Consider the following 46,310-nt stretch of genomic DNA (forward strand, 5'->3'; position numbering starts at 1 on the left):
TCCTCCGCTGACCCACCAGTTGATCAAGAGGTTTGCGTCAGGAAACGCGCGAATCCTGACGCAAACTTCTTGATCAACGCGGGCCCGGGGCGTGCCGGGGGGCGGGGATCAGCGTGCGGCGTTCTCCGGGCCGGACTGGTTACGGCTTTCGTAGGCGCGGCGGGAGCCGCAGACGTCGGCGCGGGAGCACATGGAGCGCGAGCCGTCGGCGTCCAGGCGGACGGTCACCGCGTCTCTCGGGACGCTGTGGCCCACCACGCGGCCCTCCCCCTCGGGCGTGGTGACGCGGGCCCCGATCGCCGGGGCGGACTCCTGGAACCTGGCGTACAGGGGATGTTCGTACTTCAGGCAGCACATGAGCCGGCCGCAGGCGCCGGAGATGCGCAGCGGGTTGAGCGGCAGGTCCTGGTCCTTGGCCATCCGGATGGTCACCGGCTCGAAGTCGGTGAGGAAGGTGGCGCAGCACAGGTCCCGCCCGCAGGAGCCGATCCCGCCCTGCACCCGCGCCGAGTCCCGCGCGGAGAGCTGCCGCAGCTCGACCCGGCAGTGCAGGGTCGCGCCCAGATCGCGGACGAGGGAGCGGAAGTCGACCCGGTGCGGCGCGGTGAAGTAGACGGTCGTGCGGTCGCTGCCGGTCTCCGGGGTGGCGAAGACGTGGTCGATGGCCACCACCTTCATGGGCAGGCCGTGCTCGCGGATCAGCCGCTTGGCGGCCACCTTGGCGTCGGCCTTGCGCCGGCGCAGCAGCTCGTCGCGGCGCAGGTCGTCGTCGGCGGCCATCCCGGCGAGGCGGGGGAAGCCGCCGGTGTCCTCGCTGACCCACTGCGCGGCCCAGACGCACTCGGCCACCTCGGGCCCGTCGTCGGTGGGCACCAGCACCTTGTCGCCCACCTGGGGGCGCAGCTCACCGGGGTCGAGGTAGAAGAGGCGCCCGTACCGGTTGAAACTGACCGCGCAGAGCATGCCCATGCCCACCACCCTACGACCTTCGGACGGATCCGGGTCGGCCGCCCGTCGCCGTCCGGTCACCCGGCGCAGCGATCCATGTTTGTCGACTCGACCGAACCGATCCCGACCCCTCGTGTCGTTGATCCTCGCCCGGACGGCTGAAACATGAGTCAGCTACGGGACAAATGGCGGCCGACCGCGTTGAGTGAAGCCATACCTGCGGGGGGTGCAGGGGAAGCCACGGCGTCGCCGCCGGAGCCCGGCCACGGCCGGTTCGGCGCGCGACGCCGTGGGCTTGCGCGGCCCGGTCAGTGCCCGATCCGGGTGGTGCCGCCGTAGCGGGGCACGCTCGTGGTCCGGTCCCGCCAGGTCGTCTCGGCCAGGCTCGGCGCCCACTGCCGCAGCAGCGTCTCCGCGCCGTCGTAGGCCACGCCGAGCACGCCCAGCACCCGGGTGGCGATCTCGGCGGCCGCGAGGGCACCGGACCGGCCGGCCTCGGCGCCCGGGCGGGTGGCGGCGTGCACCGTGACCGCCTCGGCCGAGTGCAGCGCCTCGGCCAGCGCCCGGGCCAGCGCGGCCCGGCTCCCCTCCACCCAGTCGGCCAGGGCGTCGGCGTAGCCGGCGGTCGACTCCAGCCGCCCGACCAGGCTCTCCGGCCCCTCGTCCACGTGCCGGAGGAGGGCGGCGCGGGCCTCGTCGTAGGCCGCGGCGGCCGGCCCGGACCAGGCGACCGGGTCGGCGAGGACGGCGCCGGTGTCGTCGTACCCCCGGACGAGCCGGCGCACGGCGTGGCCGGCGCCGGTCAGCGGCGCGGGGTGCAGGTCGAGGAACTCGCGCACGGCCGCGCCGGGCAGCACCCGCATCCGGCGCAGCAGCGGCCAGAGCCGGTGCCCCTCGGGCGCGCCGGCGGCCAGCAGCGCGTCGACCCGGGCGAGCAGGTCGAGGCCCGGCTCGGCGAGGCGGTCGAGGGCGTCCATCACGCCTCCCGGGCCAGCCGCCGCGCGACGTGCTCGTCGGTCGCCGGGTAGCGGTCGGCGGCGCTGCGCAGGGCGGCCGCGGCGGCGGCCAGGCGGGTGGCGGCGGCCTGCGCCTCGCGGGCCCGATCGCCGGTGGCCTCGGTCCACCGCCGGTGCAGGGCGCGGCCGACCTCGCCGGGCCGGCCGGTGGCGTGTGCGCCGAAGGCGGGGTGGGGCGGGTCGGTGGCGGTGACCGTGTGGGCCAGCGTGGCGAGGGTGGCGCCGGCCTCGTCCAGGCGGGCGGCGAGCGCGCGCAACGTCTCCATCTCAGGCTCCCGCCAGCGGCCGGTAGGCCGCGAAGGTCTCGTTGTGCAGCTTCTCCCGGGCCCACTGCGCCGCGTCGGCGGCGGCGGTCACGGCGGCCTGCACGGAGCCGGCGACGTCCCGGGGGTTGCGCTGGTGCAGCGGGCCGAGGAAGCGCACGTCGGTGATCCGCCCGCCGGCGGTCACCACCACCTCGACGAGGCCGTCCGGCGAGCGGACGGTCACCTCGACCGTCGCCACCGCCTGGTCGAACTCGGCCTGGAGGGTCTCGATGCGCCGGTAGCGCCGCACCGCCTCCTCGATCCAGGCCTCGTCGATCTCCCCCCGTGGCATGGGCGGACTCCTCCCGGCTGACCCCGTCACTGAGCGTGCCGCCACCGTCACCGCGCGGCCACACCGGACCGTACCGCAGTCAACAAAGCCTGTCGATGCCCTGTGGACAACCTCGACTGCGGTGGTCAGCCCTTCCACAGGGCGAGCATCATGGCCTCCACCGCGATCCGGGGCTTGACGTTCGCCTCGATCGCCGCCCGGCACTCCAGCACGGCCTCCAGCCGGCGCAGCGCCCCCTCGGCGTCCCACTTCTGCGCGCCGGCCCCGGCCAGCGCCGCGGTGTCGGTGTGCACGGGGGCGACCGGCGCCCGCAGCGCCATGGTGAGCGCGTCCCGGTAGAAGCCGGCCAGATCGACCAGGGCCCGGTCGAGCGCGTCCCGCTGGGCCCGGGTGGCCCGCGACTTCTGTCGCCGCTCCAGGTCCTTGAGCTGCCCGGCGGCACCCCGCATGGCCCCGGCCGCACCCCGGCCGGTGCCGCCCGCGCCGAGCGCGGTCTGGAGCGCGGCCCGCTCCGCCTCGTCGATCTCGGCGACCGTCGCGGCGGCCTCCGCCTCGGCGGCCTCGATCAGCGCGGAGGCCGCGTCGAACGCGGCACCGACCCCGGTCAGCCGGCGTGGCACGGCGAGCACGGCCTCGCGGCGCTGCCGGGCCTCCGGGTCGCGGGCCAGCCGCCGGGCCCGGCCCACGTGCCCCTGCGCCGCCGCGGCGACCCACTCGGCGACGTCGGGGGCGATGCCGTCCCGGCGTACGAGCACCTCGGCCACCGCGCCGGCCGGCGGCTGCCGCAGCGGCACGACCCGGCACCGCGACCGGATGGTCACCGAGATGTCGTCCGGGTGGGTGGAGGGGGCGCAGAGCAGGAAGACGGTACGCGGTGGCGGCTCCTCGACCGCCTTGAGCAGCGCGTTGCCGGCGGCCTCGGTGAGCCGGTCGGCGTCCTCGATGATGACGACCTGCCAGCGGCCGCCGGACGGCGTGCTGGCCGCCCGCAGCACCAGCGCGCGCATCTCGTTCACGCCGATCGAGAGCCCCTCGGGCACCACCAGCCGCACATCGGCGTGGGTGCCCGCCAGGGTGGTGTGGCAGCCGGGGCAGTGGCCGCAGCCGGTGCCGTGCACGCACTGCAGGGCGGCGGCGAAGGCGCGCGCGGCCACCGACCGGCCGGAACCGGGCGGTCCCGTGAAGATCCAGGCGTGGGTCATCCCGGCGCCGGGCTGGACGCCATCCGCGCCGGCGCCGTCACGGGGGGTGGCGCCGCCGGGCTCGTCGAACTCCTCGGCGAGCGCGTCGAGGTCGTCGTGCCCGACGGTCGGGTGGGCTCCGCCGGCCGCCGGGGCGCCCGCCCGCGCCACCGCAGGTGCGGCGGCGCGCAGCAGGGCGGCGGCCGAGGCGGCGGCCCGCCGGAGCGTGGCCACCGCCTCGTCCTGCCCGACCAGGTCGGCGAAGACGTCCGTCATCGGTGGGGGCGTTCCATCGTCACGAGCTCCGCGTCGGATAACTCGGGCTGGACCGTGGTGTCGGGACCCTGGGCCGGGCGCGGGTGCACGATGCCGGCCGGGTCGACGAGGAACTCGTCCACCCGGCGGGCGACCGCCGCGGCGATCTCCTCGACCGGGCGGGACGCGTCGAGCACCAGGTAGCGCTTGGGATCGGCGGCGGCCAGGTCGAGGAAGGCGTACCGGACGCGCTCGTGGAACCCGAGCGACTCGGCCTCCAGCCGGTCGGTGCCCTGGTTGCGGGAGTCGACCCGGGAGCGGCCGGTGTGCGGGTCGACGTCGAGGAGCACCACGAGGTCGGGCTTCAGCCCGCCGGTTGCCCACGAGGAGAGCCAGGAGACCTCCTGCACCGGCAGGGTGCGCCCGGCCCCCTGGTACGCGAGCGACGAGTCGACGTACCGGTCGCTGATCACCACCGCGCCGCGGACCAGCGCCGGCCGGACCACGGTGGCGATGTGGTGCGCCCGGTCGGCGGCGTAGAGCAGCGCCTCGGCGCGCGGCGACGGAGCCTGGTCGTCGGAGGTCTCCAGCACCAGCGAGCGGATCCGCCGGCCGACGCCGGTGGCCCCCGGCTCGCGGGTGACCACGACGTCCCGGCCCTGCCCGCGCAGCCGGTCGGCGAGCGCGGCGAGCTGGGTGGACTTGCCGGCGCCCTCGCCGCCCTCGAAGACCACGAAGAGCCCGCTGGAGACGAAGGGCTCGGACGGCATCAGCGGGCGGCCCCGGATCGAGCCCCAGAGGTCGGCCAGGACCGGCACGCCCTTCTTGTCGTCCATCTGACCGAAGGCGCTGATCCCGGCGAAGATGCCGGCGGCGCCGGCGGCGAGCAGCAGCAGGCGGGTCGAGGAGACCGAGATGCCCAGGTCGGCGATGGTCAGCTGGCGCGAACCGCCGACGCCGACGAGGAGGCTGCTCAGCGCGATGGCCAGGATCAGCACCAGCCGGGTGCCGATCTGCACCACGGCGAAGACCCGGCCGCGCACCTCGTCGGCGACCTCGCCGCCGAGCAGCGTGGTGCCGGCCAGGAAGGCCATGCCGGCGCCCGCGCCGACCAGGACCGCGCCGAGCATCGCCATGGACAGGTGGATGGCGAAGGCGAGCACCAGCACCGAGGCGCTGGCCAGCACGATGCTCATGCCGAACCAGCGGCGCCGCGACATGTCCCGGACGATCATCGGCCCGAGCCCGATGCCGAGCGCCAGGCCGACGAAGATCGCGCCGAAGAGCAGCGAGAACGCGGCGTCACCGGCACCGAGCGAGTTGGCGAAGAACTTGGCCGTGCCGACCACGATGCCGCCGCCCGCGAAGGCACCGAAGATGCCCAGCACGAGGCCGCGTACCAGCGGGGTCTGGCCGATGTATTTCCAGCCGTCGGCGAACTGGCGGAACATGCTCTGCTCGACGCGCTCCGCCTCGCCGCGCTGGGCCTCGCTGATCTCCTTGATCCCGAAGGCCACCACCAGCGCGGTGGCCAGCCGGGAGAAGGCGTTGAACCAGAGGGCGAGCTGGGCCGGCTCGGCCCAGTCGGGCAGGTCGCCGCCGACCGCCCCACGCACCCCACGGTCCAGCACGGCCAGCGCGATGGCGGCGGCCACCGGGGTGAGGCCGTACGTGGTGATCAGGGTGAGCTGGTTGGCGGTCTCCAGCCGGGTCCGCGGGATCAGGTTCGGGACCGCGGCCTCCTTGGCCGGGATCCACAGCAGGGTGACCGACTCGATGAGGAAGGTGGCGATCAGCGCCCATCCGACCACCAGGCCGCCGCTGGCGCCGGTCAGCGCGTAGAGCGGGATGGACGCGAAGAGCACGAAGCGCAGCAGGTCGCAGATGACCATGGTCCACCGGCGGTCGAACCGGTCGGCGAAGACACCCGCCACCGGGCCGAGCACCAGCGCCGGGAGCAGCCGGATCGCGGTCACGCCGCCGAAGGCGGCACCCTGGGCGGTGCTGCCGGAGACCTGGGCGGCGGCGAAGAGGGCGGTGGCGAGCAGGCCGAGCCAGTCGCCGAAGGAGGCGACGCCGAGCACGATCCACAGCCGGCGGAACGGCCGGATGCGCAGCACGGACCGGATGGCGGCCGCACCGGAGCGGTCGGCGGGCGACGACACGCCGGGCGACTCGCCGTTGTTCTGGCTTTCGATGGCCGTACCTCCACGTGCCGGCCCAGAGCTGGGCATCCCCGGTGGAACACTCTAGTCGCGGCGAGCTGCGACCCCCTCCGCGACATTCGCCTGCTCGCCGAGCCTAGGCCGCCGGCACCACCGCCCGCAGCCCGGACAGACGCGAGGGTATTTCGCATTGGCGTCCAGACAGTTAGCGTGCACACGTGGCCATCGACCGTGACAAACTTCGCGATCGCCTCGATCGGGCGACCGCCCACCTCGACCCGCCGTACGCGGTGGTCGATCTCGCCGCCTTCGACGCGAACGCCGGCGCGCTGGTCGACCGGGCGGCCGGCAAGCCGGTCCGGATCGCCAGCAAATCGGTCCGCGTCCGGGAGCTGCTGACCCGGGCGCTGGCCCGGCCCGGCTGGCGCGGCGTGATGGCGTTCACCCTCGCCGAGGCGCTCTGGCTCGCCCGCAGCGGCGTCAGCGACGACGTACTGGTCGCCTATCCGACCGCCGACCGCGGGGCGCTCGCCGAACTGGCCGCCGACCCGGCGCTCGCCGAGGCGGTGACCCTGATGGTCGACGACGCCGGGCAGCTCGACCTGATCGACCAGGTCAGCCCGCCCGGCCGCCGGCCGCCGCTGCGGGTCTGCCTCGAACTGGACGCCTCCTGGCGACCCCTCGGCGGCCGGGTGCACGTCGGCGTGCGGCGCTCCCCGGTGCACAGCGCCGGGGCGGCCGGCAGCCTCGCCGCCGCCGTCGCCGGCCGGTCGGGCTTCCGGCTGGTCGGCCTCATGGCGTACGAGGCGCAGATCGCCGGCCTCGGCGACGCCCCACCCGGGCAGGCGGTGCTGGGCACGGCCATCCGGGTCACCCAGCGCGGGTCGTACCGGGAACTGCTGGCCCGCCGGGCGGCCGCGGTCGCCGCGGTACGCGAGCACGCCGACCTGGAATTCGTCAACGGCGGCGGCACCGGCAGCGTGGCCGCCACCAGCGCCGACCCCGCGGTCACCGAGGTCACCGCCGGCTCCGGCCTGTACGGGCCGACGCTCTTCGACGCGTACCGTGCCTGGCGCCCCACCCCCGCGGCGTTCTTCGCCTGCGCGGTGGTCCGCCGCCCCGGGCCGGGGCTGGCCACCGTGCTCGGCGGCGGTTGGATCGCGTCCGGCCCGGCCGCCGACAGCCGGCTGCCCCGGCCGTGGCTGCCGGCCGGTCTGAAGCTGCTGGGCGCGGAGGGTGCGGGTGAGGTGCAGACCCCGCTCGCCGGCGACGTCGCCACCGAGCTGCGGATCGGCGACCGCGTGTGGTTCCGCCACGCCAAGGCCGGCGAGCTGTGCGAGCACGTCAACGAGGTGCACCTGGTCGACGGCGACAGCGTGGTGGCCACCGTGCCGACCTACCGGGGCGAGGGCCACGCGTTCCTCTAGACGGTGACGGCGGGTCCCGGTACACCTCGGGAACCCGCCGCTCGTCTCCTGCCCGGTCGCACCCGGGCGTCGCACCTGTGATCGTCACCGCCGGCACCTGAGCGGTGACGTCCTGCTCAACCCTGTTGCACGGCCTCCGTCCGGGCGTCGACCTGCCGGTGCAGGTACTCCCGGATGAGCGCCTTCGCCTCGATCAGCACCCGCTCGTCGCCCTCGGTCTTCCGCCGGAACGCCAGCTTGATCAGCGAGTCGGCGGCCTCGACCGCGACCTCCAGGTGGAAGCGGAGGTCGGGCACGCCGGCCAGACCGAACCGTTCCGTGAGCACACGGGCGAGCTGATCGGCGATCACCCCGTTGTTGTCCCGCTGCTCGTCGAGCAGGTGCAGGTCGACCACGTCGCCGAAGTGCAGGGTACGAAAGCCCGGGACCGTGCGGTGCATCGAGATGTACTCGTCGATGGCCGCGTCGACGCCGTCCCACCAGTGGGTCAGGTCGGCGGAGGAGAACCGCTCGTCGAGCCGCTGGAGATAGGACTCCATCGTGCGCAGCGTCAACGCCTGCACGATGGCCCGCTTGTCCGGAAAGAACTGGTAGACCGACCCGATCGCCACCTCGGCACGCTCGGCGAGCAGGGTCGTGGTCAAACCCTCGTACCCCACCTCGTCGACGAGCTCGGCGCAGGCGTCCAGCATTCGCTGGACCCGCGCGACACTTCGACCCTGCACCGGTACCCGACGCAGCGGCCCGGTCGTGGCGGCTGGTGTGGACACTCGGCGCCACCCCCCTTCGACGGATGAACATATCTGCACGTCACGAGTCTGTGACTACCGGTACAACGAGCCGGGCTCGATTGCGGTATTTACCAGGTACAACGTTCCTGATATGAAGTCAGTTCATATTCACGTCGAGGAGCGTCCATGGCCGGCACGGCAGCCACCTGGTCCAACTGGGCCGGCAACCAGCGCAGCACCGCCGCCCTGACGGTGCGCCCCCGCACCGTCGAGGAGGTCGCCAAGGCGGTGCGCCACGCCGCCGACACCGGCCGGACGATCCGGGCGGTGGGCAGCGGACACTCCTTCACCGGCACCGCCGTCGCCGACGGGCACCGGCTCGACCTCGCCGACCTGGACACCGGGGTCACCGTCGACACCGCTCGCCGCCTGGTCACCGTACCGGCCGGAATGACCCTGCACACCCTCAACGACCTGCTCGCCGCCCACGGCCTGGCACTGCCCAACCTCGGCGACATCGACGCGCAGACGATCGCCGGGGGACTCTCCACCGGCACCCACGGCACCGGCGCGAAACTCGGCTGCCTGTCCACCTTCGTCACCGCGCTGACCCTGGTCACCGGCACCGGCGAGGTGCTGCGCTGCTCCGCCGACGAGCACCGCGACGTGTTCGCCGCCGCCCGGGTCGGGCTCGGCGCCGTCGGAGTGCTGGTAGAGCTCACGCTGCGCTGCGTCGACGCCTTCGTGCTCCGCGCGCACGAGCGGCCGGCGGCGCTCGCCGCCGTGCTCGACGACCTGCCCGGCCTCGTCGAGCAGCACGACCACGCCGAGTTCTACTGGTTCCCCTACACCGACCGGGTGCAGGTCAAGACCAACGACCGGGTACCCGCCGACGACCGGCCGCTGCCCCGCTGGCGCGGCTGGCTGGACGACGAGTTCCTCTCCAACACCGTCTTCGCCGGGGCCTGCCGGCTGGGCCGCGCCGCGCCCGCGCTCGCCCCCGGCATCAGCGCGATCTCCGCCCGGGCGCTCACCGAACGCACCTACACCGGTCGCTCCGACCGGGTCTTCTGCACCCCGCGCCGGGTCCGCTTCGTGGAGATGGAGTACGGCCTCCCGCGCGCCGCCCTGCCCACCGCGCTGGCGGAACTGCAACGCATCGTGGACGGGCTGCCGTTCAAGGTGCTGTTCCCGGTCGAGGTGCGATTCACCGCGGCCGACGACATCTGGCTCTCCCACGGATACGGGCGGGACTCGGCGTACATCGCCATCCACCAGTACGTGGGGATGCCGTACGAGCCGTACTTCCGGGCGTTCGAGAAGGTCGCCACGGAACTCGGCGGCCGCCCCCACTGGGGCAAGCTGCACTGGCGGGACGCGGAGTCCCTGGCGACCGCCTACCCGAAGTTCACCGACTTCCAGACAGTCCGCAAGCGCCTGGACCCGGACAACCGCTTCACGAACCCGTACCTGAACCAGGTCCTGGGCGCCTAGAGATCTTGGAGGGAAGTGGCCCGCATGAGGGCCCTTTCCTTCCAAGATCTCGCGAGCCGTCAGCCGCGCCAGCCAGCGGCTCGGAGGGCGGCGCGTAGTTGGCTGACGACCGTCTCGGGGTCTGCGCGCAGGGCCCACGAGGGGAACCGGAGGACCCGGTCACCCTCCACCCAGAGGTCGTTCTGCCGGCGCATGTCGGCCCAGGCGTGTGACGGGTCGAGATGCTGGCCACCGTCGACCTCGACGTGCACCCGCCACTCCTCGAAGTACGCATCCAGATACCGGCGCCGGCCGGCCGCGTCCCGCCGGACCTGCTGACGTGTGGGTTCCGGCAGTCCGGCCCCGCGAACCAGGCTCAACAGGTTCAGCTCGCCCAGCGAGTGCGCGCCGCCGGCGGCGTCCGTCGCGGTGCTCAGGATCAACCGGCGCCGGCGCAGGCGCGGCATCCGGTCGAGGACCTCGTTCAGATCGTCACCGCCCACCAGCCGCTGCTGGAACGCCGCCGCGACGATGGAACGGGCCTGCCCGTCGGTGGGGGCCCACTGGGCCGCGTCGACGACCGAGCGGGCTGCTGCCGTCCGGGGTGGCTGCCCCAGCGGCAGCACGTCCCAGTCCGGTAACTGGCTCGTCCGGTGCGCCCGGACGCCCGTGGGCAGCGGGGCACGGCGAACGGCCGCCGGAAGCAGCAGGTGCACGACACGATCGGGGAACCCGCGCAGCCCGCCCGCCTGGGCGGCGGTGAGTCCGCCGAGCAGCGCGGTGGGGCCGGCGGCCAACACAGCGATCCACCGGAGCTGAGCTCCCGCGATCGGACCGTTGTGCGCCACGAGGACCGCCCGGTGCACCTGGCGCCAGCGACCGGTCGCCACCCGGTGCCGGATCGCCTTGCGGGTCAGGTGCTCCCGCGCCTGTCCCAGGCTGATCACGTCGTCCTGCCGGAAGAGCAACCAGGTCAACTCGTCCGCGTCATCTCTCGGCACCGCCCGCCGCAGCACCGCCCAGGAAGTCCCCACCCACCGACCCTGCCTCAGCGCGCCGCCCTGCGGCGCCCCCTGTGGACAGAGAAAAGATCGACCTACTCCGGGGAGGTGGTGGCCTTTTTTGGGGCTGCCTTTTTGGCCGGGGTTTTCTTGGCCGCCGTCGTTTTGGCGGTGGTCGTCTTCTTGGTGGCCGTGGACTTTGCCGCGGCGGCGGTCTTCTTGGCTGCCGTCTTCTTGGCCGGGGCGGCCTTCTTCGCCGCCTTCTTCTTCGGCGCCGGGCCCTTCGCCCGCTTCTCGGCGAGCATCTCGGAGGCCTCCTCGAGGGTCAGCGCCTCCGGGGTCTGCGCACGCCGCAGCGAGGCGTTGGTCTCCCCGTCCGTGACGTACGGGCCGAACCGGCCGTCCTTGATGACCAGCGGCTTCTCGGTGGCCGGGTCGTTGCCCATCTCCCGCAGCGGCGGCGCGGCGGCCCGGCGCTGCCGGGTCTTCGGGGCGGCCAGCAGGGCGAGCGCCTCGTCCAGCGTGACGGTGAACATCTTGTCTTCCGAGTCCAGCGAGCGGAACTCGTCACCACGCTTGACGTACGGGCCGTAGCGGCCGTTGTTGGCGACCACCTCGTTGCCCTCGGGGTCGGCGCCGATCAGGCGGGGCAGGCTGAGCAGCTGCAACGCCTGCTCGAGGGTGAGGCTGTCCGGCGACTGCGAGCGCAGCAGCGACGACTTCCGCTCGCCGCTGGCCACGTAGGGGCCGAACCGGCCGGACTTGAGCAGGATCGGCTCGCCGGTGGCCGGGTCGTCGCCGAGCTTGCGCTCGCCCCCGCCGCCGAGGAACAGCTCGTGCACCTTCTCCGGGGTCAGCTCGTCGGGCGCCAGGCCCTCGGGGATCGGCGCCCGGTCGCCCTGGCCGCCGCCGCCCTCCTCGCCCTCCGCGGGCGGCGTGGGCTGCTCGCCCGGCAGGGCCCGCTGGAGGTACGGCCCGTAGCGGCCGACCCGGACGACGACCTCGCGCCCGTCGTCCTCGGTGAACAGCGGGATCGAGTTGACGCTGCGCGCGTCGATGTCGCTGAGGTTCTCGGTGACCAGCTTCTTGAGCCCGCCCGCGTGGGCGATCGCTTGGTCGCCGGTGCCGTTGGCGCTGCCGAAGTAGAAGGAGGTGAGGAAGTCGACGGCCGCGTGGTCGCCGCCGGCGATCTCGTCCAGCTCGTTCTCCATGCTGGCCGTGAAGTCGTAGTCGATGAGGCGCGGGTAGTGCCGCTCCAGCAGCCCGATCACCGCGAACGCCAGGAACGACGGGATCATGGCCTGGCCGCGCTTGAAGACGTACCCGCGGTCCTGGATCGTCTGCATGATCGACGCGTAGGTCGACGGCCGGCCGATGCCCAGCTCCTCCAGGGCCTTGACCAGCGACGCCTCGGTGTAGCGGGCGGGCGGCTGGGTGTGGTGGCCCTGGGGGGCCAGCTCGTCGGCGGTGAGCGGCTGGTCCTTGGTCAGGGTGGGCAGCCGCCGCTCGGCGTCCTCGGCCTCGGCGTTCTCGTCGTCGCTCGACTCGACGTAGGCGCGCAGGAAGCCCGGGTCGGTGATGGTCTTGCCGGTCGCGCCGAAGTCGGCCTCCTCGCCGGCGGAGGAGAGCGCCCGGATGCGCACCGACACGCTGGAGCCGACCGCGTCGGTCATCTGCGAGGCGATGGTGCGCCGCCAGATCAGCTCGTAGAGCTTGAACTCCTCGGCGGACAGCTCCTTGGCCACCTCGCCCGGGGTGCGGAAGTTGTCCCCCGCCGGGCGGATCGCCTCGTGCGCCTCCTGCGCGTTCTTCACCTTGCCGGTGTAGCGGCGCGGCTCCGGCGGCACGCTGCGCTCGCCGTAGAGCTCGGCGATCTGCCGGCGGGCCGCCGCGATGGCGGTCTCCGACAGGTTCACCGAGTCGGTACGCATGTAGGTGATGTAGCCGTTCTCGTAGAGCCGCTGCGCGGTGCGCATCGTCTGCTGGGACGAGAGCCGCAGCTTGCGGGCCGCCTCCTGCTGGAGGGTGGAGGTGATGAACGGCGCGTACGGGCGGCGGCGGTAGGGCTTCTCCTCGACCCGGGTGACGGTGAACGGTCGCCCGTCCAGCCGCGCGGCCAGCCCCCGGGCGCCGCTCTCGTCCAGGTGCACCACGCCGGCGCCGGCCCGGACCCGGCCGGTGGTGGGCTCGAAGTCCTTGCCGGTGGCGATCCGGTCGCCGCCCAGCGCGATCAGGGTGGCGTTGAAGGTGCGCGGCCCCTCGCCGGGGTTCGCCACGGCCAGGGTGGCCAGGATGTCCCAGTACTCGGCGGTGCGGAACGCCATCCGCTGCCGCTCCCGCTCGACCACGATGCGGGTCGCCACGGACTGCACCCGGCCGGCGGAGAGGCCGCTGCGGACCTTGCGCCAGAGCACCGGGGAGACCTCGTAGCCGTAGAGCCGGTCGAGGATGCGCCGGGCCTCCTGGGCGTCGACCAGGTCCCGGTCGATCTCCCGGGGGTTGGCGACGGCGGCCTGGATGGCCGGCTTGGTGATCTCGTGGAAGACCATCCGCTTGACCGGCACCTTGGGCTTCAACGTCTCCACGAGGTGCCAGGCGATCGCCTCGCCCTCGCGGTCCTCGTCCGTCGCGAGGAAGATCTCGTCGACTTCCTTGGCCAGCGACTTCAGCTTGGTGATCTGCTTCTTCCGGTCGGCCGAGACCACGTAGAGCGCGGCGAAGCCGTTGTCGACGTCGACGCCGAGCCGGGCCCAGGGCTTGTCCTCGTAGGCGGCCGGGATCTCGGCGGCGTTGCGGGGCAGGTCCCGGACGTGGCCGAAGCTGGCCTCCACGACATACCCCGGGCCGAGGTAGCCCGAGATCGTCTTGGCCTTCGCCGGTGACTCGACGATGACCAGACGGGTGGTTCCAGCGTTGCTCGGCACGTCTCTCCCCGACCTCACTCCTACGCAATGCCCGCTTCGGGGCGTGTTGCACCCTGCCGGACCACCGGCGGTCCGGATGTCCAACGTAACGCGCCGTCCGCGTTCCGGGTTTCGTGGGCGGCAAATGATCAGGTGGCGTCGACCATCGGCCGGCACCCCGCCGGACGGCGCCACCGTACACCGTGGGTAGGGCGCCGAGCGGGTCACTGTGACGATCGCGCACCCATGGCGGAGGAGACATCGGTCGTTTTCCTGGGCAAACCTCCGCAGGGGGTGTCCGGGATCGGACACGCGGCGGGCTTGCGCCGGAGAATCAGCCGTGCGTGGCCGGCCACTCGGCCGCCGGTACGGTCCGCGGCCGGTCCCCCACCAGCTCCGCGAGCCGGTTCACCCGCCGTCGACCGGTGATCCGGTACGCCGGCCCGCCCTCGTCCGCCTCCACGAACGCGGCGGGCAGCCCCACCGCGGCCAGCGCGGCGCGCACCGGCGGCCAGCACTCCTCGTCGGCCGGGCCGAGCCGGAGCCGGAACCCGGCCGGGTCGGCCGCCCCGGCGGCGGCGAGCCAGAGCCGCAGCCGCCGCCCGTTGAGGTGGAACGCCGCCGGGGGTCGCTTCACCGTGCCGCGCAGCCAGGCCAGCGCGAGGGGGGACAGGGTCGTGGCGTACGCGGTGCGCACGAGGTGCTGCCCGTCCCCGGTCGGCTCCCAGCTCGCCGGGATCCCCCGGGCGCCCAGCTCGGCCACCAGCACGTGCACCCGCCAGGCGGCGTCCACCACCACGGAGACCCGGGCCGTCCCGCCCATCCGGACCACCTCACCGGGCCCGGCGAGCAGGCCGGCGAGGTCCGCCAGCGACGGGTCGACCGCCTCGGTGGAGAACAGCGAGGGCTGGCGGGCCGGTTTCGGGGTGGGAGGGGTCAGCGACACTCCGGGACCTCGTCGAAGGCCTCTTTCAGCTCGGGTGAGTTGAGCCTGCTGGTGTCCAGCGCGCTTGCGTCGTACTCCTTGTTGAGCGTGTCCACGGCGGCCCGCACGCCGTCGTAGAACGGGCCGGCCTGTGCGGTGTCCAGCCGGTCGATGGTGTCCCGGGCCCGCCCGTACGCGTCGCGCACCTTGCTGAGCGAGGCGCGGAACCCGGCGGAGATCTCGTCGCCGTGGTCGGTCTCTGGCACGCCCGCCTCCTCGACCTTGCGCCGGGCGGTCTCGCTGGCCTCCTCGGCCCCGGCGAAGAGCCGGACCAGGTTCTCCTTGGCCTGCGCCGGGGTGGTCCGCGCGGTCATCTGCTGCTGGGTGCTGCTGGTCAGCTTGTTGATCTCGGCGCGCCACGGGCTGAGCGCCTGGCAGACCGACGCGGCCCAGGCCTGCGGGCTGGGTCCGCCGCAGCCCGAGACGACGAGGACCAGCGTGGCCAGGACCACCGTGAGCTTTCCGGCGGTTGCCGCCCGGCGCGTACGCATGCGAAGCAGCGTACGACCTTGCGGTGGAAGTGCCACCGGTCAGGTTTCGTGCACGGGACCGCCGGACGGCACGGTTCCCGGCCGGCCGGGGCCGACCGGGAACCGCCGCGTCGTCCGGGTCAGGCGTTGACCGTCTCCACCTGCTGGTCCGGGGTGCCGGCACCGCTGTCGGAGTCGTCCATCGCGATGCCCTTGCGCTTGCTGAACACCACCGCGGCCACGATGACCAGCGCGGCCACCACGGCGATCGTGATCCGCAGCGCGGGGTTCTTGTCGTCGCCCACGCTCCAGGCCACCACGGCCGGCGCGATCAGCAGCGAGACCAGGTTCATCACCTTGATCAGCGGGTTGATCGCCGGGCCGGCGGTGTCCTTGAACGGGTCGCCGACGGTGTCGCCGATGACGGTCGCGGAGTGCGACTCGGAGCCCTTGCCGCCGTACGCGCCGTCCTCCACCAGCTTCTTGGCGTTGTCCCAGGCGCCACCGGAGTTGGCCAGGAAGACCGCCATCAGGGTGCCCGCGCCGATCGCACCGGCCAGGTACGAGGCCAGCGCGCCCGGGCCGAGGCCGAAGCCCACCGCGATCGGGGCCAGGATGGCCAGCAGGCCGGGGGTCATCAGCTCGCGCTGCGCGTCCCGGGTGCAGATGTCGACGACCTTGCCGTACTCGGGGCGCTGGGTGCGGTCCATGATGCCGGGCAACTCGCGGAACTGCCGTCGGACCTCCATCACCACGGCGCCGGCCGAGCGGGAGACCGCGTTGATGGCCAGGCCGGAGAAGAGGAAGACCACCGCCGCGCCGATGATGAGGCCGACCAGGTTGCGCGGGTTGGCCACGTTCAGCGAGTTGAGGATCTCGGCGCCGACGTCGCCCACACCCGCGTCCTCGTACGAGGAGCGCAGCGTGTCGGTGTACGAGCCGAACAGCGCGGTCGCCGCCAGCACGGCGGTGGCGATCGCGATGCCCTTGGTGATCGCCTTGGTGGTGTTGCCGACGGCGTCCAGCTCGGTCAGCGTCCGCGCGCCGTGCTCGTCGATGTCGCCGGACATCTCGGCCACGCCCTGGGCGTTGTCGGAGATCGGGCCGAAGGTGTCCATGGCGACGATGACGCCGACGGTGGTGAGCAGGCCGGTGCCGGCCAGCGCCACCGCGAACAGCGACAGCGTGATCGAGCTGCCGCCGAGCAGGAAGGCGCCGAAGACGCCGGCGCCGATCAGCAGTGCCGAGTAGACCGCCGACTCCAGGCCGACGCTGATGCCGGCGAGGATGACGGTGGCGGCGCCGGTCTGCGAGCTCTTGCCGATGTCCTGCACCGGGCGCCGGTTGGTCTCGGTGAAGTAGCCGGTGAGCGCCTGGATCGCGGCGGCCAGCACGATGCCGATGACCACCGCGCCGATGGCCACGAGCCGCGGATTGCGGTCGACGTCGGTCAGCCCGCCCTGCAGTTCACCGAAGGTGGCCGGCAGGTAGGCGAACGCGGCGATCGCCACCAGCACGGCGGAGATCACCGCGGACAGGTAGAAGGCCCGGTTGATCGCGGTGAGGCCGTTGCGGTCGCTGGTGCGCAGCCGGGTGATGAAGACGCCGACGATGGCGACCAGCACGCCGATGGTGGAGATGATCAGCGGGAAGACCAGGCCGTCCTCGCCGAACGCGGCGCGGCCCAGGATCAGCGCGGCGACCAGGGTGACCGCGTACGACTCGAAGAGGTCGGCCGCCATGCCGGCGCAGTCACCGACGTTGTCGCCCACGTTGTCGGCGATGGTGGCGGCGTTGCGCGGGTCGTCCTCCGGGATGCCCTGCTCGACCTTGCCGACCAGGTCGGCGCCGACGTCGGCGGCCTTCGTGAAGATGCCGCCGCCGACCCGCATGAACATGGCGAGCAGCGCGGCGCCGAAGCCGAAGCCCTCCAGCACGGTGGGGGCGTCACCCTTGAACAGGATGACGACCAGCGCCGCACCGAAGAGGCCGAGACCGACGGTGAGGAAGCCGACGACGCCACCCGTGCGGAAGGCGATCTTCATGGCGCCCTCGCGCCCGCCTTCCCGCTCCCGGGCGGCCGCGGCGACCCGCAGGTTGGCGCGGGTGGCCAGCCACATGCCGGCGCCGCCGATGAACGCGCTGAACAGCGCGCCCACGACGAAGAACGCCGACCGGCCGATCTTCACGAGGGTCTCGCTGCCGTCGGTGTCGTGCACCGGCAGCAGGAACAGCAGCACGACGGCGATCACCACGAAGATCGCCAGGGTGCGGAACTGCCGCAGCAGGTACGCGGACGCACCCTCCTGCACCGCCCCGGAAATCTCCTGCATGTTGGTGGTTCCCGTACCGGCCGCCAGGACCGCCCTGGTGAGGGCGGCCGCGAAGACGAGCGCCACCAGCGCGATGACCGCGGCGATGACGACGTACGTCACGTTGGCTCCGGTAAGGGACAGTGCGCCGCCGTCGGCGGCCAAGGTCCCGGACATCTATGTCCTCCTGTACCGAACACTCGCGCCGGCCATGGAGACGCACGGACCGACGCCTGGATTGCGGACTCGCAAGTGCGCGCCAACCCACCCCGGCGGACCAGCGATGAACACCCATTCCCGCTGGCTGCGAGTCGGGTCACTTGCTGACAACCCGGGTACTGTAGCCCTCCGGCGTGGTGAGGGTCACACCGAGGGGCCAGGGTGTCTCGATGATCTTCGTAACTGTGCTATGTGAGGAAATCTGATATAAGCGCCGGGCAGCACGACGAGGCCGCGCTCCCCGAGGGGAACGCGGCCTGCGCAAGGACAGGGTCAGGCGCGGCCGGCCGGCCAGACCATCCGGACCTCGGTGCCGACGCCCTCGTCGACCGGACGGACCTGGAGGTCCTCGACGAAACCCGCGAGCAGGGCGAACCCCACCCCGGTGGTCAGCGCGTCCTCGCTGAGCGACTCCTTGGCCAGCTCGTCCGGGGGCAGCGCGGCGAGGCCGATGCTCGCCTCGATCGGAGCGCGGTCCACCACCCGCACCGTGTACGCCCCGCTGTCGGACATCTCCACGTAGACCGGGTCGGGCAGCCCGTACTGCCGGTGCAACGCGACCGCCCGGGTGCACGCCTCCCCGATGGCCAGGCGCACCTCGTCGAGCAGGTCCTCGCGCACCCCGGCCCGCCGGGCCACCGCGACGCCGACCAGGCGGGCGGTGCGGACGTGCACCGGAGCCGGGGAGAACGAGAGCTTGACGGTCGCCATCATGCGCCGGCGCCGGTCGGGTCGGCGTTGATCGCCGCGTCGACCGTGGGATGCAACGGGAAGACCTGGTCCAGGGCCGTGATCCGGAAGATCTTGAGCAGCGGCTCCTTGTCGCAGACCAGCGCGAACGAACCGCCGGCCGAGCGGAGCCGCTTGAGCGCGCCGACCAGCACGCCGAGGCCCGTCGAGTCGAGGAAGTCCACCCGGCCGAGGTCCACCACGACCCGGCGGGCACCGCCGTCGATCAGCTCCAGGAGCCGTTCCCGCAGGCGCGGCGCGGTGTAGACGTCCACCTCACCGCCGACCTCGAGCACCGTGTGCTCCCCCACGGTGCGGGTCGCCAGCGACAGCTCCATCGGTCCCTCCTCGGTAAGCTCTTGTGGGCATCTAACCATCCCCCCGCGCGGCCCCTTCCAGGTCACCGGCGAAGGCTTCCCCATACCCAGGCCCCCCGGTTTTCAATTCCGAACACCAGTGCGAGAGTGCAGGACGTGACCAGTGCACCTACCGCGCCGCCGGGCAGTGGCCCCGGGCGGGCGCCGGGAGAGCTGCTCCGGCGACTGCGCCTGCGGCACGCCGCCGACCCGGTCACCCACGTCGAGCGGGTCCCGGCCCGGGCCGGCGAGCCGGCGCCGTGGCCGGACTGGGCGCCCGACGAGCTGCGGGCGGCGTTCGCGCGGCGCGGCGTGCTCGCACCGTGGCGGCACCAGGCCGAAGCCGCCGAGCTGGCGTACGCGGGGAAGCACGTCGTGGTGGCCACCGGCACGGCGTCCGGCAAGTCGCTGGCGTACCAGTTGCCGGCACTGGGCACCCTGCTCGCCGACCCACGCGCCACGGTGCTCTACCTGGCTCCCACCAAGGCCCTCGCCGCCGACCAGCTCCGCGCCGTCGCCGGCCTGGAGCTGGAGGGGGTACGCCCCGCCACCTACGACGGGGACACCCCGCGCACCGAGCGGGAGTGGATCCGCCGGCACTCCCGGTTCGTGCTGACCAACCCCGACATGGTGCACCACGGCATCCTGCCCGGGCACGCGCACTGGTCGGGCTTCCTGCGCCGGCTCGCGTACGTGGTGGTCGACGAGTGCCACACCTACCGGGGCGTGTTCGGCTCGCACGTGGCGCACGTGCTGCGGCGGCTGCGCCGGCAGTGCGCGCGCTACGGGCGTACCCCCGTCTTCGTGCTGGCCTCCGCCACGTCGGGCGACCCGGCGACGGCGGCCGGCCGGCTCACCGGCCTGCCCGTCACGGCCGTCACCGAGGACACCTCGCCGCGCGGCGGGGTGACCTTCGCGCTCTGGGAACCGCCGCTGCTGCCCTCCTCTTCCGCTGATCAGGAGGTCGCCGACCTGGTGTCCGTCCGCCGCTCGGCGCTGCGGGAGACCGCCGACCTGCTGACCGACAGCGTGATCGAGGGGGTACGCACGCTCGCCTTCGTCCGGTCCCGGCGCGGCGCGGAGGTGGTCGCCGCGAACGCCCGGCGGGCGCTCGACGAGGCGGTGCCCGGGCTCGGCGACCGGGTGGCCGCCTACCGGGCCGGCTACCTGCGCGAGGAGCGCCGCGAGCTGGAACGCGCGCTGCTCACCGGCGACCTGCTCGGGCTCGCCTCCACCAACGCCCTGGAACTCGGCGTCGACCTGGTCGGGCTGGACGCCGTGCTGATCTGCGGCTGGCCGGGCACCCGGGCGTCGCTCTGGCAGCAGGCCGGCCGGGCCGGCCGCTCCGGCGACGAGGCCCTCGCCGTGCTGGTGGCCCGGGACGACCCGCTCGACACCTACCTGGTGCACCACCCCGAGGCGCTGTTCGGGCGGCCCGTCGAGGCGACCGTGCTCGACCCGGCCAACCCGTACGTGCTCGCGCCGCAGCTCGCCTGCGCCGCGCACGAGGCCGCGCTCACCCCGGCCGACCTGGAACTCTTCGGGGAGGGCGCGAAGGAGGCCGTCGACTCGCTGGTCGAGGCGGGGGCGCTGCGGCAGCGGCCCACCGGCTGGTACTGGCGGCACCGGGAACGCCCGGAGGTCGACCTGCGCGGCGAGGGCGGGGCGCCGGTCTGCGTGGTGGAGGAGTCCACGGGCCGGCTGCTCGGCACCGTCGACGGCGGCTCCTCGCACTTCCTGCTGCACTCCGGTGCGGTCTACCTGCACCAGGGCGTCTCGTACGTGGTCGACTCGCTCGACCTGGCCGACGGGTGCGCGCTGGTGCACGCCGAGGAGCCGGACTGGTCCACCCACGCCCGGGACGTCACCTCGCTGTCCGTGGTGTCCGTTCGGTCCTACGTGGACGCCGGGCCGGTCGGGCTCTTCCTCGGCGAGGTGGACGTGACCAGCCAGGTGGTGTCGTACCAGCGGCGGCGGATCGCCACCGGTGAGGTGATCGACACCCGGCCGCTCGACCTGCCGGCGCGGGAGCTGCGCACCGTCGCGGTCTGGTTCACGCTCTCGCCGGAGTCGCTGGCCGCGGCCGGGGTGGAGGCCGCCGACATCCCGGGGGCGCTGCACGCCGCCGAGCACGCCGCGATCGGCCTGCTGCCGCTCATGGCGACCTGCGACCGGTGGGACATCGGCGGGCTCTCCACCGCCCTGCACCCGAACACCGAGGCGCCCACCGTCTTCGTCTACGACGGCCACCCGGGCGGGGCGGGCTTCGCCGAGCGGGCGTACGGGACGGCCGCCGCCTGGCTGCGCGCCACCCGGGACGCGATCGTCGAGTGCGGGTGCGAGTCGGGCTGTCCGTCCTGCGTGCAGTCCCCGAAGTGCGGCAACGGGAACAACCCGCTCTCCAAGCCGGACGCGGTCAAGGTCCTCGACGTGGTGCTCGTCAACCTGGCGGCCGCCGAGGGTGGGCGCGGGCCCGTGCTGCCCCGGCAGGAGGGGCGGGCCGGGGACTGACCTCCTGGTTCGTGGGACGGGCGCATGAGTCGGACGGCATCGGGGCATTGATGCATGGGAGCGCTTCCATGTCCCCGAGCTTCTTCGCGCCGGAGGTACCGCCGTGGCCGACACCATCGCCGAGACCGTCGACCTGCTCTACACGATCGACCAGGAGAACCTCACCCCCGACCAGCAGATCGCGCTGGGTGTCGCGCTGGCCAACCTGGCCCAGGCCGAGCGCCTGGACCAGATCAACGAGCGCCTGCGCGGCATCCACCAGGTGCTCAACGCCTGGGCCATGAAGGCGACGGTCGACGGCGGCCGCTGACCCTTGCCGGCCGCCGGGCGAGCGGTCACCCGTCGGAACGCGCCGGTCGCGGGCACGCGGTGGCGGCCGAGCTGTGCGAGACTCCGGCGTTCGCCTCTTCAAGGAGACCAGATGCAGCTCGACAGCTTGCAGGCCCAGCAGCGGTTCATCGTCCGGCAGCGGATCCGGATGATGGTCAACCAGTACGAGGTCCACTCGGTGGCGCCGGACGGCTCGGAGGGTGGGCTGCTCGCGTTCGCGCAGCAGAAGCGGCTCGCCTTCAAGGAGCAGGTGACCATCTACACCGACGACTCCAAGCAGTACCCCCTGCTCGGCTTCAAGGCCCGGCAGCGCCTCGACCTCGGCGCCACGTACGACGTGACCGACCACGCGGGCACCCCGATCGGGCTGTTCCGCAAGGACTTCGCCCAGTCGCTGCTGCGCTCCACCTGGCACGTCGAGCAGGCCGGCCTGCCGCAGATGACCGGGCAGGAGCGGAGCCTGCCGGTGGCCCTGCTGCGCCGCTTCGTGGACTCGCTCTCCTGGCTGCCCTACCACTTCGACTTCGTGGCGGGCGGCCAGCCGGTGTTCTCGGTCGACAAGAAGTGGGGCCTGCGCGACCGGTACGTGGTCGACATCCACCAGCCGCAGATCGACCGGCGACTCGTGATCGCCATGGCCGTCGGCCTGGACGCCCTCCAGGCCCGCTGACGCCGACGACTCGACGCGGCCGGTGTCGGGGCGGTGAGCTTCCGCCCCGGCACCGGCCGCGGTCGTCAGCCTCGGGCCGGGCCGGCCCGGGAGGTGGCGGTCGCCGCGCGGGCGAGCCAGGGCAGTGGGGCGACCCGCACCTCCGTCGTGACGACGACGTCGAGACCGTCGAGCCGGCAGGCCGTCAGCCGGCCGCCGTTGGCCCCGGCCAGCTCGGCGGCCCGACCGCACGCCACCTCGGCGCCCTCCACTGCCCGGCCGGCACCGGCGAGCGCCCCGAAGTCAGCGGCGTTCCGGGCCTGGTGACGTGCGTGCCGGGCCGCGCCGAGCCCGGCGCCGAAGAGCCCGACCAGCACGAGCACCATCCCCACCGCGAGCAGGCACACCGTCGCCCCACCCCGGTCGGCGCCCTGGTGAGGCCGCCCGTCGACCACCCGCCCGGCCCCGCTTGCCCACGAGTGCCCGAGACCAGCCGGGCGGGTTCCGTCGCCCGCGGTCACGGTTGCGGTCCGGGGGCTCCGGGTTCGACGGCGGCGACCGCGGTGCCCGACACGGTGAGCCGGGGCAGCCGGGTGCCGAAGCTCCAGACCGGCGCCCGGACGGTCACGGTGACACGGTCGCCGGCCACGGTCACCGAGATGTCCGCGCCGGCCGGGGCGTACCGGGAGCCGGCCGTCGACCCCGGTTCGCCCCGGGCGGCCGCGAGCGCCGCCTCGCGGGCCGCGTCGAGGCAGCCCGCGCGGGTGGTGACCGCGCCGAGCGCGGTGAGGCCGGCGAAGAGGAGGAGCATCAGCGCCGGCAGGCCGGCCGCCAACTCGGCCGTGAACGAGCCCCGCTCCCGCGCACCCCACGGCCGCCGGCCGCCGACCCGTTCCGGGCGCCCGGTGCCTGTCGTGCCGGGCGGAGAGCCCGGGTCCGGTCCGGGCTGGCGGCCGGCCCACCGGCGACCGGTCACTTCAAGGCCCGGTCGATGACGGCGGTGAGGGCGGACTGCACGTTGCCGGAGGTGAGCACCTTCAGCAGGATCCCGGCGAAGGCGACCGCCGCGAGGGTGCCGACGGCGTACTCGGCCGTGTTCATCCCGGCGTCCCCGCGCAGGCGGGTGAGGAGTTTGCGCATGGCGTACTTCCTTTCTCTGGGTTCACAGCACATCGCCGAGGACGGCGACGATCACCGGCACCAGGCCGGCGAGAATGAAGGCGGGCAGGAAACAGAGCCCGAGCGGCAGCACGATGAGCACGCCGGCCCGCCGGGCGGCCGCCTCGGCCGCGGTCGAGCGGTCGGACCGCAGGTCGTCGGCGAGCCGGGTGAGCGCGCCGGCCAGCGCCGCGCCGCTGTTCGACGAGCGGACCGCGCCGGTCACCAGGCGGTCCGCCCCGGGCACGGGTCGCAGGTGGTCCCACGCCTCCGCCGCCGTGCCGCCGAGTTCCAGCGTCCGCCCGACCCGGCCCAGCCGGTCGGCGAGCGGTCCACCGAGCGCCTCGGCCACGGCCAGGACCGAGCGGTCCACCGGTGCGCCGGCCCGGAGCGCGGCGGCCAGCAGGTCGGCGGCGAGGGGCAGGTCGGCGGTCTCCCGGAGCCTGCGGTCCCGGACGGCCCGTGGCTCGATGCGGCGCAGCAGGCGGTCGGCGGCCACCGCGGCCAGCGCACCGACGAGCGCACCGGGCCAGCCGCCCACCACGACCAGCGCCGCCACGCCCGCCAGGCCGGCGCCGAGCCGGATCCGGTCCGGCCACCAGGCGGGGCGGCTCCGCTCCGCCCGCCGGGTGGGCGCGAGGAGACGCAGCCGCCGCGCGGGCCGGACGGCCGGTCCGGACGCGACCAGGAGCAACGCCGCCGCGCCCAGGCAGGCCGCGGCCACCACCTGCCGCGGCATCAGGCGGCCCGCCCGGGTGCCGCGCTGAGGCGCTCCGCCCACAGCAGACCACTGATCTGGAGCGCCACTGCCGCGAGGGCGCTGCCGCCGCCGACCGGGGTGTGCAGGAGGACAGCCACCGGGTCGACGCCGATGGCGTACCCCAGTCCGATCCCGCCGAGCGGTAGCGCGGCGAGCAGCCAGGCGGTCGCCCGGGCTCCGGCCGCCTGGGCAGCTGCCGCGGCCAGGCCCCGGTCCGCCGCCCGGGCGTCGGCCTCGACCCGTTCCAGCAGCTCGGCCAGGGGCGCTCCGGTGCGGTCGGCGAGCCGCACGGCGGCTCGCGCCAACCGGGCGACGCGCTGCGGCCCGTCGGCGATCGCGCCGCCGGCCGGCAGCCCGGCCCGCAGGTCGGCGGCCAGCGCGCCGATCTGGTCTAGGTCGCGGCGGTGGGCCAGGTCGGTCGCCCGGCGGTCCCGCCGGCGCAGCACCGCCCGGGCGGCGAGCGTGCCGTAGGCGGCCAGGACCAGCGCGCCCACCGGGCCGCCGAGCAGCGCACCGGCCCCGGCGCCGACCACGGCCGCCGCCGGCAGGGCGGCCCGCCCGGACAGCGGAGCATGAGCGGCAGGCCCGCTCGACGTCGAGGCGACACCCGATCCCCAGATGGGCAGTCCGGCGACCAGGCGGAACCGGAGGGAACGGTTGGCGGGGGCGAGGGCGGCAGCCGGCCGGAGCCCGGGTGCGTGGTCCATGGGGATGGAAGCGGCGTCCGGCCGCGATCGGAGGGTGCGAGCGGTGGAAATCAGAGCGTTGGCCAGCCGGGACCGGGGAGGGCGATCGGTAGGGACGACAGCGCTGGCCAGCCGGAGGCGGCGCACACGATCGGTCGGGACCAGAGCCGCGCCCATCCGGGGCCGGCGGGCACGATCGGTGGGACCGGGCCTGGTGGTCGGGCGGGTCGGGTCGCGCCGCCCCGGGGGCCGGCCCGGAAGGGGATGTCCGAGCAGCGCGCCGGACCGCTGGGCGACGCCGGCGTGGGACGTCCGCCCGAACGGCCCCGGGCCGGAGCACAGCGGTCGGGTGCCGCCCGGACCGGGGCGCTTGCCCAGGTCGAGGACGGCATGCTGGCGGACGCGGTTGGCGCGTACCGGCCAGGCGACCGTGGCCGCGGCGCCGGCCAGGAGCACCGCCACCAGCCACACCTGACCGGTCACGACGGACCCGCCGAGCCGGGCCACGCCGCGCAGAGGATCGGCGGCACGGTCACGCCCCGCTCACGCAGCAGGGCGCCGAGCGGTCGGGCGGCCAGCCCGAGCCCGCGCCCGCGGATCCAGGCGGGAACCACGGTGACCAGCCGCTCGGGTCCCTCGGGCAGGAGCAGGCCGATCGACTCCAGCACCCGACCCTCCGTGGTCCGCCGGACCTGCAGGAGCACCTGGAGCGCGGCGGCGACCTGGGCGTGCAGGGCGGCCCGGGGCAGGCCACCGAGCATCCCGAGCGCCTCCAGCCGGGCCGGCACGTCCGTCGGGGCGTTGGCGTGCAGCGTGCCGGCCCCGCCGTCGTGGCCGGTGTTCAACGCGGCGAGCAGGTCGACCACCTCGGCGCCCCGGCACTCGCCCACGACCAGCCGGTCCGGCCGCATCCGCAGCGCCTGCCGGACCAGGTCGCTCAGCCCGACCGCCCCGACTCCCTCCACGTTCGACGTCCGCGCCTGGAGGCCGATCACGTGCGGGTGCACAGGCCGCAGCTCGGCGGCGTCCTCCACCAGCACGATGCGCTCGGTCCCGGGCACGAGCCCGAGCAGCGTGTTGAGCAGGGTGGTCTTGCCGGAGCCGGTGCCGCCGGTCACCAGGTACGCGAGGCGGGCGGCCACCACGGCGGCGAGCAGCGGGGCGACCGGCCGGGGCACGGTGCCCTGCCGGACCAGCTCGTCGAGGGTGAACGGCCGTTGCCGGAAGGTGCGCAGCGACAGGTAGGGCCCGTCGGTCGCCACGGGTGGCAGCACGGCGTGCAGGCGGGTGCCGTCGGGCAGCCGGGCGTCGGCGTACGGGGAGGCGTCGTCGAGCCGGCGTCCGGCGGCCGCGGTGAGGCGCTGGGCCAGCCGGCGCACGTCGTCGACCGTCCCGAGCGGCACGGCCACCTGGTGCAGCCCCCGCCCCCGGTCGACCCAGACCCGGGTGCCGTTCACCAGCACGTCGGTCACCTGCGGGTCGGCGAGCAGCGGTGCGAGGGGACCTGCGCCGACGAGGTCGTCGTGGACCCGGTCGGCGATCCGGAGCAGGGCGGTGTCGCCGAGCACGGCGGCGTCCGGCTCGGCGCGTACGGCGGAGACGATGGCTGCGGGAGTGACCGGGGTGGCCTCGGCGGCGAACCGGTGCCGGACCCGCACGGCCAGGTCCCCGGAGTCGGCCGGGCCGCTCACGCGGCACCTGCGGCGGGCAGGCCGGTCAGCTCGTCGAGGAGTCGCTGGCAGAGCACGGCGAGGGGGCCCTTCCCGCTGGCGGCCGGCGCCTCGCCCCGTTCCAGTCCCCGGCAGAGCCCCGGCTCGGGCCGGAGGGTGCCGGCGAGCGGCAGCCCGAGCGCGCGGGCCACCTCGCCGGCCTTCAGCCGTCCGGGGGCGGGGCCTCGCACGACCACCGCCAGGTCGGCGCAGTGTGGGGCGGCCGCGGCGACCACCCGGGCCGCTGCGGCGGTGGCCCGCAGCTCCGCCGGCACGATGACCAGGGCCCGGTCGGCCGCCTGGAGGGCGACCACGGCCGCGTCGTCCAGGTGCCGGGGCAGGTCGAGGACGACCATGTCGCGGCCCCGGCGGGCGGCGTCGACGGTGGCGGCCATCGCCTCGGCCGGCAGGTGCCGCAGTGCGCCCCGGTCCCACGACAGCACGACCAGGTCGCCACGGCTGGGCAGGGCCCGGACCAGCGACGGCGGGTCCACCCGGCCGTCGGTGCCGGCGAGCCCGGGCCAGCGCAGCCCTTCGAGCTGCTCCCAGCCGAGCACCAGGTCGAGGCCGCCGCCGAGCGGGTCGGCGTCCACCAGGAGGGTGCGCAGCCGGGCCCGGGCCGCGGTGACGGCGAGGCCGCCGGCCAGCACGCTGGCTCCGGCGCCGCCCCGGCCGCCGAGCACGGCCACGACCCGGGACGGGCCACCGCCCGGGGGCTCGTCCGCGCATTCGGCGAACCGGTCGACCAGCCACGGTTCGGCCGCGGGCAGGGTGGCGACGTGCTCGGCGCCGATCAGCTCGGCGACCTGCGTACCCGGATCGAGCTGGCCGGAGCGGCCGACCAGCACCGTCCGGGGCCGGCGTGGGAGGCGGGCCCGCAGGCAGGCCTGCGCCTGGTCGGCGCCGACCAGCACCAGTGGCGCCGGCGTCCAGCGGGCCCGCGCGGCGGCGGGATCGGCGGCCAGCTCGACCTCGGTGCCGCCGGCCGCGGCGAGCCGCAGCAGCTCGTCGAGGAGGTCGCCGTCGGCGGTGACGAGCAGGGGCAGCCGGCGGTACGGCGGCAGCGGGGTGCGGGGTGGCATGGCGGCCTCCAGCGGTCGGACTCGGACGTGCCGCGGAGCAGCCTGCCGACGGATCCGGCGCACTGGTGCCCGACCGGGTGCGGCTGTGGACGACGGGGACGCCTGTGGACAGCCGCCGATCGCCCGATCGATCTGCTATGGGCCGCCCGTCGCCGCCGACCGTCCTTTATGCATGGATCTGTCGGCGCGATGTAACGGCGGCGGCCGTCCCCGCGGTAATTCACTGACAGCGGTGTTCGGCAACGAGATGCCCGGCTGTCCGACCACAGAGAGAGGAACGGGGATGCAGAGAACCTGGCGGAGGGCGGCCCTCGCGGCCAGCCTGTCGATCACGGGGGCGCTGGGCGGGCTCGTCGCCGCCACGCCGGCACAGGCGGAGACGGTGCCACTCGAGCTGGGGCTGGCCGTCGCCACCGACGGCACGGCCAGCACGATCAGCGGCAAGGCGATCGTGCACGGCACGGTGACCTGCAGCCAGCCGACCTCGGTCACGGTGAGCGGCACGGTCGACCAGGTGGTCAAGAAGGTGCTGGTCCGCGGCCGCTTCGACGCGCTGGTCGCCTGCACCCCGGGCGCACCCGTGGCCTGGACGGCCGCGGCCACCCCCATCGACACCACGCCGTTCGCCAGGGGCGCTGCCGAGGTGAGCACCGAGGCGTCCGCCTACGATGCCGAGTACCAGCGGTACGTGGTCTACGACACGTCGATCGTGGACCTGGTCAAGTCCTGATCCACGGTGGCGCGGGCGGCCGGACCAGCGGGGTCCGGCCGCCCGCCCACGCGACTGTCGGCGTACCCGATGGTCAGCCGGTCCGGCCCGGCGCGTCCACGATCTTCCCGGCGACCCGGACCAGTTCGACCTCGACGTCGCCCTTCTTCAGGCTGACCCCCTCGGGGGTCGTGTGGTCCTCGACCACGACGGTCCGGCTGCCGAGGAACTCGTGGGTGGTCGGGTCGAGCAGGATGTCCTCCTGCCGCCAGCCGTCCTGCACCATTCCCAGCGCGATCGCCGGGCGCCCGTCGAAGTCGACCGGCTCGTCGGACCGGGTGACACCCGGGATGAGGGCCAGGGCCCGCAGCAGGGTCGCCTTCACGCCGGGCGGCAGCACGTTGTCCCGGAGCATCGACTCGACGAGCAGGAACGAGACGGCGTCGCCGTCCTTGCCGGACTGGCTCCGGGTCCGCAGCCAGTCAAGCAGCGCCCGCGGATCGGTGGGGAGCCCGGCCAGCGTCGGGTAGTCCTGCGGCGGCATGACCTGCGGCAGATCCGTGCTCTCCGGCATGACTTCGAGCTTGCCGTCGATCATCTCGGCAGCCTGCCGCCCGTCGGCCCGCTGCCACGACCGCGTGGTCTCGCGGGTGGCCTGGCCCTTGTCCCGAGCGATCTTGCCGCGGACCATCCTCAGCTCGACGTAGGTCCACTGGTCGTGGCGCGGTGGCGTGAACGGTTCGGTCTCGGCGTGCACGGCGGCCAGTTCGAAGGTCTGCGCGACCGGCCCGCTCACCACGTAGGGCGCGGGGCGTGCCGGGGGTGTCGCCGGGCCGAGGTCGCCGGCCGTGACCACCCCGGCGACCAGGGCGGCCGCCCCGAGCGCGGCGAGTCCGGACCGCCAGGCCCAGCCCGGCAGGCGCCGGCCGTGCCGCTCCGGTCGGCTCGCCGGCGTGGCCTCGCGTTCGGTGATCCGGGCCAGCAGGGCCGCCCGGGCGCGTCGCTGAGCATCCGGCGAGGGCGGCTCGACCTCGCTCCAGCTCTCCCGCAGCGCGGTGATGTCGTCGATCACTCGGATTCCTCTCCGGTTGCCGTCGGGTCGACGCCACCCAGCGCCGCCCGTAATCTCGTGCGCGCCCGGTGCAGCCGGGACCGGACGGTGCCGGCGGGGATCGCCAGCGCGCGGGCCACCTCTTCGCAGGTCAGATCCGCCCAGGCGACCAGCAGCACCACCTCCCGGTCGGCCGGTGCGATCCCCTCCAGCGCCGCCGCGAGCCGCCCGCGCACGGCCTGGGCATCCAGCCGTACGGCCACCTGGTCGGCCGGCCCGTCGTGGCTCTCGCGCTCGGCGGAGGTGGTGTGCTCCGCGCGGGCCAGTGCCCGGTACCGCCGCGCCTCGGCCCGCCGGTGCCCGGCGATGAGGTTGGACGCGATGCCGAACAGCCAGGGCCGCGCGCTGTGCTGCGTGGTGTCGTACCGCCGCCAGTGGTCGAACGCGACCAGGAACGTCTCCGCCGCCACGTCGTCGGCCAGGTCCCGGCCGAGTCGCCGGGTGGCGTAGCCGTGGATCGCCGGGTAGTAGCGGTCGAAGATGGCGTCGAACACCGCCGGATCCCCGTGCATCCGGCTGATGATCGCCGCGTCCGTCTCGTCGGCGGCGGTGCACACGTTCGGTGTCACCACACCCATGGATTCTCCTTCTGTTCCCCCATCCCTCCTGCACGGCCGAGGGCTCATCCGTACTTCGCCGATGGTCGCGGGAGTGTTCGCGACGGGAGTCGGGACACGCCTGGGCGCAACCGCCGCCGGGCATACTGAGTATGCTTCCCGCCGTGCGCTGTGATCATCGGACGGTGGCGCTCACCGCCGTGCTGGGCGGCCTCCTGCTCGGCGCCCTCGACTTCGTGTGGATCAAGTGGGTTCCGTACCCCTTTGCCGAGCTCGGCAACTCCACCGCCACCTGGGCCGTCGCGGCCTTCACCTTCGGCTGCCTGGTCCGGTCGGGCCCGGTGCGGTCGGCGCTGGGCGCCGCCGTCCTGCTCGTCGTCGCGGTGCCCAGCTACTACCTCACGGCGACGCTCCTCCAAGGCGACGACCCGGCCGTCGTGTGGGCGCCGACATCGCTGCTCTGGATGGCCTTCGGCGTGGTCGCCGGGGTGGTCTTCGGCGTCGGCGGCGACTGGGCGCGCCGGGACGGCGTGCGGCGGATCCTCGGGACCGCGCTGCCGGCCGCCGTCTTCTTCGAGGAGGCGGCACGGTTCGCCGGCCGGGCCCGGGACCCCGCCTATCCACCGGGCGCGGAGTGGAACGTCGCCATCGACGTGGCGCTCGGCATGCTGGCCGTCGCGCTGGTGGGCGGATCGCACCGCCGGCGGGCGCTCGCGCTGGCCGCCGCGCTGCCGATCGCCGCCGTCATCTTCGTGGGCTTCGCGGTGGCCGGTCGCTGAGGCGGTGTCCGGTCCGGATCACCCAGGAAAGGGACGACCCCCGTCGGGGGGAGACGGGGGTCGTCGTGAGGTTCGGCTCCGGGGGGGTCGAGCCGAACCCACTCAGCGGTCACGGGGGGTGCAACCGCCGAGAGCCTTCTTGTCCGACGGGACGTGAACTCTCGTCGCGAGCACAAGCATGCCGCAATGGACCCTTATACGTCGAGTGGTGTCCACTCCACGCAACGCTAATTCATGGTACGAGTGTGTGACAGCCGTCACTCAGAGGAGTGGTGCAACCCGATCGATCCGTTCCGGAGGCCCCGGGGACCCGACGGCGGCGCCCCGTCGGGCTAGACTTTCGCGCCGTGGGCCGAAGTGCCGCTTTCTTCGATCTCGACAAGACCGTCATCGCCAAGTCGAGCGCACTGGCGTTCGGTCGGCCGTTCTATCGGGACGGGCTGATCACGCGCCGTGACGTGGTCAAGTCGGCGTACGCGCAGCTGATGTTCCGGCTGGGCGGCACCGACGAGCAGACCATGGCCCGCACCCGGGACTACCTCGCCACGCTCTGCAAGGGCTGGCCGGTGGAACAGGTCCGCCAGATCGTCGCGGAGACGCTGCACGAGCTCATCAACCCCTACGTGTACGCCGAGGCCGCCGCCCTCATCGAGGAGCACCAGGCCGCCGGGCGGGACGTGGTGCTGGTCTCCGCCTCCGGCGAGGAGATGGTCCGCCCCATCGGCAAGCTGCTCGGGGTGACCGACGTGATCGCCACCCGGATGGCGGTGGCGGACGGCCGCTACAGCGGCGAGGTCGAGTTCTACGCGGCCGGCCCGCGCAAGGTCGACGCCGTCGGCGAACTGGCCCTGGCACGCGGCTACGACCTCGCCGACTCGTACGCCTACTCCGACTCGTACAGTGACCGGCCGCTGCTGGAGTGCGTGGGGCACCCGACCGTGGTCAACCCGGACCGGGCGTTGCGCAAGCTGGCCGTGGAGAACTCCTGGCCGGTGCTGGAGTTCCGCCACCCGATCCCGCTGGGCCGGCGGCTGCGGGAGCGCCCGGCCGTGCCGGTCGCCGCGGCGGCCCTCGGCGTGGGCGTCGGCGTGGCGATCGGCATCGCCTGGTACGGGCGCCACCGCCGCACCCGCGCCGCCGCCACCCCGACGGCCTGACCGCTCGGCGACCCACCCGGGCGCGATCACGGCAGCCCGGGGACGCCGCCGAAAAGGATCAGGACGCGGCGAGGATCTCGTCGCCGATGAGCGTGATCTGCTCCGCGCCGATCTCCACGGCCGCCATGTAGTGGCGCAGCCAGGAGCGCAGCCCGTCCGGGGTGCCGGTGGCGAAGGCGCCGGCCGCGCCGACGTACTCGGGCTCCCGCTCGCGGTGGCCGACGTCGACGGCGACGAGCCCGCGCGGGTCGAACCCGGTGGAGATCAGCACGAGCCGGGCGGCGGCGCGCGCCACCACCCCGGACGGCCCGGCGAACGGGCGCAGGTTGAGCAGCTCGCCGTGCACCACGGCGGCGAGCACCAGCGGCGGCACCTTCGTACCCCCGGCGACCAGCCCGGCCAGCCCGTCGAGGCGGGCCGCCACCACGGGGTCGGCCACCGGGCGGCCCAGCTCCGCCTCGGTCACGACGTCGCGGGCCGCGAGCACGTGCAGCCGGGCCAGGGCCTGGCGGGGCGCCTTCGGCCAGAGTTCGCTCAGCCCGGGCAGCGCCCCGGCCACGCGCAGCGCGCCCTGGAGCAGCGGGTCGGTGACCGTGCCGGCGCGTACCTCCTCGCGGTCGTGCACCCGGCCCTCCAGCGCGGCGCTGGCCACGGCCGAGCGGAGGCTGACCTCGGCGGCGACCTGGCCGCCCTGGCGGCGCAGCGCGCGGTGCCGGTGGGCCCCGTCGACCCGGTCGCGGGCGCGTTCGACGGCGGGCGCGATGTCGGCGAGCGCGAGCAGCGGGGCGAGCGGGTCGGTGGTCACTCCGCCACGCTAGCGATCCCCACGCTCCGCCGGAGCGCCAGCCGCCGGGAAGCGACGCGTACCACGCCTCCGGCGGAGCGGTGAGAAGGGAACCCCTCTCTACCGGAGGCGTTAAGAAGGGACCCTTCCTGACAGCTCGGCGCGCGCGGAGGGCTACTGGGCGCGTGGTCGGTGGGCGGGCGGTCGCGGCGGGGGCCGCGCCGGGACTAACCTCTCCCGGGTAGGAGACGCAGGTCACGCGATGAAGGAGTCACCGCATGAGCGAGGCATTGGCCAACTTGCTGAACGAGACGCGCCAGTTCCCGCCGCCGGCCGAACTCGCCGCGAACGCCAACGTGACCGCGGACGCGTACGCCGAGGCGGCCGAGGACCGGCTCGCCTTCTGGGAGCGCCAGGCCGGGCGGCTGCACTGGGCCCGGCAGTGGGACCAGGTGCTCGACTGGTCCAACGCGCCGTTCGCGAAGTGGTTCGTGGGCGGTCAGCTCAACGTGGCGTACAACTGCCTGGACCGGCACGTGGAGGCCGGCCGCGGCGACAAGGTGGCGATCCACTGGGAGGGCGAGCCGGGTGACACCCGCACGGTCACCTACGCGGAGCTGCACCGGCTCACCTGCCAGGCGGCGAACGCGCTGACCGACCTGGGCGTCACGGCGGGCGACCGGGTGGCGATCTACCTGCCGATGGTTCCCGAGGCCGCGGTGGCGATGCTCGCCTGCGCGCGGATCGGCGCCACGCACAGCGTGGTCTTCGGCGGCTTCTCGGCCGACGCGCTGACCAACCGGATCCAGGACGCCAGCGCCAAGGTGGTGATCACCGCGGACGGCGGCTTCCGCCGGGGCAAGCCGTCCGCGCTCAAGCCGACCGTCGACGAGGCGGTGGCGAAGTGCCCGTCGGTGGAGCACGTGCTGGTGGTCCGCCGCACCGGCGAGGAGGTCGCCTGGTCGGGCAAGGACCACTGGTGGCACGAGACGGTGGAGACGGCCTCGCCGGAGCACACCGCCCAGCCGTTCGACGCCGAGCACCCGCTCTACATCCTCTACACCAGCGGCACCACCGCCCGGCCGAAGGGCATCCTGCACACCACCGGCGGCTACCTCACCCAGACGTCGTACACGACGCACGCCGTCTTCGACCTCAAGCCGGAGACGGACGTCTACTGGTGCACCGCCGACATCGGGTGGGTCACCGGGCACTCCTACATCGTCTACGGCCCGCTCTCCAACGGAGCGACCCAGGTCATGTACGAGGGCACTCCGGACACCCCGCACAAGGGCCGGTTCTGGGAGATCGTCGACAAGTACAAGGTGACCCTCCTGTACACCGCGCCCACCCTGATCCGCACCATGATGAAGTGGGGCGAGGACATCCCCGCCGGTTACGACCTGTCCTCGCTGCGCCTGCTGGGCAGCGTCGGCGAGCCGATCAACCCGGAGGCGTGGATCTGGTACCGGCAGCACGTCGGCCGGGGCGAGCTGCCCATCGTGGACACCTGGTGGCAGACCGAGACCGGCGCGATCATGATCTCGCCGCTGCCGGGCGTCACCCACGCCAAGCCCGGCTCGGCCATGACCGCGCTGCCCGGCATCGTGGCCGACGTGGTGGACGACCAGGGCCAGTCGGTGCCCAACGGCGGTGGCGGCTACCTGGTGCTCCGGGAGCCGTGGCCGTCGATGCTGCGCACCATCTGGGGCGACGACAACCGCTTCATCGAGACCTACTGGTCGCGCTTCGGCGCCGGCGCCAACCACGGGGACGACTGGGTCTACTTCGCCGGTGACGGGGCGAAGAAGGACGACGACGGGCACATCTGGCTGCTCGGCCGGGTCGACGACGTCATGCTGGTGTCCGGCCACAACATCTCCACCACCGAGGTGGAGTCGGCGCTGGTCAGCCACCCGTCGGTGGCCGAGGCGGCGGTGGTCGGCGCGACCGACCCGACCACCGGCCAGGCGATCGTGGCGTTCGCCATCCCGCGCGGCAGCACCGACATCTCCGGTGAGGCCGGCGAGCGGCTCATCGCCGACCTGCGCAACCACGTGGCGAAGACGCTCGGCCCGATCGCCAAGCCGCGGCAGATCATGCTCGTGCCGGAGCTGCCGAAGACCCGCTCCGGCAAGATCATGCGCCGGCTGCTGCGCGACGTCGCGGAGAACCGGTCGCTCGGCGACGTCACGACGCTCCAGGACTCCTCGGTGATGGACCTGATCTCCTCCGGCATGGGTGGCGGCAAGTCCGACGAGGACTGACGACAGGCGTACCCCGAGGTGGGTGACGGTCCGGACGGGCCGTCACCCATCGTCGTTTTCCCGCCGCGCGTCGGAAGTTCGGTGGAGGCCGCGGCAGGCTGAACGGGCAGAGGGGCAGCTCACCCCTGTCAGTGGGGGACCCTTCTCATTTAGGTTCAGCCGCATCGGCTGGATTAGACGGACGTCACTGCGACGGCCGGTCGGCCGACTCTCTCCCCCCATGCCCTACGAACGGAGTGGCATGCACACATTTCCACGGACCGGGTCACGCCGACGCCTACTCGTCGCGCTGCCCGCCATCGCCCTCGCCGCCACGTCGCTGACCGTGACGGGCAGCGCGGCCGCCCGGACGTCCGGCCCCGCGCCGGTCACGATCGGAGCGGACGAGTACTACATCAACTACGCCGAGCCCGAGGTGCAGCCGGACACCGGCGGCAAGGAGGTCAAGGGTCGAGACGGCGTCTTCACCGCGGCGGCGGACGAGGCCCGGGCCTACGACCGCAAGTACGCCGGGGGCAACCCCGTCGCCGCGCGGGAGCTGGCCAGGACCGAGGCCAAGGCCATCCGGACGGGTCAGAGCCCGCGCAAGTTCAAGAAGGCCAAGAGCACCCAGACGGCCAAGCTGCTGACCCTGCTGGTCGAGTTCAACGACAAGGCGAACGACGACTTCACCAACGTGATGGTCCCGAAGACCGTCTTCGAGGACCGGACCTGCGTGCCGGGCACCGTCCAGAACGGGCCGCGGCACAACACCATCCCCAACCCGGCCACGCTGCCGCACAAGGACAACAACTCGATGTGGGTGCCGGACTTCTCGCCGGCCCACTACGACAAGATGCTCTACACGAAGCAGGGCATCACCGAGCGGGTCCGGAAGGACCTCAAGGGGCCGGACGGCAAGCCGGGCATCAGCCTCGCCGGTCGGACCATGCACAACATGTACCTGGAGATGTCCAAGAACGCGTACACCGTGGACGGGCAGGCGAGCCCGTGGATCACGGTGCCGCACTCGGAGGGCTGGTACGCGGCCTCCCGCTGCTTCCAGGACGAGAACGGCAACTGGGTCGCCGGCCGTGAGCAGTCGATGAACGGTCACCCGGACAACCCGCAGGGCGCCGGCCGCCTCGCCACCGACGCGATCGACGCGCTGGCGGCCGCGGACCCGAGCTTCCCGTGGGCCGACTACGACATCGAGGACCAGAGCGACCGCGACGGCGACGGCAACGTCCACGAGCCGGACGGTGTGATCGACCACCTGGTGCTGGTGCACGCCAACCAGGGCAAGTCCCGCGGCGGCGGCGACGTGGGCGTCTACTCGGTGTGGGCGCACTCCTCGACCGTGGCCGGCGGCTACACGATCCCCGGCACCAACCTGAAGGTGTCGAACTACATCGTGCAGCCGGAGGACGCCGGCGTGGGCGTGTTCGCCCACGAGTTCGGCCACGACCTCGGCCTGCCGGACCTCTACGACACCTCCGGCAACGCCGACTCGGACGTCGACTTCTGGGACCTGATGGCCTCGGGTTCGCACACCGGCGAGATCTTCCAGGCGCTGCCGACCCACATGGGCCTCTGGGACAAGTGGGTGCTCGGCTGGGCCGACCCGCTGGAGGTCAACGCGGGTGACCATTCGCGGCTGGTCAAGCTCGGCCAGACGTCACGGACGCCGGTCGGCACCGAGGACGGCATCAAGATCAACCTGCCGGACAAGGTGATCACGCTCGCCCAGCCGCACAGCGGCGCCAACATGTGGTACTCCGGCGCCGACCAGAGCTGGGCGGACGTCAAGCTGAGCCGGACGGTGACCGTCCCGAACGCCGCCGACGCGAAGTTCTGGATGTGGAACAACTACGTCATCGAGGCCGACTGGGACTACGGCTTCGTCGAGGTGTCCACCGACGGCGGCACCACCTGGACCGAGCGGAAGGTGTACGACGACACCGGCAAGCTCGTCACCACCGACGACGGCTACGCCGACCCGAACGGGCGGATGGTCGACTTCGGCAACAAGAAGTACGGCCTGACCGGCACCACCGGCGGCTGGCGGCACGACTACGTCGACCTGTCGTCGTACGCCGGCCAGACCATCCAGGTCCGGCTGCGGTACGCCACGGACGAGGCGTTCGAGGAGCGCGGCTGGTTCGCCGACGACTTCTCGGTCACCGGCGGCGGCGCCACCACCTGGAGCGACGACGTCGAGGGCGGCGCCAACGGCTGGACCCAGACCGGTGGCACCTTCACCGACACAAGCGGCGCGGGCTGGCACACCGACTCGGGCACCCAGGTCAAGGCGCACTACTACCTGGCCGAGTGGCGCAACTTCGACGGCTTCGACAAGGGCCTGAAGTACGCGTACGACACGATCTACTCGCACGAGGCGTGGAAGGTCGACCGGATCGCGTACAACGCCCCGGGCATGCTGGTCTGGTACCGGGACACGGAGCTGGGCGACGTCAACCACGTCACCGCGCAGATGACCGCGCTGCCCAGCTACGGGGCGAAGGGCGGTCTGCTGATCGTCGACTCGCACAACGACCCGCTGCGCCGCAAGGGCGAGGCGGCCGTCAAGGACCCGTCGGTGCTGGACAACCTGCCCAGCCGCCCGCAGTCGTCCAACGCGGCCTTCACCCTGAAGCCGACGTACCCGTTCCGGGAGTGCCTGGAGGCGGCGGACGAGCCGTACAGCGAGTACTGCACGAAGTTCCACGCCCAGGCCCCGGTCAAGGGGTTCACCGACGCCAAGGGCTGGTACCCGGGCATCGAGATCCGGGACGGCTCCGCGTACGCCCGGGACAACGACGCCTCGGTGGTCATCCCGTCGAAGGGCAACGCGCAGTACACGACCCGGGTGGTCGACCCGGACGGCACGCCGGCGACGGACTACTACGGTTCGACGCTCGGCGGCGGCGCCATCGTGCTGGGCACCGGCAACCCGCGGGACGCCGGCGTCGCGTACGGCGTCTCGATCACCATCAAGTGGGCGCCGCGGGACAACGCGTACGCCATGGTGTGGGTGACCCCACCGAAACCGTGACCTGACACGCCGAGGGCGCGTCGGAGCCGCACGGCGGGGCCTGTCTGGAGCACACTGCTCCGGGACGGGCCCCGCCCTTCTTACACGCGGACAATTTTTCTCCGCGGCCGTGTGACATTTTCCGGCGCCACTGCGCTCCTCTTCGGGGACCTCATAATCACCGTCACTACGGGTGATCGTGGTCGAAGCGTAATGTGAATCGCCGCTTAATTGCTGGGCGATTTCGTCCCGTTTTGGCCGGGAAAAAAAGCCGAATGATCGGGTGATTGACCGGTGGCAACGATGCAAACACCTGTCATTGTGAGTGACGCATGACATGACAGTGATGGCTTTGGCTGCCCCTGTCATGTAACAGTTCCACAAAGGAGGAGGACCTTTGAGGAGACGAGTCACAGTGGGCCTGGCCTCGGCCGCGGCCGCGCTGCTGGCAGCCGGTGTCGTCACGACGCCGGCGTCCGCCGCCCCGGCGGCGGAGCCCACCCCCGGCGTCGAGAAGGCGAAGCACGGCAAGGACAACCTCGCGGATCCGAAGTCGGATCAGCAGCGGGAAGTCAAGAAGCAGGCGATTGCCGACCTGCTCAAGGGCAAGGCCAAGCTTCAGACGCGCAACGGCTCGAAGGTCATCCAGGTCAAGGACGACCTGTTCGTCGAGTACCAGCAGGCCCCGAAGACCGACCCGATCTTCACCATGCTGGTCAACTTCGGCGACAAGACCGACCCCCGTACCGGTGGAGCTGCCGGCCCGGTGGTCAACCAGATTCCCCAGCCGGACCGCAACTGGGACGGCAGCTCCACCGACGACAACAGCACCCTGTGGCGCTCGGACTTCCACCGCGAGCACTACATGGACATGTTCTACGGTGAGGGCGAGTCGTTCCGGGACTTCTACCTCAAGCAGTCGGGTGGCCGGTACACCGTTGGCGGCGACGTCAGCGACTGGATCACCGTCCCGTTCAACGAGGCGCGGTACGGCAGCAACAAGATCTCCGAGGCCGACGGCTACTGGAACTTCATCAAGGACACCGCCATCCTGGTATGAGACCCAGGCCGAGGCCGGCAAGACGCCGCAGGAGATCAAGGACTACCTGAAGCAGTTCGACGTCTGGGACCGCTACGACTTCGACGGCGACGGGAACTTCAACGAGCCCGACGGCTACATCGACCACTTCCAGGCGGTGCACGCCGGCGAGGGCGAGGAGGCCGGCGGCGGCGCCGAGGGCGAGGACGCCATCTGGTCGCACTGCTGGGCGGCGTTCCCCAACCTCGAGGGCAAGGCCGGCCCCGCCGGCAACCTGGCCGGTGGCGTCCAGATCGGTGACACCGGGCTCTGGATCCGTGACTACACCACGGAACCGGAGAACGGCGGCCTCGGCGTCTTCACCCACGAGTACGGTCACGACCTCGGTCTGCCGGACCTGTACGACACCGCGGGCGGCGACAACGGCGTCGGCTTCTGGAGCCTGATGTCCTCGGGTTCGTGGCTGAGCCACGGCACCGACGACATCGGTTCGACCCCGGGCTACATGGACCCGTGGTCGAAGCTCTTCCTCGGCTGGCTGAACCACTCGACCGTCGACTACGGCTCGGGCACCACCCAGGTGACCCTCGGCCCGGCGGGCGACAGCGACGGGCCGAAGGCCCAGGCGGTCGTGGTGAACCTGCCCGCGCAGACCCAGACCACGAACTACAACACGCCGTTCGGCGGGTCGTACGAGTGGTGGGGCGGCAGCGCGGACGACCTGAACTCCTCGCTGACCCGCACCCTGGACCTGACCGGCGCGACGTCCGCGTCGATCACCGCGAAGGCCCAGTGGGACATCGAGGAGGACTACGACTACCTCTACGCCGAGGTGTCGACCGACGGCGGCGCCACCTGGGCCGCCCTGTCCAACTCGCTGATCGACGCCGGTGAGACCGGGGTCGACGGCTCCACCAGCGGCAACTGGGTCGACCTGACCTACGACCTGTCGGCATATGCCGGCAAGAGCGTGACGTTCCGCTACCGCTACGCCTCCGACGGCGGCGTGCACCTGGCCGGTCCGTTCCTGGACAACGTCTCGCTGACCAGGAACGGCACGGTCGCCTGGACCGACGACGCGGAGACCCTGGCCGCGGAGTGGACCGCCAAGGGCTGGACCCGGATGGGTGGCTCGGTGACCGACTCCTACCCCCGCTTCTACATCGCCGAGAACCGGACCTACTTCGGTTACGACGACACGCTGCGGACCGGTGGGTACAACTACGGGTTCGCCAGCCGGCCGAACTGGGTGGAGCGGTTCTCCGTCCAGCCGGGCATGCTGGTCTGGTACGTGAACTACGCGTACGGCGACAACAACACGTCGGAGCACCCGGGCTACGGTCTGAACCTGCCGGTCGACGTTCGGCCGGGCAAGATCCAGGTCGGCGGCGTGGGCACCATCACCAACCGGCGCAACGGCTACGACGGCACCTTCAGCCTGTACGCCAAGCCGGCGCAGACCTTCCACCTGAACGACGTGGCGGTCACCGTGCCGAAGCTCGACCCGAACCCGGTGTTCACCGACAACGGGATCAACAAGTACTGGAACAGCAACAACCCGTGGAACTCGGTGAAGGTCGCCGGCACCGGCACCAAGATCGAGATCCTGAAGCAGGGCACCACCCCGACCAGCGACATGGTCGTCAAGGTCAGCAACTGATCGGGTAGCACCACACGGGAGGGGCCGTCGGCGGCAACGCCGGCGGCCCCTTTCGCGTACCCCGAAAGCTTTCGCCCCAGCTCAGGTCCCCCGATCGACCGATCCTGATGTGACGCTGAGGAGCGTTCCCAACAAAAAGTTGCTACAAATCGACGCGTCTGTCTTCCCACGCGTCACGGGAATGTTTATCTTCACCAGTGGTCCCACTTGTGGGACCTTCCACCGGCCCCTACCCCCGTTGGGCTGGTTCCCTCACACCGGAGGTACCACGTGCGCAAAGTCGCAGTGGGTCTGCTCGGGCTATCGCTGACGGCGACGGGACTTGTAGCTGGCACGGCCGCCAGCGCCGCGCCGACGCCGAAGCTGCCGGCTGCCGCTCCGGCGGCGGCCGAGCCGCAGGCCCCTCACGATCTGCCGGACAAGCTCGAGGACAAGCGGCGGGCACTCCGCCAGGAGGGCCTCAGCGAGGTCCTGTCCGGCCGGGCCAAGGCCCAGAAGATCAACGGCAGCACCGTCGTCAAGGTCGGCGAGACCGCCGGCGGCGCGGCGGCGGCGGCCGGCGGCGCGGCGGCGGCGGCCGGCGCCCGGACCGCCAGCAACAAGGCGGGCAAGAAGGACCAGTACGTCGAGCTGGCCCGGGAGCGGACCGACAAGATCTTCGTGATCCTCGCCGAGTTCGGCGACGACCGCGACCCGGCCTACCCGGACAAGGACATCAACCCGGACATCGCGGGCCCGACCGGGTACGACGGTCCACGGCACAACGAGATCCCGAAGCCCAACCGGGCGGTGGACAACTCCACCATCTGGCAGGCCGACTACAGCGCCGAGCACTTCCGGCAGCTGTACTTCGGCACCAAGCCGGGCGACGAGTCGCTCAAGCAGTACTACGAGGCCCAGTCGTCCGGCCGCTACAGCGTCGAGGGCACGGTCACCGACTGGGTGAAGGTCAAGTACAACGCCGCCCGGTACGGCCGCTCGGACGACCCGAAGGCCGACGACGACCCGACGGGCGACCCGGCGGTCTGCGCGGACACCATCTGCCCGAACACCTGGGACCTGATCCGCGACGCCGCCAACCAGTGGGTCGCCGACCAGAAGGCCAAGGGCCGCACCGACGCCCAGATCAAGGCCGACATGCAGTCGTTCGACCAGTGGGACCGGTTCGACTACGACGGCGACGGCAACTTCAACGAGCCGGACGGCTACATCGACCACTTCCAGATCGTCCACTCCGGCGGCGACCAGGCCGACGGCGACCCGCACCAGGGTGAGGACGCCATCTGGAGCCACCGCTGGGCGGCGTACAACACCTCCCGCGTGGGTCCGCCGAACTTCCCGATCGGCGGCACCCAGATCGGCAACACCGGCGTCTGGATCCGCGACTACACGATCCAGCCGGAGAACGGTGGCCGCAGCGTCTTCTACCACGAGTACGGCCACGACCTGGGCCTGCCGGACGACTACAACGTCGTCAGTGGTGGGGACAACAACAACGAGCACTGGACCCTGATGGCCCAGAGCCGGCTCAGCGGCAAGAACGACGCGGGCATCGGCGAGCGCGCTGGCGACCTCGGCGCCTGGAACAAGCTCCAGCTCGGCTGGCTGGACTACGAGGTGGTCAAGGCCGGGCAGAAGCGCGACCTGGACCTGGGCCCGCAGGAGTACAACTCCAAGAAGGCGCAGGCCGCGGTCGTGGTGCTGCCGCAGCGGGAGTACACCTTCCAGTACGGCGCTCCGTTCGAGGGCACCAAGCAGTACTTCTCCGGTAACGACGACGACCTGGACAACACCATGACCAGGACGCTCGACCTCACCGGGAAGACCTCGGCGTCGCTGTCCATGAAGGGCCGCTTCAACATCGAGACCGGCTACGACTACCTCTTCTTCGAGGCGTCGCTGGACGGCGGCAAGACCTGGAACGCGCTGAACGGCACGGTCAACGGCAAGCCGATCCCGCCGGTGTCCAACACCGACCCGACGCCGGGTCTGACCGGCAGCAGCGCGGGCACGTGGGTGGACATCAACATCCCGATGGACGCGGCGGCCGGCAAGGTGGCGCAGTTCCGGTTCCACTACCTCACCGACGGCGGTGTCTCCTCGGGCGGCTTCTTCGGTGACGCCATCACCGTGACCGCCGACGGCCAGACCCTGCTCAGCGATGGCGCCGAGACCGGTGCCGGCGACTGGGCTCTCGCTGGCTGGAGCATCACCGGCGAGAGTTACACCCGGCTCTTCGACAACTACTACATCGCGGGCAACCGGTCGTACGTCTCGTACGACAAGTACCTGAAGACCGGCCCGTACTACTTCGGCTACGCGAACACCCGCCCGGACTGGGTGGACCACTACGCGTACCAGGAGGGTCTGCTGATCTCGTACTGGAACCTCCGGTACGCGGACAACGACACGTTCGCCCACCCGGGCGAGGGTCGTAACATGATCATCGACGCTCACCCGCGGCCGATCTACAACCTGACCGGCGCCCCGTGGCGGGCCCGCGTCCAGGTCTACGACGCGCCGTTCAGCCTGAAGAAGGCGGATTCGTTCACGCTGCACATCAACAGCCAGCCGCAGTACGTCCGTGGCCAGGCGGCGCAGCCGCTGTTCGACGACACCAAGCAGTACTGGTACCCGGAGCTGCCGAACCACGGCGTCAAGCTCCCGGCCACCGGCGTCAAGATCAAGGTTCTGCAGCAGAACGGCACCTCGCTGAAGGTCCGCTTCTCCTGAGCCGCTGATCACACCGCTACACCTCGCGATGCCCGGGCAGGCCACCTGCCCGGGCATCGCCCTTTCCGGCCCGGGCCGGCCGCGACCCGTCCGGCGATGTCCCGGAGAATCCCCTGATCCTCCACACCTGCGGGGCCGCCCGCGCGGTCCCGGCCCTAGGCTGTGCCCCATGACCGACCAGCGTGGCGGACCCGTCGACGAGTCCTGCGTGCTCCCCGAGGGGCCGTGGACCCACCGGTTCGTCGGCGCCAACGGCAGCCGCTTCCACGTCGTCGAGGCCGGCACCGGCCCCATGGTGCTCTTCCTGCACGGCTTCCCCGAATACTGGTACGCCTGGCACGAGATGCTGCCGGCCGTCGCCGACGCCGGCTTCCGCGCGGTCGCGGTCGACCTCCGCGGTTACGGCGCGAGCGACAAACCACCCCGGGGGTACGACGGTTACACCCTCGCCGCCGACGTGGCGGGACTGATCCGGGCCCTCGGCGAGCGGTCGGCCACCCTGGTCGGCAGCGGCGCCGGCGGTCTCATCGCCTGGACCGCCGCGTCGTTCCACCCCACCCTGGTCCGGCGGCTCGTGGTGCTCGGCGCGCCGCACCCGCTGCGGCTGCGGGCCGCCATCTTCGCCGACCCGCGCGGCCAGTTCTCCGCGTCCACCCCCACCCTGAAGTTCCAGCTTCCCCGCTACGAGCACGTGCTGGCCCGCGACGACGCCGCCGAGGTGGAGGCGATGCTGCGCCGCTGGGGCGGGCCGCGCTGGGTGAACGGCCCCGACTTCGACGCGTACGCCCGGTGCTGCCGGGTGGCCATGCAGATCCCGCAGGCGGCGTTCTGCGCCATGGAGGGCTACCGCTGGGCGTTCCGGTCGGTGCTGCGACTGCACGGCTACCGGTTCGTGCGGCTCATGCAGAAGCCGCTGGTCACCCCGACCCTGCAACTGCACGGCGCGCTGGACCGGGCCTCGCTGCCCCGCACCGCACAGGGCTCCGGCCGTTACGTCACCGCCCCCTACGAGTGGCGGCTGCTCGATGGCGTGGGCCACTTCCCCCACGTGGAGGCCCGGGAACTGGTGCTCGGCGAGATCCTGCGCTGGACGAAGTCCTGACTCAGACCCGCTGCTCGCGCAGGTCCGTCACCTCGTCGGCTGGCGCCCAGCCCTGGTAGACGCCGAAGTCGAACGCCTCCAGCCCCATCTTCTGCGCCACCGGCCAGCGGCCCCCCGTGTACTCCACCCGCAGCCAGCCGTCGTGCTCGGCCAGCACGATGAACGGCTGCCCCTGCCAGGTGCAGGTGGTCCGCACGTACGCCAGGTCCTCGACCTCGGCCACCGGCACCACCCGGACGTGCCGGCCCGGGCGTACCTCGGTGAAGCCCTCGCCCGGTTCCGGCTGGTACAGGCGGACATCGCCGCCGTCCGGGCTGGCCTGGTACTCCCGGCCCCGCCAGCGGGCCACGTAGCCGTCGCGGGTCACACGTCACCCGCCCGGTGCCACGCCAGCTCGTCGGTGTCCAGCACGGCGACCACCCGCTCGCTGCGGTCCGCGCCGATCCGCCACAGCTCGGCGCCGTGCGGCAGCCGGGCGCTGTCCACCTTGAACTCGGCGACCACGTCGCTGCTCTCCCCCGGCGCGAAGCCGTTGCCGCGGAACGGGGGCCGCTCGATCACCCAGCCCTCCATGGCCCGCATGGCGGCCTCGTTCTGCCCGCCGTACGGGATGCGGTAGAGGCTCGGCCGGTAGGCCGGCCAGCGCAGCACGTAGATCTCCTCGGCGTCCCCGGAGAACGGCGAGCCGGTGTGGCCGAGGCCGAGCGCGTCGTACAACTCCGCCGGGGTGCCGAGGTGGGCCAGCTCGCTGGCCCGGTGCACGAAGCCGGAGACCCGGTCGTAGCCCCGCTCCAGGTAGTAGGCCAGCTGGCTCGGGGCGATCGCCTTCTGCATGGTCACCGGCCGGGTGGGGTCCACGGGCGGCGGGGCCGGCCGGGGTTCGGACGCCGGCGCCGGCGCGGTGGCCGGCGGCTCCGGCTCGGTCTCGGGGTCGTCGCCCAGCCCCACCTCGGCGGCCCAGTTGGCGAGCGCGAGAACCTGCTCCCCCGGATACGTCGCCCCGACCGGCGTGCCCGGGTTCACGGCGAACGACCAGCTCACGTCCGGCCAGCGGCGGATGAGCTGGACGAACTTCACGCGTACCGTGTCGGCCGGGTTGCCGGCCCGATCCGCCAGGCGCTCCGGCGAGGTGTGGACGACCACGTAGGTCCCACCGTCGATCTGCTCCGTACGCCAGACGAAGCCGGCGTCACCCGGACGGCTGCCCGCCGCCGATTCGGATGCGACCGGCAGCAGCACCCGGGCCAGCAGCAGGGTCGTGAGGAAACCGTCGGTGCTGCCGCTGCCGGCCGCCGCCAGCAGTTCCTCCTCCACCTCGTTCGCCGGCACGAAGTCGGCCTCCGCGGTGCTGCCGGCGACGCCCGCCGGGGACGGGATTCCGGGGACCGTCGCCTGCTCCGTCGACCGGGGTCCGGCCGCTGCGGCCGGCGCGAACACCGACGTGGTCGGCTCGTCGGCGGTGGCGGCTGGCGCGGCCGGTTCGAACAGCGAGGTGGTCGGCTCGGGCGGCGGGGTGGTCGGCGCGAACAGCGACGTGGTCGCCTCATCTGCCGACGGAACCCGGTCGGACGACGGCACCGCCGGCGGTGCGCCGGCATCCTCGTCCGGGCCGGCGGGGGTGAACAGGGACGGACCCGGGTCGTCCGCCGGACCGAACATCGGCACGGTCGGCTCGCCCGGCGTTCCGAACGGCCGCTCCCCCAGGTCGGTGGGCCCGGTGGCGACGTGGCCGGGGGCGGGCGAGCC

The 46,310-nt window shown here is 73.0% G+C and carries 40 protein-coding genes; 14 read left to right on the plus strand and 26 right to left on the minus strand.

The features are described from left to right. Positions 1-108: 108 nt before the first annotated feature. The 6 genes from F8274_RS10100 to tmk all read right to left on the minus strand — a co-directional run bounded on the left by F8274_RS10100 (position 109) and on the right by tmk (position 6,162). Positions 109-969 carry a regulatory iron-sulfur-containing complex subunit RicT gene (locus F8274_RS10100; RefSeq protein WP_151462029.1) on the minus strand — a complete coding sequence of 287 codons (861 nt, stop codon included), beginning with the start codon at positions 967-969 and terminating at the stop codon, positions 109-111. Between the two features lie 287 nt (positions 970-1,256). After that, positions 1,257-1,925 carry a hypothetical protein gene (locus tag F8274_RS10105; protein ID WP_151462030.1) on the minus strand — a complete coding sequence of 223 codons (669 nt, stop codon included), beginning with the start codon at positions 1,923-1,925 and terminating at the stop codon, positions 1,257-1,259. Further along, positions 1,925-2,230 (minus strand): type VII secretion target, encoded by a 306-nt coding sequence (locus F8274_RS10110; protein ID WP_151462031.1) that lies wholly within the window; start codon positions 2,228-2,230, stop codon positions 1,925-1,927. The genes F8274_RS10105 and F8274_RS10110 overlap by 1 nt, the downstream gene beginning before the upstream one ends. Before the next feature lies 1 nt (position 2,231). Then, the gene (locus F8274_RS10115) at positions 2,232-2,561 is read right to left on the minus strand and encodes a YbaB/EbfC family nucleoid-associated protein (protein ID WP_091261137.1); all 330 of its coding nucleotides are present in this window, start codon (positions 2,559-2,561) and stop codon (positions 2,232-2,234) included. A 125-nt stretch (positions 2,562-2,686) separates the two neighbouring features. After that, positions 2,687-4,018: a DNA polymerase III subunit delta' gene (locus tag F8274_RS10120; protein WP_151462032.1), complete on the minus strand. Its 1,332-nt coding sequence runs from the start codon at positions 4,016-4,018 to the stop codon at positions 2,687-2,689. Beyond that, positions 4,015-6,162: a dTMP kinase gene (gene tmk / locus F8274_RS10125; protein WP_225853706.1), complete on the minus strand. Its 2,148-nt coding sequence runs from the start codon at positions 6,160-6,162 to the stop codon at positions 4,015-4,017. The genes F8274_RS10120 and tmk overlap by 4 nt, the downstream gene beginning before the upstream one ends. Before the next feature lie 218 nt (positions 6,163-6,380). On the opposite strand from tmk, the gene F8274_RS10130 reads away from it, so the two are divergent. Further along, complete coding sequence (locus F8274_RS10130) at positions 6,381-7,589, plus strand: amino acid deaminase/aldolase (protein WP_151462034.1); 1,209 nt, start codon at positions 6,381-6,383, stop codon at positions 7,587-7,589. 116 nt (positions 7,590-7,705) lie between these two features. Here F8274_RS10130 and F8274_RS10135 read toward each other — a convergent pair whose 3' ends face one another. After that, positions 7,706-8,281 carry a TetR family transcriptional regulator gene (locus F8274_RS10135; protein ID WP_151462035.1) on the minus strand — a complete coding sequence of 192 codons (576 nt, stop codon included), beginning with the start codon at positions 8,279-8,281 and terminating at the stop codon, positions 7,706-7,708. A 225-nt stretch (positions 8,282-8,506) separates the two neighbouring features. On the opposite strand from F8274_RS10135, the gene F8274_RS10140 reads away from it, so the two are divergent. After that, the gene (locus F8274_RS10140; protein WP_151462036.1) at positions 8,507-9,814 is read left to right on the plus strand and encodes a D-arabinono-1,4-lactone oxidase; all 1,308 of its coding nucleotides are present in this window, start codon (positions 8,507-8,509) and stop codon (positions 9,812-9,814) included. Positions 9,815-9,873: 59 nt separating this feature from the next. On the opposite strand, the gene F8274_RS10145 is transcribed toward F8274_RS10140, so the two are convergent. The 7 genes from F8274_RS10145 to F8274_RS10175 all read right to left on the minus strand — a co-directional run bounded on the left by F8274_RS10145 (position 9,874) and on the right by F8274_RS10175 (position 18,750). Further along, the gene (locus tag F8274_RS10145) at positions 9,874-10,827 is read right to left on the minus strand and encodes an endonuclease domain-containing protein (protein ID WP_225853707.1); all 954 of its coding nucleotides are present in this window, start codon (positions 10,825-10,827) and stop codon (positions 9,874-9,876) included. A gap of 62 nt (positions 10,828-10,889) precedes the next feature. Beyond that, positions 10,890-13,718, minus strand: coding sequence for a type I DNA topoisomerase (topA, locus tag F8274_RS10150; protein WP_151462037.1), 2,829 nt, complete (start codon positions 13,716-13,718; stop codon positions 10,890-10,892). Positions 13,719-14,031: 313 nt separating this feature from the next. Beyond that, on the minus strand, positions 14,032-14,643 hold the full coding sequence (locus F8274_RS10155; protein WP_151462038.1) for a hypothetical protein: 612 nt from the start codon (positions 14,641-14,643) through the stop codon (positions 14,032-14,034). Beyond that, the gene (locus tag F8274_RS10160; RefSeq protein ID WP_151462039.1) at positions 14,634-15,173 is read right to left on the minus strand and encodes a hypothetical protein; all 540 of its coding nucleotides are present in this window, start codon (positions 15,171-15,173) and stop codon (positions 14,634-14,636) included. Before F8274_RS10160 ends, F8274_RS10155 begins: the two co-directional genes overlap by 10 nt. Before the next feature lie 119 nt (positions 15,174-15,292). Beyond that, positions 15,293-17,641 (minus strand): sodium-translocating pyrophosphatase, encoded by a 2,349-nt coding sequence (locus F8274_RS10165; RefSeq protein ID WP_151462040.1) that lies wholly within the window; start codon positions 17,639-17,641, stop codon positions 15,293-15,295. A gap of 315 nt (positions 17,642-17,956) precedes the next feature. Next, complete coding sequence (locus tag F8274_RS10170; protein WP_151462041.1) at positions 17,957-18,397, minus strand: ATP-binding protein; 441 nt, start codon at positions 18,395-18,397, stop codon at positions 17,957-17,959. Next, entirely contained in the window at positions 18,394-18,750 is a 357-nt protein-coding gene (locus F8274_RS10175) for an STAS domain-containing protein (protein ID WP_151462042.1), read from the minus strand. The genes F8274_RS10170 and F8274_RS10175 overlap by 4 nt, the downstream gene beginning before the upstream one ends. A gap of 126 nt (positions 18,751-18,876) precedes the next feature. Here F8274_RS10175 and F8274_RS10180 point away from each other — a divergent pair, with 126 nt between their 5' ends. The 3 genes from F8274_RS10180 (at position 18,877) to F8274_RS10190 (ending at position 22,279) form a co-directional block, all read left to right on the plus strand. Next, positions 18,877-21,279 carry a DEAD/DEAH box helicase gene (locus F8274_RS10180; protein WP_151462043.1) on the plus strand — a complete coding sequence of 801 codons (2,403 nt, stop codon included), beginning with the start codon at positions 18,877-18,879 and terminating at the stop codon, positions 21,277-21,279. Positions 21,280-21,382: 103 nt separating this feature from the next. After that, positions 21,383-21,589, plus strand: coding sequence for a hypothetical protein (locus F8274_RS10185; protein WP_151462044.1), 207 nt, complete (start codon positions 21,383-21,385; stop codon positions 21,587-21,589). Between the two features lie 111 nt (positions 21,590-21,700). Continuing rightward, positions 21,701-22,279 (plus strand): hypothetical protein, encoded by a 579-nt coding sequence (locus F8274_RS10190; RefSeq protein WP_151462045.1) that lies wholly within the window; start codon positions 21,701-21,703, stop codon positions 22,277-22,279. Positions 22,280-22,344: 65 nt separating this feature from the next. Here F8274_RS10190 and F8274_RS10195 read toward each other — a convergent pair whose 3' ends face one another. The 7 genes from F8274_RS10195 to ssd all read right to left on the minus strand — a co-directional run bounded on the left by F8274_RS10195 (position 22,345) and on the right by ssd (position 27,653). Further along, positions 22,345-22,644, minus strand: coding sequence for an Rv3654c family TadE-like protein (locus tag F8274_RS10195; RefSeq protein ID WP_370518215.1), 300 nt, complete (start codon positions 22,642-22,644; stop codon positions 22,345-22,347). Between the two features lie 131 nt (positions 22,645-22,775). Beyond that, entirely contained in the window at positions 22,776-23,093 is a 318-nt protein-coding gene (locus tag F8274_RS10200; RefSeq protein WP_151462061.1) for a TadE family type IV pilus minor pilin, read from the minus strand. A gap of 137 nt (positions 23,094-23,230) precedes the next feature. Next, positions 23,231-23,398, minus strand: a complete 168-nt coding sequence (locus tag F8274_RS10205) for a DUF4244 domain-containing protein (protein ID WP_013283643.1) — start codon at positions 23,396-23,398, stop codon at positions 23,231-23,233. A 22-nt stretch (positions 23,399-23,420) separates the two neighbouring features. Next, positions 23,421-24,155 (minus strand): type II secretion system F family protein, encoded by a 735-nt coding sequence (locus F8274_RS10210; RefSeq protein ID WP_151462047.1) that lies wholly within the window; start codon positions 24,153-24,155, stop codon positions 23,421-23,423. Beyond that, positions 24,155-24,883 carry a type II secretion system F family protein gene (locus tag F8274_RS10215; protein WP_225853709.1) on the minus strand — a complete coding sequence of 243 codons (729 nt, stop codon included), beginning with the start codon at positions 24,881-24,883 and terminating at the stop codon, positions 24,155-24,157. Before F8274_RS10215 ends, F8274_RS10210 begins: the two co-directional genes overlap by 1 nt. A gap of 458 nt (positions 24,884-25,341) precedes the next feature. Then, positions 25,342-26,553: a TadA family conjugal transfer-associated ATPase gene (locus F8274_RS10220; protein WP_151462048.1), complete on the minus strand. Its 1,212-nt coding sequence runs from the start codon at positions 26,551-26,553 to the stop codon at positions 25,342-25,344. After that, positions 26,550-27,653: a septum site-determining protein Ssd gene (gene ssd / locus F8274_RS10225; RefSeq protein ID WP_151462049.1), complete on the minus strand. Its 1,104-nt coding sequence runs from the start codon at positions 27,651-27,653 to the stop codon at positions 26,550-26,552. The genes F8274_RS10220 and ssd overlap by 4 nt, the downstream gene beginning before the upstream one ends. A 283-nt stretch (positions 27,654-27,936) precedes the next feature. Here ssd and F8274_RS10230 point away from each other — a divergent pair, with 283 nt between their 5' ends. Further along, entirely contained in the window at positions 27,937-28,383 is a 447-nt protein-coding gene (locus F8274_RS10230; RefSeq protein ID WP_151462050.1) for a hypothetical protein, read from the plus strand. Positions 28,384-28,456: 73 nt separating this feature from the next. Here F8274_RS10230 and F8274_RS10235 read toward each other — a convergent pair whose 3' ends face one another. Next, entirely contained in the window at positions 28,457-29,434 is a 978-nt protein-coding gene (locus tag F8274_RS10235; RefSeq protein ID WP_151462051.1) for a CU044_5270 family protein, read from the minus strand. Further along, positions 29,431-30,051, minus strand: a complete 621-nt coding sequence (locus F8274_RS10240) for an RNA polymerase sigma factor (RefSeq protein WP_151462052.1) — start codon at positions 30,049-30,051, stop codon at positions 29,431-29,433. The genes F8274_RS10235 and F8274_RS10240 overlap by 4 nt, the downstream gene beginning before the upstream one ends. Positions 30,052-30,194: 143 nt before the next feature. Between F8274_RS10240 and F8274_RS10245 the strand changes: the two genes are divergently transcribed. Together F8274_RS10245 and F8274_RS10250 are read left to right on the plus strand one after the other, a co-directional pair. Next, positions 30,195-30,809: a DUF6518 family protein gene (locus F8274_RS10245; protein ID WP_370518214.1), complete on the plus strand. Its 615-nt coding sequence runs from the start codon at positions 30,195-30,197 to the stop codon at positions 30,807-30,809. 347 nt (positions 30,810-31,156) lie between these two features. After that, complete coding sequence (locus F8274_RS10250) at positions 31,157-31,966, plus strand: HAD family phosphatase (protein ID WP_151462054.1); 810 nt, start codon at positions 31,157-31,159, stop codon at positions 31,964-31,966. Between the two features lie 58 nt (positions 31,967-32,024). Here F8274_RS10250 and F8274_RS10255 read toward each other — a convergent pair whose 3' ends face one another. Further along, on the minus strand, positions 32,025-32,771 hold the full coding sequence (locus tag F8274_RS10255; RefSeq protein WP_151462055.1) for an oxidoreductase: 747 nt from the start codon (positions 32,769-32,771) through the stop codon (positions 32,025-32,027). Between the two features lie 257 nt (positions 32,772-33,028). Between F8274_RS10255 and acs the strand changes: the two genes are divergently transcribed. The 6 genes from acs (at position 33,029) to F8274_RS10280 (ending at position 44,564) form a co-directional block, all read left to right on the plus strand. Beyond that, positions 33,029-35,017 (plus strand): acetate--CoA ligase, encoded by a 1,989-nt coding sequence (gene acs / locus F8274_RS10260; RefSeq protein ID WP_151462056.1) that lies wholly within the window; start codon positions 33,029-33,031, stop codon positions 35,015-35,017. Between the two features lie 241 nt (positions 35,018-35,258). Next, positions 35,259-38,051 (plus strand): immune inhibitor A domain-containing protein, encoded by a 2,793-nt coding sequence (locus tag F8274_RS10265; protein ID WP_151462057.1) that lies wholly within the window; start codon positions 35,259-35,261, stop codon positions 38,049-38,051. 376 nt (positions 38,052-38,427) lie between these two features. After that, positions 38,428-39,090 carry an immune inhibitor A domain-containing protein gene (locus F8274_RS32335; protein WP_255474568.1) on the plus strand — a complete coding sequence of 221 codons (663 nt, stop codon included), beginning with the start codon at positions 38,428-38,430 and terminating at the stop codon, positions 39,088-39,090. A 46-nt stretch (positions 39,091-39,136) separates the two neighbouring features. Next, complete coding sequence (locus tag F8274_RS10270) at positions 39,137-40,729, plus strand: immune inhibitor A domain-containing protein (protein WP_370518216.1); 1,593 nt, start codon at positions 39,137-39,139, stop codon at positions 40,727-40,729. A gap of 285 nt (positions 40,730-41,014) precedes the next feature. Then, positions 41,015-43,462 (plus strand): immune inhibitor A domain-containing protein, encoded by a 2,448-nt coding sequence (locus F8274_RS10275; protein ID WP_151462063.1) that lies wholly within the window; start codon positions 41,015-41,017, stop codon positions 43,460-43,462. 169 nt (positions 43,463-43,631) lie between these two features. After that, complete coding sequence (locus F8274_RS10280) at positions 43,632-44,564, plus strand: alpha/beta fold hydrolase (protein ID WP_151462058.1); 933 nt, start codon at positions 43,632-43,634, stop codon at positions 44,562-44,564. 1 nt (position 44,565) lies between these two features. On the opposite strand, the gene F8274_RS10285 is transcribed toward F8274_RS10280, so the two are convergent. Then, positions 44,566-44,931: a hypothetical protein gene (locus tag F8274_RS10285; protein WP_151462059.1), complete on the minus strand. Its 366-nt coding sequence runs from the start codon at positions 44,929-44,931 to the stop codon at positions 44,566-44,568. Beyond that, positions 44,928-46,310: SseB family protein (locus tag F8274_RS10290; RefSeq protein ID WP_192579775.1), on the minus strand; the 1,383-nt coding region annotated here is incomplete at its 5' end. The genes F8274_RS10285 and F8274_RS10290, both read right to left, overlap by 4 nt.

Origin of the sequence: Micromonospora sp. AMSO31t (genome assembly GCF_008868175.1) — a bacterium.
Taxonomy (GTDB): Bacteria; Actinomycetota; Actinomycetes; order Mycobacteriales; family Micromonosporaceae; genus Micromonospora.

Excerpts from the sequence above, each read along its gene's own strand:
- F8274_RS10100 (WP_151462029.1), bottom strand. The coding sequence starts at position 969 with ATGGGCATGCTCTGCGCGGTCAGTTTCAACCGGTACGGGCGCCTCTTC.
- F8274_RS10105 (WP_151462030.1), bottom strand. The coding sequence starts at position 1,925 with ATGGACGCCCTCGACCGCCTCGCCGAGCCGGGCCTCGACCTGCTCGCC.
- F8274_RS10110 (WP_151462031.1), bottom strand. The coding sequence starts at position 2,230 with ATGGAGACGTTGCGCGCGCTCGCCGCCCGCCTGGACGAGGCCGGCGCC.
- F8274_RS10115 (WP_091261137.1), bottom strand. The coding sequence starts at position 2,561 with ATGCCACGGGGGGAGATCGACGAGGCCTGGATCGAGGAGGCGGTGCGG.
- F8274_RS10120 (WP_151462032.1), bottom strand. The coding sequence starts at position 4,018 with ATGACGGACGTCTTCGCCGACCTGGTCGGGCAGGACGAGGCGGTGGCC.
- F8274_RS10135 (WP_151462035.1), bottom strand. The coding sequence starts at position 8,281 with ATGCTGGACGCCTGCGCCGAGCTCGTCGACGAGGTGGGGTACGAGGGT.
- F8274_RS10140 (WP_151462036.1), top strand. The coding sequence starts at position 8,507 with ATGGCCGGCACGGCAGCCACCTGGTCCAACTGGGCCGGCAACCAGCGC.
- F8274_RS10160 (WP_151462039.1), bottom strand. The coding sequence starts at position 15,173 with ATGCGTACGCGCCGGGCGGCAACCGCCGGAAAGCTCACGGTGGTCCTG.
- F8274_RS10165 (WP_151462040.1), bottom strand. The coding sequence starts at position 17,641 with ATGTCCGGGACCTTGGCCGCCGACGGCGGCGCACTGTCCCTTACCGGA.
- F8274_RS10170 (WP_151462041.1), bottom strand. The coding sequence starts at position 18,397 with ATGATGGCGACCGTCAAGCTCTCGTTCTCCCCGGCTCCGGTGCACGTC.
- F8274_RS10175 (WP_151462042.1), bottom strand. The coding sequence starts at position 18,750 with ATGGAGCTGTCGCTGGCGACCCGCACCGTGGGGGAGCACACGGTGCTC.
- F8274_RS10190 (WP_151462045.1), top strand. The coding sequence starts at position 21,701 with ATGCAGCTCGACAGCTTGCAGGCCCAGCAGCGGTTCATCGTCCGGCAG.
- F8274_RS10195 (WP_370518215.1), bottom strand. The coding sequence starts at position 22,644 with ATGGTGCTCGTGCTGGTCGGGCTCTTCGGCGCCGGGCTCGGCGCGGCC.
- F8274_RS10205 (WP_013283643.1), bottom strand. The coding sequence starts at position 23,398 with ATGCGCAAACTCCTCACCCGCCTGCGCGGGGACGCCGGGATGAACACG.
- F8274_RS10210 (WP_151462047.1), bottom strand. The coding sequence starts at position 24,155 with ATGCCGCGGCAGGTGGTGGCCGCGGCCTGCCTGGGCGCGGCGGCGTTG.
- F8274_RS10215 (WP_225853709.1), bottom strand. The coding sequence starts at position 24,883 with ATGGACCACGCACCCGGGCTCCGGCCGGCTGCCGCCCTCGCCCCCGCC.
- ssd (WP_151462049.1), bottom strand. The coding sequence starts at position 27,653 with ATGCCACCCCGCACCCCGCTGCCGCCGTACCGCCGGCTGCCCCTGCTC.
- F8274_RS10230 (WP_151462050.1), top strand. The coding sequence starts at position 27,937 with ATGCAGAGAACCTGGCGGAGGGCGGCCCTCGCGGCCAGCCTGTCGATC.
- F8274_RS10240 (WP_151462052.1), bottom strand. The coding sequence starts at position 30,051 with ATGGGTGTGGTGACACCGAACGTGTGCACCGCCGCCGACGAGACGGAC.
- acs (WP_151462056.1), top strand. The coding sequence starts at position 33,029 with ATGAGCGAGGCATTGGCCAACTTGCTGAACGAGACGCGCCAGTTCCCG.
- F8274_RS10265 (WP_151462057.1), top strand. The coding sequence starts at position 35,259 with ATGCACACATTTCCACGGACCGGGTCACGCCGACGCCTACTCGTCGCG.
- F8274_RS10280 (WP_151462058.1), top strand. The coding sequence starts at position 43,632 with ATGACCGACCAGCGTGGCGGACCCGTCGACGAGTCCTGCGTGCTCCCC.